Annotated in this window: 57 protein-coding genes (2 of these 57 cut by a window edge); 18 read left to right on the forward strand and 39 right to left on the reverse strand. The window is 76.6% G+C overall.

The features are described from left to right. The 7 genes from BM165_RS15770 to BM165_RS15800 form a co-directional block, all read right to left on the reverse strand. Positions 1-1,932 carry the 5' portion of an ATP-dependent helicase gene (locus tag BM165_RS15770; protein ID WP_208976758.1) on the reverse strand. 1,257 nt of this gene lie to the left of the window's left edge, so the window shows 1,932 of its 3,189 coding nt (coding positions 1-1,932); the start codon lies at positions 1,930-1,932; its stop codon lies off the left edge, out of view. Between the two features lie 94 nt (positions 1,933-2,026). After that, positions 2,027-2,554: a dihydrofolate reductase family protein gene (locus BM165_RS15775; RefSeq protein WP_075014484.1), complete on the reverse strand. Its 528-nt coding sequence runs from the start codon at positions 2,552-2,554 to the stop codon at positions 2,027-2,029. A gap of 19 nt (positions 2,555-2,573) precedes the next feature. Beyond that, on the reverse strand, positions 2,574-2,870 hold the full coding sequence (locus BM165_RS15780; protein ID WP_075014485.1) for an MGMT family protein: 297 nt from the start codon (positions 2,868-2,870) through the stop codon (positions 2,574-2,576). 4 nt (positions 2,871-2,874) lie between these two features. Then, on the reverse strand, positions 2,875-3,465 hold the full coding sequence (locus BM165_RS15785) for a TIGR03086 family metal-binding protein (protein ID WP_075014486.1): 591 nt from the start codon (positions 3,463-3,465) through the stop codon (positions 2,875-2,877). 130 nt (positions 3,466-3,595) lie between these two features. After that, the gene (moeZ, locus tag BM165_RS15790; RefSeq protein WP_075014487.1) at positions 3,596-4,756 is read right to left on the reverse strand and encodes an adenylyltransferase/sulfurtransferase MoeZ; all 1,161 of its coding nucleotides are present in this window, start codon (positions 4,754-4,756) and stop codon (positions 3,596-3,598) included. Between the two features lie 207 nt (positions 4,757-4,963). Continuing rightward, a complete protein-coding gene (locus BM165_RS26105) occupies positions 4,964-5,983 on the reverse strand; it encodes a DUF3152 domain-containing protein (RefSeq protein ID WP_280140718.1) in 1,020 nt (339 codons plus the stop codon). A 43-nt stretch (positions 5,984-6,026) separates the two neighbouring features. Then, the gene (locus BM165_RS15800) at positions 6,027-7,169 is read right to left on the reverse strand and encodes an alpha/beta fold hydrolase (protein WP_280140719.1); all 1,143 of its coding nucleotides are present in this window, start codon (positions 7,167-7,169) and stop codon (positions 6,027-6,029) included. Positions 7,170-7,237: 68 nt separating this feature from the next. Between BM165_RS15800 and BM165_RS15805 the strand changes: the two genes are divergently transcribed. Together BM165_RS15805 and BM165_RS15810 are read left to right on the forward strand one after the other, a co-directional pair. Next, entirely contained in the window at positions 7,238-7,879 is a 642-nt protein-coding gene (locus BM165_RS15805) for a TetR/AcrR family transcriptional regulator (protein ID WP_075014488.1), read from the forward strand. A gap of 159 nt (positions 7,880-8,038) precedes the next feature. After that, a complete protein-coding gene (locus BM165_RS15810) occupies positions 8,039-8,278 on the forward strand; it encodes a DUF3107 domain-containing protein (protein WP_075014489.1) in 240 nt (79 codons plus the stop codon). Positions 8,279-8,332: 54 nt separating this feature from the next. Here the strand turns inward: BM165_RS15810 and BM165_RS15815 are convergent, their stop codons facing one another. Then, entirely contained in the window at positions 8,333-8,983 is a 651-nt protein-coding gene (locus BM165_RS15815; RefSeq protein WP_075014490.1) for a ferritin-like fold-containing protein, read from the reverse strand. A 534-nt stretch (positions 8,984-9,517) separates the two neighbouring features. On the opposite strand from BM165_RS15815, the gene BM165_RS15820 reads away from it, so the two are divergent. Genes BM165_RS15820 through BM165_RS15835 form a run of 4 tightly spaced genes read left to right on the forward strand, consistent with a single transcriptional unit; the run spans position 9,518 to position 14,157 of the window. Beyond that, a complete protein-coding gene (locus tag BM165_RS15820; RefSeq protein WP_244274270.1) occupies positions 9,518-11,164 on the forward strand; it encodes a DEAD/DEAH box helicase in 1,647 nt (548 codons plus the stop codon). 15 nt (positions 11,165-11,179) lie between these two features. Next, a complete protein-coding gene (locus BM165_RS15825) occupies positions 11,180-12,346 on the forward strand; it encodes an outer membrane protein assembly factor BamB family protein (protein WP_075014492.1) in 1,167 nt (388 codons plus the stop codon). Between the two features lie 39 nt (positions 12,347-12,385). Continuing rightward, positions 12,386-13,291, forward strand: coding sequence for an alpha/beta fold hydrolase (locus tag BM165_RS15830; RefSeq protein ID WP_083427401.1), 906 nt, complete (start codon positions 12,386-12,388; stop codon positions 13,289-13,291). Next, complete coding sequence (locus BM165_RS15835) at positions 13,288-14,157, forward strand: oxygenase MpaB family protein (protein ID WP_075014493.1); 870 nt, start codon at positions 13,288-13,290, stop codon at positions 14,155-14,157. Before BM165_RS15830 ends, BM165_RS15835 begins: the two co-directional genes overlap by 4 nt. On the opposite strand, the gene BM165_RS15840 is transcribed toward BM165_RS15835, so the two are convergent. The 5 genes from BM165_RS15840 to BM165_RS15855 all read right to left on the reverse strand — a co-directional run bounded on the left by BM165_RS15840 (position 14,154) and on the right by BM165_RS15855 (position 17,636). Next, the gene (locus BM165_RS15840; protein ID WP_244274262.1) at positions 14,154-15,023 is read right to left on the reverse strand and encodes a RecB family exonuclease; all 870 of its coding nucleotides are present in this window, start codon (positions 15,021-15,023) and stop codon (positions 14,154-14,156) included. The two genes, BM165_RS15835 and BM165_RS15840, sit on opposite strands and share 4 nt — an antisense overlap. 29 nt (positions 15,024-15,052) lie before the next feature. After that, a complete protein-coding gene (locus tag BM165_RS15845; RefSeq protein ID WP_075014494.1) occupies positions 15,053-15,910 on the reverse strand; it encodes a PHP domain-containing protein in 858 nt (285 codons plus the stop codon). 167 nt (positions 15,911-16,077) lie between these two features. Continuing rightward, complete coding sequence (locus BM165_RS15850) at positions 16,078-16,716, reverse strand: PH domain-containing protein (RefSeq protein ID WP_075014495.1); 639 nt, start codon at positions 16,714-16,716, stop codon at positions 16,078-16,080. Positions 16,717-16,722: 6 nt separating this feature from the next. Continuing rightward, positions 16,723-16,881: a hypothetical protein gene (locus tag BM165_RS24835; RefSeq protein ID WP_177225212.1), complete on the reverse strand. Its 159-nt coding sequence runs from the start codon at positions 16,879-16,881 to the stop codon at positions 16,723-16,725. Between the two features lie 131 nt (positions 16,882-17,012). Then, on the reverse strand, positions 17,013-17,636 hold the full coding sequence (locus BM165_RS15855) for a DUF6758 family protein (RefSeq protein WP_075014496.1): 624 nt from the start codon (positions 17,634-17,636) through the stop codon (positions 17,013-17,015). A gap of 79 nt (positions 17,637-17,715) precedes the next feature. Here BM165_RS15855 and BM165_RS15860 point away from each other — a divergent pair, with 79 nt between their 5' ends. Then, the gene (locus tag BM165_RS15860) at positions 17,716-18,156 is read left to right on the forward strand and encodes an NUDIX hydrolase (RefSeq protein WP_075014497.1); all 441 of its coding nucleotides are present in this window, start codon (positions 17,716-17,718) and stop codon (positions 18,154-18,156) included. A 25-nt stretch (positions 18,157-18,181) separates the two neighbouring features. Here the strand turns inward: BM165_RS15860 and BM165_RS15865 are convergent, their stop codons facing one another. Continuing rightward, positions 18,182-18,691 (reverse strand): MaoC family dehydratase, encoded by a 510-nt coding sequence (locus tag BM165_RS15865; protein ID WP_075014498.1) that lies wholly within the window; start codon positions 18,689-18,691, stop codon positions 18,182-18,184. A 140-nt stretch (positions 18,692-18,831) separates the two neighbouring features. Between BM165_RS15865 and BM165_RS15870 the strand changes: the two genes are divergently transcribed. Both BM165_RS15870 and BM165_RS15875 read left to right on the forward strand, forming a co-directional pair. Further along, complete coding sequence (locus BM165_RS15870) at positions 18,832-19,320, forward strand: hypothetical protein (protein WP_075014499.1); 489 nt, start codon at positions 18,832-18,834, stop codon at positions 19,318-19,320. Continuing rightward, positions 19,317-20,243: an MFS transporter permease gene (locus BM165_RS15875; protein ID WP_244274263.1), complete on the forward strand. Its 927-nt coding sequence runs from the start codon at positions 19,317-19,319 to the stop codon at positions 20,241-20,243. The genes BM165_RS15870 and BM165_RS15875 overlap by 4 nt, the downstream gene beginning before the upstream one ends. A gap of 5 nt (positions 20,244-20,248) precedes the next feature. On the opposite strand, the gene BM165_RS15880 is transcribed toward BM165_RS15875, so the two are convergent. Continuing rightward, positions 20,249-20,542, reverse strand: coding sequence for a WXG100 family type VII secretion target (locus BM165_RS15880; protein WP_075014500.1), 294 nt, complete (start codon positions 20,540-20,542; stop codon positions 20,249-20,251). 158 nt (positions 20,543-20,700) lie between these two features. Here BM165_RS15880 and BM165_RS15885 point away from each other — a divergent pair, with 158 nt between their 5' ends. Continuing rightward, a complete protein-coding gene (locus tag BM165_RS15885; RefSeq protein WP_075014501.1) occupies positions 20,701-24,861 on the forward strand; it encodes an FtsK/SpoIIIE domain-containing protein in 4,161 nt (1,386 codons plus the stop codon). 8 nt (positions 24,862-24,869) lie between these two features. Here the strand turns inward: BM165_RS15885 and BM165_RS15890 are convergent, their stop codons facing one another. From BM165_RS15890 to BM165_RS15905, 4 genes are all read right to left on the reverse strand, one after another. Beyond that, the gene (locus BM165_RS15890) at positions 24,870-25,382 is read right to left on the reverse strand and encodes a DUF6912 family protein (protein ID WP_075014502.1); all 513 of its coding nucleotides are present in this window, start codon (positions 25,380-25,382) and stop codon (positions 24,870-24,872) included. A gap of 69 nt (positions 25,383-25,451) precedes the next feature. Continuing rightward, complete coding sequence (locus tag BM165_RS15895; protein ID WP_075014503.1) at positions 25,452-26,834, reverse strand: WS/DGAT/MGAT family O-acyltransferase; 1,383 nt, start codon at positions 26,832-26,834, stop codon at positions 25,452-25,454. Positions 26,835-26,953: 119 nt separating this feature from the next. Next, positions 26,954-28,249, reverse strand: a complete 1,296-nt coding sequence (locus BM165_RS15900) for a CpaE/TadZ family protein (RefSeq protein WP_075014579.1) — start codon at positions 28,247-28,249, stop codon at positions 26,954-26,956. Further along, positions 28,249-29,202, reverse strand: a complete 954-nt coding sequence (locus BM165_RS15905) for an SAF domain-containing protein (protein ID WP_083427402.1) — start codon at positions 29,200-29,202, stop codon at positions 28,249-28,251. Before BM165_RS15905 ends, BM165_RS15900 begins: the two co-directional genes overlap by 1 nt. A gap of 210 nt (positions 29,203-29,412) precedes the next feature. Between BM165_RS15905 and BM165_RS25740 the strand changes: the two genes are divergently transcribed. Continuing rightward, positions 29,413-29,730: a helix-turn-helix domain-containing protein gene (locus BM165_RS25740; protein ID WP_244274264.1), complete on the forward strand. Its 318-nt coding sequence runs from the start codon at positions 29,413-29,415 to the stop codon at positions 29,728-29,730. A 2-nt stretch (positions 29,731-29,732) separates the two neighbouring features. Here BM165_RS25740 and BM165_RS15915 read toward each other — a convergent pair whose 3' ends face one another. After that, entirely contained in the window at positions 29,733-30,302 is a 570-nt protein-coding gene (locus BM165_RS15915; RefSeq protein WP_075014504.1) for a hypothetical protein, read from the reverse strand. An 84-nt stretch (positions 30,303-30,386) separates the two neighbouring features. Here BM165_RS15915 and BM165_RS15920 point away from each other — a divergent pair, with 84 nt between their 5' ends. Both BM165_RS15920 and BM165_RS15925 read left to right on the forward strand, forming a co-directional pair. Then, a complete protein-coding gene (locus tag BM165_RS15920; protein ID WP_075014505.1) occupies positions 30,387-31,079 on the forward strand; it encodes a LysM peptidoglycan-binding domain-containing protein in 693 nt (230 codons plus the stop codon). A gap of 69 nt (positions 31,080-31,148) precedes the next feature. Beyond that, on the forward strand, positions 31,149-31,691 hold the full coding sequence (locus tag BM165_RS15925; protein ID WP_075014506.1) for an Rv3235 family protein: 543 nt from the start codon (positions 31,149-31,151) through the stop codon (positions 31,689-31,691). Between the two features lie 57 nt (positions 31,692-31,748). Here the strand turns inward: BM165_RS15925 and BM165_RS15930 are convergent, their stop codons facing one another. From BM165_RS15930 to BM165_RS15940, 3 genes are all read right to left on the reverse strand, one after another. After that, positions 31,749-32,327, reverse strand: coding sequence for a hypothetical protein (locus BM165_RS15930; protein ID WP_075014507.1), 579 nt, complete (start codon positions 32,325-32,327; stop codon positions 31,749-31,751). 186 nt (positions 32,328-32,513) lie between these two features. Next, entirely contained in the window at positions 32,514-35,597 is a 3,084-nt protein-coding gene (secA, locus tag BM165_RS15935; protein WP_075014508.1) for a preprotein translocase subunit SecA, read from the reverse strand. A gap of 60 nt (positions 35,598-35,657) precedes the next feature. After that, positions 35,658-36,359 (reverse strand): SDR family NAD(P)-dependent oxidoreductase, encoded by a 702-nt coding sequence (locus BM165_RS15940; RefSeq protein WP_075014509.1) that lies wholly within the window; start codon positions 36,357-36,359, stop codon positions 35,658-35,660. Between the two features lie 42 nt (positions 36,360-36,401). Between BM165_RS15940 and BM165_RS15945 the strand changes: the two genes are divergently transcribed. Next, positions 36,402-36,794 (forward strand): pyridoxamine 5'-phosphate oxidase family protein, encoded by a 393-nt coding sequence (locus BM165_RS15945; protein ID WP_075014510.1) that lies wholly within the window; start codon positions 36,402-36,404, stop codon positions 36,792-36,794. Between the two features lie 10 nt (positions 36,795-36,804). Beyond that, positions 36,805-37,356 carry a GNAT family N-acetyltransferase gene (locus BM165_RS15950; RefSeq protein WP_075014511.1) on the forward strand — a complete coding sequence of 184 codons (552 nt, stop codon included), beginning with the start codon at positions 36,805-36,807 and terminating at the stop codon, positions 37,354-37,356. A gap of 53 nt (positions 37,357-37,409) precedes the next feature. On the opposite strand, the gene hpf is transcribed toward BM165_RS15950, so the two are convergent. The 13 genes from hpf to BM165_RS16015 form a co-directional block, all read right to left on the reverse strand. Then, a complete protein-coding gene (hpf, locus tag BM165_RS15955; protein WP_075014512.1) occupies positions 37,410-38,099 on the reverse strand; it encodes a ribosome hibernation-promoting factor, HPF/YfiA family in 690 nt (229 codons plus the stop codon). A 95-nt stretch (positions 38,100-38,194) separates the two neighbouring features. Further along, positions 38,195-38,923: a ComF family protein gene (locus BM165_RS15960; protein WP_075014513.1), complete on the reverse strand. Its 729-nt coding sequence runs from the start codon at positions 38,921-38,923 to the stop codon at positions 38,195-38,197. Between the two features lie 74 nt (positions 38,924-38,997). Then, entirely contained in the window at positions 38,998-40,713 is a 1,716-nt protein-coding gene (locus tag BM165_RS15965) for an LpqB family beta-propeller domain-containing protein (RefSeq protein ID WP_075014514.1), read from the reverse strand. Further along, a complete protein-coding gene (gene mtrB / locus BM165_RS15970; RefSeq protein WP_083427403.1) occupies positions 40,710-42,407 on the reverse strand; it encodes an MtrAB system histidine kinase MtrB in 1,698 nt (565 codons plus the stop codon). Before mtrB ends, BM165_RS15965 begins: the two co-directional genes overlap by 4 nt. 37 nt (positions 42,408-42,444) lie before the next feature. Continuing rightward, positions 42,445-43,155: an MtrAB system response regulator MtrA gene (mtrA, locus tag BM165_RS15975; RefSeq protein WP_075014515.1), complete on the reverse strand. Its 711-nt coding sequence runs from the start codon at positions 43,153-43,155 to the stop codon at positions 42,445-42,447. 242 nt (positions 43,156-43,397) lie between these two features. After that, a complete protein-coding gene (gene ahcY, locus BM165_RS15980) occupies positions 43,398-44,897 on the reverse strand; it encodes an adenosylhomocysteinase (RefSeq protein ID WP_075014516.1) in 1,500 nt (499 codons plus the stop codon). Between the two features lie 122 nt (positions 44,898-45,019). Continuing rightward, positions 45,020-45,865 (reverse strand): HNH endonuclease family protein, encoded by an 846-nt coding sequence (locus BM165_RS15985; RefSeq protein ID WP_075014517.1) that lies wholly within the window; start codon positions 45,863-45,865, stop codon positions 45,020-45,022. Between the two features lie 109 nt (positions 45,866-45,974). Continuing rightward, positions 45,975-47,150 (reverse strand): mannose-6-phosphate isomerase, class I, encoded by a 1,176-nt coding sequence (gene manA / locus BM165_RS15990; protein WP_075014518.1) that lies wholly within the window; start codon positions 47,148-47,150, stop codon positions 45,975-45,977. A gap of 88 nt (positions 47,151-47,238) precedes the next feature. Then, positions 47,239-48,195, reverse strand: a complete 957-nt coding sequence (locus BM165_RS15995; RefSeq protein ID WP_075014519.1) for a DUF808 domain-containing protein — start codon at positions 48,193-48,195, stop codon at positions 47,239-47,241. Positions 48,196-48,324: 129 nt separating this feature from the next. Beyond that, complete coding sequence (locus BM165_RS16000; RefSeq protein ID WP_075014520.1) at positions 48,325-49,467, reverse strand: SIS domain-containing protein; 1,143 nt, start codon at positions 49,465-49,467, stop codon at positions 48,325-48,327. Further along, complete coding sequence (locus BM165_RS16005) at positions 49,464-49,679, reverse strand: Trm112 family protein (protein ID WP_075014521.1); 216 nt, start codon at positions 49,677-49,679, stop codon at positions 49,464-49,466. The genes BM165_RS16000 and BM165_RS16005 overlap by 4 nt, the downstream gene beginning before the upstream one ends. Beyond that, positions 49,676-51,037 (reverse strand): phosphomannomutase/phosphoglucomutase, encoded by a 1,362-nt coding sequence (locus tag BM165_RS16010; RefSeq protein ID WP_075014522.1) that lies wholly within the window; start codon positions 51,035-51,037, stop codon positions 49,676-49,678. The genes BM165_RS16005 and BM165_RS16010 overlap by 4 nt, the downstream gene beginning before the upstream one ends. A gap of 135 nt (positions 51,038-51,172) precedes the next feature. Beyond that, positions 51,173-51,523 (reverse strand): DUF3499 domain-containing protein, encoded by a 351-nt coding sequence (locus BM165_RS16015; RefSeq protein WP_075014523.1) that lies wholly within the window; start codon positions 51,521-51,523, stop codon positions 51,173-51,175. Positions 51,524-51,765: 242 nt separating this feature from the next. Here BM165_RS16015 and BM165_RS16020 point away from each other — a divergent pair, with 242 nt between their 5' ends. Further along, entirely contained in the window at positions 51,766-52,245 is a 480-nt protein-coding gene (locus BM165_RS16020; protein ID WP_075014581.1) for a metallopeptidase family protein, read from the forward strand. Positions 52,246-52,344: 99 nt separating this feature from the next. On the opposite strand, the gene BM165_RS16025 is transcribed toward BM165_RS16020, so the two are convergent. Then, positions 52,345-53,244 carry a hypothetical protein gene (locus tag BM165_RS16025; RefSeq protein ID WP_143108186.1) on the reverse strand — a complete coding sequence of 300 codons (900 nt, stop codon included), beginning with the start codon at positions 53,242-53,244 and terminating at the stop codon, positions 52,345-52,347. Positions 53,245-53,317: 73 nt separating this feature from the next. Here BM165_RS16025 and BM165_RS16030 point away from each other — a divergent pair, with 73 nt between their 5' ends. After that, positions 53,318-54,337: a hypothetical protein gene (locus tag BM165_RS16030; protein WP_075014525.1), complete on the forward strand. Its 1,020-nt coding sequence runs from the start codon at positions 53,318-53,320 to the stop codon at positions 54,335-54,337. Here the strand turns inward: BM165_RS16030 and BM165_RS16035 are convergent. Next, the gene (locus BM165_RS16035; RefSeq protein ID WP_177225213.1) at positions 54,312-55,193 is read right to left on the reverse strand and encodes a hypothetical protein; all 882 of its coding nucleotides are present in this window, start codon (positions 55,191-55,193) and stop codon (positions 54,312-54,314) included. The genes BM165_RS16030 and BM165_RS16035 overlap by 26 nt on opposite strands. A gap of 141 nt (positions 55,194-55,334) precedes the next feature. Beyond that, a complete protein-coding gene (locus BM165_RS16040) occupies positions 55,335-55,586 on the reverse strand; it encodes a WhiB family transcriptional regulator (RefSeq protein WP_177225219.1) in 252 nt (83 codons plus the stop codon). Positions 55,587-55,909: 323 nt separating this feature from the next. Between BM165_RS16040 and cofD the strand changes: the two genes are divergently transcribed. Continuing rightward, positions 55,910-56,845: the 5' portion of a 2-phospho-L-lactate transferase gene (cofD, locus tag BM165_RS16045; protein ID WP_075014528.1), read on the forward strand. It continues 27 nt past the right edge of the window; only the first 936 of its 963 coding nucleotides appear in the window; it begins with the start codon at positions 55,910-55,912; the stop codon falls past the right edge of the window.

Consider the following 56,845-nt stretch of genomic DNA (forward strand, 5'->3'; position numbering starts at 1 on the left):
CCACTCCAGGCCCTTGGACGCGTGCGCGGTGAGCAGCCGCACGGCGTCGGCGGCCGACTCCCGGCCCGCGCCGGCCAGCCCGGGCAGCTCCTGGGCCGACAGGTGCTCGACGAACGCCCCGACGGTGGCCGAGGGCAGCCGGTCGACGAAGCCCGCCGCGGCGTCGAACAGCGCCACGACGGCGTCGAGGTCGCGGTCGGCGACCGCCCCGGCCGACCCGCCGGCGGCGCTGGCCCGCGCCCACCGGCCGGCCAGGCCGCTGCGCTGCCACATCGCCCACAGCACGTCCTCGGCCGAGCCGTCGCGGGCCAGCGCCACGCGACCGACGGCCAGCACCCCGGCGACCTTCCGCGCGGCGCGGGAGACGGGCTCGGGCAGCTCCTCCAGCAGCGCCTGGTCGGCGAGCGCGCTGGCCAGCGGCGCGCCCTGCTCGTCGGCGTCGACCCCGCGCTGCGCCTGCGCGATCCGCACCGCGCGGCGCAGCCGGCGCAGGTCCAGCACGGTGGCCCCGCCCAGCGGGGAGGCCAGCAGCGCCTCGGCGCCGGGCTCGTCGAGGGCCAGCGTGCCCGGCTCGGCGTCGCGCCGCGGCAGCAGCGCGGTGAGCGCGGCCAGCAGCGGGGCGACGGCGGGCTGCGCGGCCAGCGGCAGGTCGTCGCTGCCCACCTCGACCGGGACGCCGGCGGAGGTCAGCGCCCGCCGCAGCGGCCCGATGGCCAGGGTGGTGCGCACCACCACGGCCATCTCCGACCACGGGACGCCGTCGACGAGGTGCGCCCGGCGCAGGGTGTCGGCGACGTAGGCGGCCTCGACGGCGGCCGAGCCGAAGACGTGCACCTCGGCCGCGCCCTCGTCGGTGCCCGCGGCGGCGGCCAGCCGCCGGTGCTCCCACGGGCCGGGCAGCGCCTCGGCGACCCGGCGGCTCACCGCCAGCAGCGCCGGGCCGGAGCGACGGGACACGCCCAGCGACAGCCGGGGCGCGGGCCGGCCGGTGACCGTGCGGAAGACCTGCGGGAAGTCGACGATGCCGCGGGGCTCGGCGCCGCGGAAGGCGTAGATCGCCTGGTCGGGGTCACCGACGACGACGAGGTCGCCCCCGCCGCCGGCGAGCAGGTGCAGCAGCTCGACCTGGGCGGGGTCGGTGTCCTGGTACTCGTCGACGAACAGCCACCGGGCCCGCTCGCGCTCGGCGCGCAGCAGCGCCGGGTCGTCCTCGAGCTCGGCGATCGCGGCGCGCACCAGCTCGGCGGGGTCGTAGCCCGACGCGTCACCGCCGCCGGCGGTGGAGAACGCGGTGACCGCCTCGTACTGCTCCTGGAAGGCCGCCGCGTGCAGCCACGCCTCGTTGCCGGTCTCGCGGGCCCAGTCGGCCAGCAGGTCGGGGCCGACCCCGCGCTCGGTGCTCCGCAGCAGCAGCTCGCGCAGCTCGCCGCGGAAGCCCGCCGTGGACAGCGCCGGCAGCAGCGACGCCGGCCAGCGCACCGCGCCCTCCCCCGCCAGGTCGCCGCGCAGCAGCTCGGCGACGACGGCGTCCTGCTCGGCGGCGGTGAGCAGCCGGGGCGGCGCCTCCCCGCGCAGCAGCGCCGCGCGCCGGAGCACCCCGTAGGCGTAGGAGTGGAAGGTGCGGGCCAGCGGCTCGCGGATGGTGCGGGCGACCCGCGCGGTGACGCGGTCGCGCAGCTCCGCGGCGGCCCGCCGGCTGAAGGTCAGGACGAGGATCTGCTCGGGGTCGACGCCGCGGTCGATCCGCGCGGCGACCGCCTCGACGATCGTCGTCGTCTTGCCGGTGCCGGGGCCGGCGAGGACCAGCAGCGGGCCGCCCGGGTGGTCGACGACGGCCTGCTGCGTGGGGTCCAGCCGCGGCGGCCGCACCGGTGCCGCCGCCGGTTGCACGAGCCGGTAGACCGGCGCTTCCTCGTCCCCCCACACCACCACCCCTCGATGACACCACGGGTGTCCGACACCACCGCGGAGGCGCTGGTCACCGAGCCCGGCGAGGACGCCGGTGCGGCCCCACCGGAGCGCGGGATCAGTACCTGACCCGGTACCAGTGCGCGGTCTCCCCGGGGACCCGGTCGAGCAGCACCTGGGTCCCGCCGGGGTGGGAGAACACCCGGACGCCGTCGCCGAGGAGGACCGGCGCGGTGAAAAGCAGCACCTCGTCGAGCAGTCGTTCCGCGATCAGCTGCCGGGCGACGTCGGCGCCGAGCGCGTTGACGTACCCGTCCCCGGCGGCCTCGCGCGCGAGGTCGACGGCGCGGTGCAGGTCGTCGACGAAGGTGACGCCCCCGGGCGCCTCGGCGGCCGGCCGGTGGGTGAGGACGACGACCGGCCCGGACCACTGACCGCCGAAGGCACCCTCCTGCTCGGTGCCGCGGTTGGGGTCGTCGCCGCCGAAGGTCCGGGCGCCGACGAGCAGGGCGGTCGTGCGCGCCATCAGCCGGTCGGCCGTCGGGTCCTCGTCCCCGAGGTGCGGCGTCAGCCAGGACATGTCCCCGCCTGGGCCGGCGATGAAGCCGTCCAGCGACGCGGTCGCGGAGTAGATCAGCGTGGCCACGGGGTCCTCCTCGTCGGGTTCAGGGCCAGGCGACGACGGCGAGGTCGACCCGCCCGCCGCGGACCGGGACGCCCTCGGTCGCCAGCAGGCCGAGCTGCTCGACGCGGACCGGCTCGGCGCACGTGCCGTCGGCGCGGACCACCCGGTACCACGGCACCGCCGCCCCGCCGGCCGACAGCGCGCGGGCCACCCGCCGCGGGCCGATGCCCACGAGCCGGCCGATCGCGCCGTAGGTGCTCACCCGGCCCGGCGGGATGCGCTCGACGACGTCGAACACCGCCTCGTCGACGTCTCCGGGGTCGGGAGGGCCGGCCACGGGCTCACCCGCGGCGGCCGAACTGCGCCAGCAGCCGAACCTGCGGCGGCGCGTCCGCCGGGACGTCGAGCGGCGGGTCGAACAGGCCGGGGACCCCGCCGGCCGGGAGGCGGGCGGCCATCCCCTCGGCCGCGCGCACCAGCGCCGGGTCGAGGTCCTCGTCCCCTCCGGTGGCGCGGGCGAGGTCCCACGAGTGCACGGTGAGGTCGGCGGTCAGCTCCTCGACGTAGCGCCACGTCGGCGTCGGGCCTCGGGAGAGCTGCACCGTGCCCGCGGCCAGGTCGGCGGCGGCGACGGCGGCCAGCGCCTCGTCGGCCACGGCCTCCCACGCGGTCAGCGGGTCGGGGGCGAGCAGCGGCTCGGTCCCGGCGGGGACGCGGGCGGCCACGTCGTCGTACGGCTCGCCGGCCAGCAGCGCCGGGACCCAGTGCGCCTCGCCGACGAGGTGGGCGACGAGGTCGGCGACGGTCCAGCCGGGCAGCGCCTCGAGGTCCCACTGGCCGGGCTCGACGGCGTCGACCCGGTCGGTGAAGGCGGCCTGGGCGCGCTGGAACAGCTCCAGCAGCTCGGTCGGGGAGGCAGTCGGATCGGCCACCCGCTCAGTCAACACGGACGCCGAGGGCCCGGCACCCGTAGCGGGTGCCGGGCCCTGGCGACGTGCTGCAACGGGCCCCTCGCAGGGCCCGCCGCGAGCGTGCGAGCGGTGGGGGCGAGGGGGTCCTTCCTCAGTACGTGGGGAGCGTCTTGTCGATGCGCGTGGCCCAGGCCGTCACGCCGCCCTGGACGTGGACGGCGTCGGAGAAGCCGGCGTTCTTGACCGCGGCGAGCACCTCGGCGGAGCGGACGCCGGTCTTGCAGTGCAGCACGATCGGCCGGTCCTGGGGCAGCTGCGACAGCGCCCGGCCGGACAGGATCTCGTCCTTCGGCAGGAGCTTCGCGCCGGGGATGGACACGATCTCGTACTCGTTGGGCTCCCGGACGTCGATGAGCTCGAAGTCCTTGCCGGCGTCCAGCATGTCCTTGAGCTCGTCGACGGTGATCGTCGAGCCGGCCGCGGCGGCCTGCGCCTCGTCGGAGACGACGCCGCAGAACGCCTCGTAGTCGATGAGCCCGGTGATCGGCTCGGCCTCGGGGTCCTTGCGCACCTTGATCGTGCGGAAGGTCATCTCCAGGGCGTCGTAGACCATGAGCCGGCCCAGCAGCGTCTCGCCGATGCCGGTGATGAGCTTGACCGCCTCCGTCGCCTGGATCGCGCCGATGGTCGCGCACAGCACGCCGAGCACGCCGCCCTCGGCGCAGGAGGGCACCATCCCGGGCGGCGGGGGCACCGGGTAGAGGTCGCGGTAGTTGGGGCCGTGCTCGGCCCAGAAGACCGACACCTGGCCGTCGAAGCGGTAGATCGAGCCCCACACGTAGGGCTTGCCGAGCAGCACGCACGCGTCGTTGACGAGGTAGCGCGTGGCGAAGTTGTCGGTGCCGTCGACGATCAGGTCGTACTGCTCGAAGATCCCCATGACGTTGTCGCTGTCCAGGCGCGTCTCGTGCAGCCGGACGTCGACGTACGGGTTGATCTCCCTGATCGAGTCCCGCGCGCTCTCGGCCTTGGACCGGCCGACGTCGGACTGCCCGTGGATGATCTGCCGCTGCAGGTTCGACTCGTCGACGGTGTCGAACTCGACGATGCCGATCGTGCCCACCCCGGCCGCGGCCAGGTACATGAGCACGGGTGAGCCGAGGCCACCGGCGCCGACGGCGAGCACCCTGGCGTTCTTCAGCCGCTTCTGCCCGTCCATCCCGACGTCGGGGATGATCAGGTGGCGGCTGTACCGGCGCACCTCGTCGATCGACAGGTCGGCGGCGGGCTCGACCAGGGGTGGCAGGGACACGCTCGCTCCTCACGTTCACGGACTCCGGCCGGGCCGGTGCTGGTGCGGGTAACAGCCTCCCAGGCGGCCGTGTTCCCGCCGGACCCGCCCGGTCGGCGTCCTCCCGCACAGCAGCGCGTCCTCCCGCACCCCAGCGCGTCCTCCCGCACCCCAGACCGTGAGGGAGGACGCCCGACGATCAGGTCGCCTGATCCCAGCGTCGGGGGCTCAGGGGAAGGGCCAGGCGTTCTTCTGGCAGCCGTCGAGGCCCAGCGTCTGCTGCTGCATCACCGGGGCGAGCTGCCCCGCTCCGGGGCAGGGCCGGTGGCCGTTGCCCAGCGCGTGGCCGACCTCGTGGTTGACGACGTACTGGCGGTAGGTGGCGACGTCGCCCTGGTAGTCGGGGACGGCGGTCTCCCAGCGGGCCAGGTTGATGACGGCGCGCTCGCCGTAGCGGCAGGACGTGTAGCCCCCGGTGCCCACGCCCGGGCAGTAGCGCTCCATGCTGCCGGGGCTGACCAGGCTGACCCGGAACTCGTAGGAGCCGGGCGCGGTCGCGTCCACGCGCTGGAAGGACATCGCCCCGCCGTTGCCCCAGGAGCGGGCGTCGCCGAGGGTCGCCTCGACCGCGGCCGCGAACGACGCGCCGTCGACCCCGATGCCGTCCTCGACCTCGACGACGAACCGCTGCAGCGGCCCCGAGCCGTAGACGGCGGAGGTGCCGGGGACGACGGTCACGCTGCCCGCGCCCTGCTCGACGTAGGTGCCCGCGGCCGGGGCGGTCGGGAGCCCGGTGGGGTTGGCGTCGCCCTCGGCCGGCGCGGTGCCCCCCTCGAGCGCGGCCGTCGGGGTCGCCGTCGCGGCGGGGGACGTCGTGGCGGCCGCGGAGGTGGCGGCCGGGGCGCCGTCGGTGGCCGGGCCGGGGGGCGTCGCGCCCCCGGAGCCGACGACGTCGACCAGTGTGAGGACGGTGACCACGGTCAGCACCGGGATGGCGTAGGCCCGCCAGCCGTGGCGGGCGACGAAGCGGCGCAGCCGGCCGGGCCGGCGTCCCGGACCGGACGGGGACGCACCCGCCGGGCCGTGCGGCGCAGGCGCCGCGGGCGGGCGGGCCCCGCGCGGACGGGCCGCGGGCTCACCGGACGACGGCCGGCGGCCCGGCGGGGGCACCGGTGGTCGCGCGCGCAGCGGCTGGGGACCGGACCGGGGCGGGGAGCCGGGGTGCCGGCCGGGTGGCACACCTGCCACGGTGCCGCCTCCTCGCCGGTCGCCTGCTTCCGGGGTCAGGTTCTCACGGCACCGGGGCGTCGGGCACCGTGCGGCTGAGGGCGCGCCGGGGCCGCGGCCGGCCGGCGCGCGCGGGCACGGCCCCGACCTGCACGGTTCCGTCCTGCCCCGTCCCGTCCTGCCCCGCGGTGTCCTCCAGCAGGCCGAGCACCGCCCGCGCCGTCTCCTCGGGCGCCTCCAGCATCGCCACGTGCCCGACCGTCTCCAGGACCAGCAGGCGCGCGTCCGGCACGGCGGCGGCCAGCCGGGGCGCGAGCCGCGGGTCGACGAGCCGGTCGCGGTCGCCCCACACCACGAGGGTCGGCATCGGCAGCGACCGGGCCATCCGCCAGGCGTTGGCCCGGCCGACCCGCAGGTAGGAGGTGATCAGGCCGCGCATGCTGCGCGTGAGCGAGCGGGAGGCCCACGCCTGCGACGTCCGCTCACGGGCCTCCTCGACCGCGGCCTCGAGGCGCTCGCGCGGCACCCGCGCGGGCTCGCCGAAGCACATGGCGAGCATGCCGCGCACCGACTGCTCCGGCGTCACGCCGGCCAGCCGCCGCTCGGCCAGCGACGGCACGCCGGGGAGCAGGAGCAGCAGCAGCGCCCGGCTGAACGCCGCGGGCACCCGGTAGACCGGCATGGCCGGCGAGACGAGCGTCAGCGTGGCGACCAGGTCCGGCCGCCGGGCCGCGACGACCAGGCTCACCAGACCGCCGAGGCTGTTGCCGAGCAGGTGGACCGGCCGGCCGGCGGCCTCCCCGGGCTGCGCGACGACGTGCTCGAGGACGTCGACGACGGCCCGCACGTGGCCGCGCACGGAGTAGCCGCCCGACGGCGGCTGCGACCGGCCGAAGCCGGGGAGGTCGAGCGCCCACCCCTCGCACCGCACCGCCAGCAGCCCGGCCAGGTCGGTCCAGTTGGTCGAGGCGCCGCCCAGCCCGTGGACGTAGAGGGCCCGCTCGCGCGGCGCGTCCGCCGGCCCGGTGAAGGGCGTGGTCCGCACGAACACCGTGCCGCCGGTGACGGGGACGTCCCCACCGGGCCAGGACGGCGGCGGGATGGCCGGCACGGTGAGGTCGGCCGTCGACGGGCGGGCGGTGGACGACGGCGCCACGGCCGGGGGTGCGGGGGTCCGGCGGGTGCGCGCTCGCGAGGCCTCGGGCACCCGGCGACGGTATGCCAGGCGGCGGGAGCGCGTGCGGCGGGTGACCCGCCGGTAACATCCCCCGCGCCATGCAGCCCTCCCGCCCGGTCCCCGTCCGCCGCACGTCACGACTGCCGCGGGGGGCGCGCCGTCTGCAGCTGCTGCAGGCCGCCCAGGAGGTGTTCGTCGCGCACGGCTTCCACGCCGCCGCGATGGACGACATCGCCGACCGCGCCGGCGTCAGCAAGCCCGTGCTCTACCAGCACTTCCCCGGCAAGCGGGAGCTCTACCTGGCGCTGCTCGAGCAGCAGGTCACCGAGCTCACCGACCGGGTCCGCGAGGCGATGTCGGGCACCGAGGACAACCGGCAGCGCGTGCACGGCGCCGTCGGCGCCTACTTCGAGTTCGTCGACGCCGAGGGCGGGGCGTTCCGCCTGGTCTTCGAGTCCGACCTGCGCAACGACGACGACGTCCGGGCGCTGGTCGACCGCGGCAACCGGGCGTGCGTGGAGGCGATCGCCGAGGTGATCGCCGGCGACACCGGCAGTCCGCCGCAGCAGGCGCACCTGCTCGCCTCCGGGCTGACCGGCCTGGCCGAGACCAGCGCCCGCTGGTGGCTGGCGCAGAAGGGCACCGTGTCCCGCGACGAGGCCGTGTCGCTCATGTCGGCCCTCGCCTGGCGGGGGATCTCCCGCTTCCCGCGCGTCGACGGCGACCCGGCCGCCGGCTGAGGGAGGACCCCGTACCCCCCACCACCCGCAGGCTCGCGGCGTGCCCCTGCACGGGGGCCGTTCCCGCTGTTCGCTGAGGGCACAGACGCGCGCCGGGGCCCCGGACCCCGCGCTGGACTAGCGTGGTCCGCAGCCGTGCAACACGAGGAGGCATCCCGAGTGGAAGTCAAGATCGGTGTCCAGCACTCCCCCCGGGAGCTGGTCGTCGACAGCCCGCAGAGCCCTGAAGAGATCGCCACCGCCGTGGCCTCGGCCATGTCCGGGGGCACGAAGGACGGGCTGCTGACCCTGGAGGACGAGCGGGGCCGCCGCGTCCTCGTCCCGGTCGACCGGATCGCCTACGTCGAGATCGCCCAGGCCGACCAGCGCCGGGTCGGTTTCGTCGCCGGCGGCGCCTGAAGCCAGCACGCACGGGGGGCGTCGCCGCATCCGCGGGGGCGCCCCTCCGGCGTCTCAGGGCTTGAGTCCCAGGGCCCGCATCCGCTCGGTGTGCGCGGTGGTGATCCGCTCGACCAGCCGGGCGATGCCGGTGAGGTCGCCGGTCCCCTCCATGATCAGCTGCGCCAGGCCGTCCCGCTCGGCGATGACGGCCTGCGACTGGGAGATCGCCTCCCCCACCAGCCGCCGCCCCCACAGGGCCAGCCGGCCGGCGAGCGCGCGTTGGGAGGCGATCGCGGTGCGCACCTCGCGGACGGCGAAGTCGGCGTGCCCGGTGTCGGCGAGGACCTCGAGGATGAGCGAGCGGTCGGGCTCGGGCAGGAAGCCGGCGATCTCGCGGTAGAAGTCGGCCGCCAGCCCGTCCCCGACGTAGGCCTTGACCAGGCCCTCCAGCCACGTGCGCGGCCGGGTGCCCTCGTGGAAGCCGTCGAGGGCCCGCACGAACGGGGCCATCGCCGCGGCGGGGTCGGCGCCGAGCTCGCGCAACCGCCCCGCGAGCCGGTCGTGGTGGGCCATCTCCGCGGCCGCCATCCGGGCCAGCGCGGCGCGCCCGCCGAGCGTGGGCGCCATGCGGGCGTCCTCCGCGAGCCGGTCGAACGCCGTCAGCTCGGCGTAGGCCAGGACGCCGAGCAGGTCGACGACGGGACGGCTGTCGACCGCGGGCACGGGCACCTCCGGGCGGGTTCGGGAGCCGGCCGGACGGCCGGCGCTGCCGGCCGTGCGACCCGTCGCGGGGCCGGGCGGGCTGCGGGTTCCCCCGCGCGGCGACAGAGGCTAACCGCTACCCGCGCTATCATGGGAACAGGTGGGCCGCCAGGTCCGCTGGTACCTGTGCGCTGACGAACGCTCGCAGACGCCCCGAGGAGCCCCCAGCCGGGCACACCGGGCCGTCGCCCGGGGACAGAGCGAGCTCCGGTCCGCTGGCCGCGTCGGCGCTGGAACACATCCCGCGACACCCGACCGCGGAGCGCCCGGACGACGTCGTCGCCCGCCGGCCGCTCCCCCAGCCGACCAGAGGCGAGAGCACTGACCTCCAGCGAGAACACCACCCCCACGACCCCCGACATCGACCACGCCGAGACCGGCGCACCGGCTCCCGAGCAGGTCGAGCAGACCGTCGAGGCCCTCGGCGGCGCCCCCGTCGAGGAGACCGCGCCGCTGTTCAGCGACTTCGACGTCCACCCCGACGTCGTCGCGGCGCTGGCCGACGCCGGCATCACCCGCACCTTCGCCATCCAGGAGCTCACCCTGCCCCTGGCGCTGGCCGGCAACGACCTCATCGGCCAGGCGCGCACCGGCACCGGCAAGACCCTCGGCTTCGGCGTCCCGCTGCTGCAGCGCGTCGTCCCCGCCGCCGAGGGGGGCGACGGCGTCCCGCAGGCGCTGGTCGTCGTCCCCACCCGTGAGCTGTGCGTGCAGGTCGCCCGCGACCTCGGCACCGCCGGCGCGAAGCGTGGCATCCGCGTGCAGGCCATCTACGGCGGCCGCGCGTTCGAGCCGCAGGTCTCGGCGCTGCAGGCCGGCGTCGAGGTCGTCGTCGGCACCCCCGGCCGGCTGCTCGACCTCGCGCAGCAGGGCCACCTGGTGCTGGGCAAGGTCCGCGTCCTCGTCCTCGACGAGGCCGACGAGATGCTCGACCTGGGCTTCCTCCCCGACATCGAGCGGATCCTCGCAATGGTCCCGGAGAAGCGGCAGACGATGCTGTTCTCCGCCACGATGCCCGGCCCGATCGTCACGCTGTCGCGGTCGTTCATGACCCAGCCCACGCACATCCGGGCGCACGGCAACGACGAGGGCTCGACCGTCCCGGAGACCACCCAGTTCGTCTACCGAGCGCACAACCTCGACAAGCCCGAGCTGCTCTCGCGCGTGCTGCAGGCCCGCGGCCGCGGCCTGGCGATGGTGTTCTGCCGCACCAAGCGCACCGCGCAGAAGGTCGCCGACGAGCTGGTCGACCGCGGATTCGCCGCGGCCGCCGTGCACGGTGACCTCGGCCAGGGCGCCCGCGAGCAGGCGCTGCGCGCGTTCCGCAGCGGCAAGGTCGACGTCCTGGTCGCCACCGACGTCGCCGCGCGCGGCATCGACGTCACCGGCGTGAGCCACGTCGTGAACTACCAGTGCCCCGAGGACGAGAAGACCTACGTGCACCGGATCGGCCGCACCGGCCGCGCCGGCCGCGAGGGCGTCGCCGTCACCCTCGTCGACTGGGACGACATCCCCCGCTGGCAGCTGATCAACAAGGCGCTGGACCTGCCGTTCGCCGAGCTGCCGGAGACCTACTCCACCTCGCCGTGGGTCTACACCGACCTCGACGTCCCCGAGGGCGCCAAGGGCCGGCTGCCCCGCGCGCAGCGCACCCGTGAGGGCCTCGACGCCGAGGTGCTCGAGGACCTCGGCGAGACCGGCAAACGGACCAAGGGCGCCGGCCGCAGCCCCGCGCGGGACTCCGGCCCCGTGCGGGACTCCGGCCCCGCGCGGGACTCCGGGCCGGGTCGGGACTCCGGGCCGGGTCGGGACTCCGGTCCCGCCCGGGACTCCGGCCCGGGTCGCGACGGCACCCGCGAGGACGGCGACCGCCCGGCTCGCTCCCGCTCGCGCCGCCGCACCCGCGCGGGGGGCGACGGGTCGCCGGCCGACGGCGCTCCCGCCGACGTGACCACCGACTCCGGCCCCGCAGGCGACGGATCGGCCGCCGACGCGCCCGGCGGTGAGGGCACCCCCCGCCGCCGTCGCCGTCGCCGCGGTGGCGCCCGCCGGGGCTCCGGCCACACCGCGGAGGGCTCCGGCAGCGACGCGGACCCCGGCGACCGCTCCGGCGACGGCGGCGACTCCGAGTCCGCCGCGTAACGCGGGCGTCCGCCTGTGGGGCTGCGCCCTCCGCCGCTGCGGGTCTGGGTGTGGACGGCGGCCACGCTCGCGCTGGCACTGGTCGCCGTCCTGCTCTACCGCGGGTCCAGCGTCGCGGCCACCGACAGCACGACCGCACCGGCCCCGGCGGTGCCCGGCGACGGGCCCGCCGCGGAGCTGGTGCGCGCGTGGTCGCTCCCGGCTCCGGCCGGCCTGCCCCGGCGGGTCGTCGAGGAGGGCCGCGTCGTCGTCCCCGGCGAGCGCGGCCTCACCGCCACCGACGCGCTCACCGGTGAGGAGGCCTGGCACTACCGGCGGGCCGACGCCCGGCTGTGCGGCCTCACCGCCGTCGACGGGCTGGTCGTCGCGGTCTTCCGCACCGACGACCGCTGCGACGAGGCCCTGGCCCTCGACGCGGCCACCGGCGTGCGGCAGTGGACGCGCAACCTGAGCCTGCGCGGCGACGCCACGATCGCCGGCACCGCGCAGGTCGTGCTGGCGAGCAGCCCGACCGGGGTCGTGGTCATCGACCCGGTCGGTGACAACGTCCGCTGGCGGACGTCGGCGGACGAGGGCTGCACGTTCACCGCCACCGACGTCGGCAGCGCCGGCGTGGCCGTGCTGCAGCGCTGCGCGGAGCCGTCGGTGCTGCAGCTGCGCCTGTTCGACCCGTTCTCCGGCCAGCAGCGGTGGAGCCGCGACGTCGCCGTGCCCGAGGGGACGACGGCGCGGCTGGTCGGCGTCGACCGGCTCGTGGGCGTCGTCGTCGGGGACACGCTGCTGCTGCACCGTCCCGACGACGGCACCCCGGTGCAGCAGCTCCCGCTACCGCCGGCCGACGGCGACCCCGCCACGGAGCCGCTGCTGCAGACCGGCGCCGGCGACCTCGCGCTGGTGTGGGCCCGGGGCACGCTGTGGGCGCTGGAGCAGGGAACCGGTACGCCGCGGTGGCAGCTGCCCGCCCGGGGCCTGCCCGCGGGCGGGGAGACCGGCGGGACCGAGCCCGACACGGCCGCCCTGTGGGTCCCCGAGGCCGACGGCTTCGTGCTGCGCGACCGTGTCACCGGGGCCGAGACCGGCCGGGCCGCGGTCGACGGCGGCCTGGAACCGGGCGGGCGGACCTCCGTCGTCGGGCCGGTGCTGGTCTACCGCCTGCCCGACCGGGTGCTCGGCCACGCCTGAGCGCGGCGCGCTCGCCCCGGGCGGGGTTCACTGGGGACCATGGTCCTGCCCGGGAACCCGGAGACGCCCTCCGCCACCCTCGCCGTCCCGTCCGACGACCTCCGGCAACTGGCCGACCACGACGCCACACCGCGCGTCCTCCCGGGCCGGGCGGGCCAGCTGGCCGCCCTCGACACCGGCGGCGACGGCCCCCGGGGCACGGTCCTGCTGGTCGCGGGGTTCACCGGCAGCAAGGAGGACTTCGCGCCCCTGCTCGCGCCGCTGGCCGGCTCCGGCTACCGGGTCGTGGCGATCGACCAGCGCGGGCAGTACGAGTCGCCCGGTCCCGACGACCCGGCCGCCTACACCGTTCCCGAGCTCGCGGCCGACCTCGTCGCCGTCGCCCACCTGCTGCGCGAGGAGACCGGCACCCCGCACCTGGTCGGCCACAGCTTCGGCGGGCTCGTCGGCCGGGCCGCCGTCCTCGCCGACCCGGCCGCCTTCCGCTCGCTGACGCTGCTGGGCTCGGGCCCGGCCCGGCTCACCGGTCCTCGGGTGGCGCTGCTGGAGCACCTGGGCCCCCTGCTGGACTCCGGGGGCGTCCCGCTGGTGCAGGAGACGCTGGAGCAGCTGGCCATGACCGACGAGCGCGCCCAGGCCGTCCCCGAGCCGACCCGGGCCTTCTACGCCCACCGCTTCCTCGGCAACACCGCCGCCGGCCTGCGCGGCATGGCCGACGCGATGACCACCGAGCCCGACCGCGTCGCCGAGCTCGCCGCCACCGGGGTGCCGGTGCTGGTCGCCCACGGTGAGCACGACGACGCGTGGACGCCGGCCGTGCAGGCCGAGATGGCGCAGCGGCTGGGTGCCCGCCACGAGGTCATCCCGCACGCCGTCCACTCCCCCGCCGTGGAGAACCCACCGCAGACGCTGCGGGTGCTCGAGTCCTTCTGGACGTCGCTGTGACCGGCATCCGGCCCTCGGCCCGCGACTGGACGCCGGAGGAGGACCGGCTCGGCTTCTTCGGGCCCGGCAGCGTCACCTGGAAGGTGCACGCCGACCCCGTCTACAGCGTCGGCGGGCTGCGCGCACTGCTGCTGCAGGCCCTGCACCCGGTCGCGATGGACGGCGTCGCCCGCAACTCGGTGTTCCGCGAGTCGCCGTGGCAGCGGCTCACCCGCACCGCCGAGTACGTGGACACGCTGACCTTCGGCACGCGCCGGGAGGCGGTGCGCGCGGTCCGGCGGGTGCGCGGCCTGCACCGGCGGCTCGGCGGCACCGAGGAGACCACCGGGCGCAGCTACCGCGTCGACGACCCCGACCTGCTGCTGTGGGTGCACAACTGCGAGGTCGACTCACTGCTCGACGTCGCCCGCCGCGCCGGCGTGGTCACCCCCGCCGAGGCCGACCGCTACGTCGCCGAGCAGGTGACCGCCGCCGGGCTCATCGGCATCGACCCCGACGACGTGCCGGCCTCCGTCGCGGAGCTGGGGGCCTACTTCGAGCGGCTCCGGCCCGAGCTGACGCTCACCCCCGCCGGCCGCGACGCATGGCGCTTCGTCGTCGTCCCACCGATGCCGCGCTGGGTGCAGCTGCTGACGCCGGCGCGCCCGGCGTGGGGGTCACTTGCCTCGCTGGCGGTGGCGACGCTGCCGCCGTGGGCGCGCCGGCTGGCCTCATTGCCCGGGCTGTCGGTCACCGACGCCGCGGCGACGGCGGCGCTGCGGGCGTTCCGCACCGGGCTGCTGGCGGTGCCGGAGCGGGCGCGGCGCTCGCCGATCGTGCGCGCCGGGTTCGACCGCACCGCCGCCGACACCGCGCTGGGCGCCTAGCGACCGGCCGCGTCGTCGTCGGCGTCGTCGTCGGCGGGCAGGAAGCTCCAGGTCTCCCGTGCCGGGGTGGCGGCCTGCCCGGCCGGGCAGCTGGGCCGGAAGTCGCACCAGCCGCACTGCCGGCCGGTGACGGTCGGGAACGCCTCGTCGGGGTGCACGCCGTCCTCGACCCGCTGCGTGGCGGTGGCGATGTCGGCGGCGACGTCCTCGGCCCGCCGGACGTGGTTGGCCAGCGAGCGCTCGGTGTGCTCGAACGCCGCGACCGTGCCCGACGGCAGGTGGTGCAGCTCCACCCGGCGGCAGGGCCGGCGCAGCGTGCGCTGCACGCCGAGGACGTAGAACGCCAGCGCCGGTGACCCGCGCGCCTCGTCCTCGGTGCTGGGCACCCGCCCGGTCTTGTAGTCGACGACGACGAGCTCGTCGCCGCGCTGGTCGATGCGGTCGACCCGGCCCGACAGCGCCAGCACCGGTGTGGTGGCCGCGACCTGGCGCTCGAGGCCGACCGGCTCGTCGTCGGGGTCGACCGTGGCCAGGTAGTCGGTGAGCCACCCCGCGGCGCGGGCCCGCCAGCGCGCGGACTGCCCCGCGTCGCGGAAGCCGGTGTCGGACCACACCCCGTACAGCAACTGGCGCGCGGCCGCGGCGGTGCGGCGGTCGCGCGGTGCGTCCCACCACGAGCGCAGCGCCGCGTGCACCGCGGACCCGACGGTGTTGTGCGCCCACGGCGGGCCCTTGGGTGGCGTCGGCCGGTCGACGTAGGCGTAACGGTAGCGGCGCGGGCAGTCGGCGAAGGTGGCCAGCTTGCTCGGCGTGGCCGGGAACAGCCGCCGCGGCATCCCCGGCATCTCCAGTTGCTCGCCTCCCACGCCGGCCACGCTAACCGCCGGCACCGACGTCAGTCGGTGAACGGCACGCTGCCGGTGCCCGCGGCCAGCAGGGCCTCGTACTGCCCCGGGTCGGTGGTGCATGCGCCGAGCGGCGTCGTCTTGTTGGTGCCGTGGTGGTCGCTCGACCCCGTGACCAGCAGGCCGAGCTCACCGGCCAGGCCGCGTAGGTGGTCCCGCTCGGCCGGGCTGTGGTCGGGGTGGTCGACCTCAAGGCCGACCAGCCCGGCACCGGCCATGGCGGCGATGGCCGTGTCGTCGACGACCCGGCCGCGCCGGGAGGCCAGGCCGTGCGCGAACACCGGCACCCCGCCGGCGGCCCGGACGAGCGCGATGCCCTCCAGGACGTCGGTGTCGGCCTTGGGGACGTGGTGCGGGCCGCGCTGGTGCAGCAGGGTGGCGAAGGCCTCCTCCACCGACCCGACGACGCCGGCCTCGACCAGCGCCCGCGCCACGTGCGGCCGGCCGACCACGCCGCCGCCCGAGGCCTCGACGATCCGCTCCCACGCGACTGGATACCCGGCGGCGGCCAGCGTGGTGACGATCCGCTCCCCGCGGCTGAGCCGCTCGGCGCGCAGCCGCGTCAGCTCCGCGTCCAGGGCGGGGTGGTCGGGGTCGACGAGGTAGGCGAGCAGGTGGACGGCGATCGGCGGCCGGCCGGCGGGGAACCACCGGCAGGACAGCTCCAGGCCCGGGACGACGGTCAGCCCGCGCGGGCGGGCCGCGGCGGCGGCCGCCCAGCCCGCGGTCGTGTCGTGGTCGGTGAGCGCGACGACGTCGAGGCCGGCGGCGCGGGCGGCACCGACCAGGACGGCGGGGCTGTCGGTACCGTCGGAGACCGACGAGTGGGTGTGCAGGTCGATCAGCATCGGCGCCCAGCCTCCCCCAGCCGGCGCCGCGGCGCGTCAGCGCGGGGGTGGCGGCGCGTCAGCGCGGGGGTGGCGGCGCGTCAGCGCGGGGGTGGCGGCGCGTCAGCGCGGGGGTGGCGGCGCGTCAGCGCGGGGGTGGCGGCGCGTCAGCGCGGGGTGGCTGCGCGTCAGCGCGGGGGTGCCGGTGGCTCCTGGCGGGCGCCGGGGATCGGCTGGGTGTCGTGCTCCGGGCGCTCGCGGGCGGGCGGTGGCTCGGGGTTGCCCTCGTCGTCGCCGCCGGAGCTGCTGCCCCAGTCGCTGCCGAACAGCAGCCCGCTGACCTCGTGGTACAGCAGGTCCGCCCGCGGCAGGAAGGTGATCTGCGACAGCGCCTGCTGCTGGCCGGCGGACTCGAAGCGGAAGGTGCCGTAGCCGAGCACCTGGCCCAGCAGGGTCTCCTTCCACGTCAGGTCGGTGATCCGGCGCAGCGGCAGCAGGGTGACGGTGCGGGCGACGATCCCCGAGGTCAGCAGCACGCGGCGGCGGGTGACGATGAAGTGGCGCATCCACCACTCCCCGGCCCGCAGGCCGAACCAGCCGAGCGCGCCGAGGGCGACGAGCAGGCCGACGGTGGCGGTAAACCGGTTGCGGGGGTCGAGGGTGAGCACCCAGACGCCGAGCACCAGGACCGGCAGGGACCGGGCGGCCGGCTCCAGCAGCACCGCCCAGTGGCGGCGGGTGGCGACGACGGCCTGCTCACCGGGGAGCAGGTACTTGGCGGCGTCCTTGGCCCACCGCGGCGGGTGGCCGTCGGCCCGGCCGGTCACGGCCGCCTAGGCGAGGGAGCTGACGAAGGCGGCGATGGAGGAGGCGGCGTCCCCGAGCGCCTGCCCGGCGTTCTTCACCATCTCCGCCGAGGACTCCGGCTGCTGGATGACGTAGAAGACGACGAAGGCGATGGCCAGCCAGACGAGGACCTTCTTCAGGCTCACCGCCACCTCCGCAGGTTCGGCTCGGACCGGCGGGCGCGGTGCCCGTGCGGTTCGGCCCGGAGGCCGGTGGTCCCATGGGTAACACAGGCCCCACGCGGACCGGTCCGGACACGCCGGACGTGTCCGACCGTTCACTCCCCCGGCAGCAGGTGCTCGTTCGGCGGGCCCAGCGGCAGGTCGGGGTAGAGACGCTCGCGCAGGTCCAGCAGCTCCAGCGGCTCGGCGAGCAGCCAGCCGGCCGACATCGGCCAGAGGACCAGCCACAGCCACACGCCGTAGGCCTCGCCGACGAAGGCGGCCCGGTCGTCGGAGGTGGGCACCGCCCACAGCGGGGCGCGCTGACCGGCGGCCTCGACCGACGCCGAGGACGGCCCGGTGATGACGTCGCCGGGGTCGAGGCCGGGCAGGCCGGCGTAGCCGCAGCCGACACCCATGCCCGGCTCCTCGGCGACGAGGACCATCTCGGCCGACCCGCCCAGCGGCGCCGGGCCCGCACAGCCGACGACGATCGCCCGCGCGCCGGGCTCCCCGCCCCACGCCAGCCCGGTGACCGACCAGCCGGCGGGCACCGGGTCGGGCACCCAGGCCGGGACCCGGGCGTCGGCGGTGACCGCGGCGATGGCGTCGTGGGCGATCAGCGCGGTGTGGTGCAGCGGGGTGACCGCGCCGTGCAGGTGGCACCAGGCGACGGCGGAGTCCCCGGGGCGCACCACGAGCGGCTCACCGCAGCGGGGGCAGACGGGCGAGGCGCTCATCGGATGACACCGTCCTGTCACGCGGGGTCCACGTCAAGCGCAGAGCGGTGCCCCGGCCCTGTCGCCGTACCCTGCCCGGGTGCCGTCCGCCCCGCCACCCCCGGCGCCGGACGGCCCGCTGGCGGTGCAGCCCTGCGTGGGCGCGGTGGTGCTCGACGACGCCGGGCGACTGCTGCTGGTCCGGCGGCGCAACGCCCCCGGCCGCGGGCTGTGGTCGGTGCCGGGCGGCCGGGTGGAGCCGGGTGAGTCGCTGCCCGCCGCGGTGGCGCGGGAGGTCCGCGAGGAGACCGGCCTGACCGTCCGCGTCGGCGAGGAGGTGGGGCGGCTGACCATCCCCGGCGACGGCGTCGTCTACGACGTCGCGGACTTCGCGTGCACGCTCGTCGACCCGGGGGCGCGGCCGGTCCCCGGGGACGACGCCGACGCGGTGGTGTTCGCCGACGCCGCCGCCCTCCAGCGGCTGGACTGCACGCCGCGGCTGCTGGAGACGCTGCGCGGGTGGGGCGCGCTGCCCGGCTGACCGGCCGGGCAACGCGGCTCGCTGGTCAGGGGCGCGGGCCGGGCTCGGGACGGCCGGGCTGCTCGCCGCCGCGCGCCTCGCCGTAGGAGCGCGTGGGCACCATGACCTTGCGTCGGAAGACGCACACGACGGTGCCGTCCTGCTTGTAGCCGATGGTCTCGACGTACACGACACCGCGGTCGTCCTTCGACCTCGACGGCGTCTTGTCCAGCACGGTCGTCTCGCCGTAGATCGTGTCGCCGTGGAAGGTCGGCGCCACGTGCCGCAGCGACTCGACCTCGAGGTTGGCGATCGCCTTGCCCGAGACGTCCGGGACGCTCATGCCGAGCAGCAGCGAGTAGACGTAGTTGCCGACGACGACGTTCTTGCCGAAGTCGGTGGTCTCCGCCGCGTAGTGGCTGTCCAGGTGCAGCGGGTGGTGGTTCATCGTGAGGAGGCAGAACAGGTGGTCGTCGTACTCGGTGACGGTCTTGCCGGGCCAGTGCTTGTAGACCGCGCCGACCTCGAACTCCTCGTAGTACCGACCGAACTGCACGGATGCTCTCCCGACGTCGTCGTGCGGAGGACGGGCCCCGCTGCGCACGCGACGGGGCCTCCCCGGTCGCGGTGAGGCCAGTTGCCCACCACGCGGCGTCGGTGACCCATCTGGACGGCCGCCGATCCTACGATGCCCCGGTGGTCCACCCGCTCCGCACCGGCGACTCCGCGGAGCCCGACGTCGTCGTGCTGTCCCCCGCCGGGCGCCGTTCCCGCCTCGCCGCCTCGCTGGTGGTCCTGGCCCTGTTCCTGGCCGGCACCCTGTGGGGCACCGACGCCCACTTCCCGTTCGGCCCGTTCAAGATGTACTCGACGCGCGCGGACAACGACGCCCCGGTGGTCTCCACCCGGGTGGTCGGCCTGACCGGCGACGGCCGCGAGGTGCGCCTGTCCGGCGGCGAGGTCGGCCTGCGCCGGGCCGAGTTCGAGGGACAGCTTCCCCGCCTGGTCGACGACCCCTCCCTTCTGGTGCTGCTGGCCGACACCTACGCCGAGCACCACCCCGGCGGCCCGGAGCTGGTCGAGGTGCAGGTCGTGCAGCGCCGTTTCGAGCTCGTCGACGGCGAGGCCACCGGCGCGTGGAGCGACCGGGTCCTCGTCGAGCAGGAGCTGGAGGTCGGCCCGTGAGCGCCACCCTGCCGCCCCCCGCGGCCACGGAGCCGGCCCGCCGCGGCGCGCTCGCGGGCCTGCGCGGGTTCTGGACCCGCCCGGTGCCGCTGGCCCGGATCGCGGTGTTCCGCACCATCGCCTACCTGTTCGTGCCGGTCGACGTCTTCCTCACCACCGCCTGGGTGAGCGCGCACGCCGACGTCCCGACCGCCTACTACCAGCCCCTCGTCATCGGGCAGCTGCTGCCGCTGCCGGTGCCGACCTCGACCGTCGTGCACGTCGTCCAGTGGGCGCTGGTGGCCACCGCGCTGGCCGCCGCCACCGGACGCGCTCCCCGCCTGCTCGGCTCCGCGGTGTTCCTCCTCTACCTCGAGTGGATGGTCATCGCGATGAGCTACGGCAAGGTCGACCACGACCGCATCGCCTACCTCGTCGCGCTCGCCGTCCTGCCCACCATCGGGGTGGCGCGCTGGCGGGACCGCCGCTCCTCGGAGGCCGCCGGGTGGGCGATGGCCGCCGTGTTCGTGACCGTGATGCTCACCTACTTCCTGGCCGCCTGGGCGAAGATGCGCTTCGGCGGCTGGGACTGGGCGACCGGCTCGACGATCACGCGGGCGGTGATCCGCCGGGGCACGGCGCTGTCGGAGTGGACCCTCGACGTACCCGGCCTGCTCACCGCCTCGCAGTGGGCGATGCTCGTGCTCGAGTTCGCCGCGCCGCTGATGCTGCTCGTGCGGTCGGACCGCGCACGGGTGGCGCTGGTGGTCTTCCTGCTCGGCTTCCACCTCATGGTCTTCGGCGGGCTGCGGATTATCTTCCTGCCGCACTGCGTCGCGATCCTGTCGATCGTGCCGTGGGAGCGGTTCCCCGAGGCGGTCGCGCAGGTGCGCCGGCGGGTGCGGCGGCAGCCGGTCACGCCCACCGCCGCTCCGCCGGGCTGAGGCCCTCACACGAGGGCACCGATCCGCGCGGCGACGTCGGCCTCGTGCTGCTGGTAGGACGCGGCGACCGCCGTGAGCAGGCCGCCCATGCCGGTGAGCGCGTCGCTGACCGCCTGTGCGGAGGTGCGCCACTGCTCGTAGAGAGCGCTGAACTGCACGGCCGCCTGGCTGTCGGTCCACCCGTCGAGCACCGAGGCGGTGACGCTGCTCGACAGGGTCGCCTGCCGGGCCGCCGTGTCGGCCGCCTCGGCCTGGCACTGCCCGGCCATCGACTGCAGCGTGGCGATGTCGACCTTCATGGGGATCCTCCCGTCCGGCCCGGGCACCTCCCGGGATCCGGCGGCCGACGCTAGGGCCGGTCCGCCCCGCGGCTCCCCGGCCGTCCACAGGCGGCAGATCCCTCCACAGCACCCCGCCGCCGTCTCGCCGGGCCCGGCACGGGCGGCACGGTCGGCGCGTGCCCGCTCCCCTGCCCGCCGACGTCCCGCCGCGCTGCTGGACCGTGGTCGGTCCCGGGGGCGCGGTGGACGTCGAGGTCCGCGCCGCCGACGACGATCCCCTGCGGTCCGTGCTGCCCGTCCTCACCGACGCCCTCGGCGTCCCCCCGGCGCCGCTGTGGTCGGGCTCCACCCGGCTGTCGGAGGACCTGCCGCTCACCTCACCGCTGCTGGCACACGGCGCCGTCCTGGGCCTCGGCCGCCCCGCACCGCGCGGCGGCCGGCCGGCGTCCAGCCCGCTGGAGCTGCACGTCGTCGGCGGCCCGGCGGCCGGCACCACGGTCGGCCTGGCCAGCGGGCGGCACGTGATCGGCCGCGGTGGGGACGCCACGCTCCACCTCCCCGACCCGGGCGTCTCCCGCCGGCACGTGCGGCTCGACGTGGGCGCCGGGGGGACGACGGTCGCCGACCTCGGCTCCACCAACGGCACCCGGCTCGACGACGCCGACGTGACCGCGGACGCGGTGCCCTGGCCGCCGGGCGCGGTGCTCCGGCTCGGCGCGAGCTCGCTCGCGGTCGCCGGCCCGCGCGACCTCCCGGTCCCGCTGCGCCCCGGGCCGGGCGGGCGCTGGCTGGTGCGCCCGGGCACCGCGACGCCGGGTGGGCGTCCCGAGGTCGAGGTCCTGCTGCCCGACCTCCCGGCCGAGTCCCCACGGCGGCGGCTGGCGTGGATCGCGGTGCTCCTGCCCGCGGTCGCCGGCGCCTCCCTGGCGTGGCTGCTCGCCACGCCGACGTTCCTCTTCTTCGCCCTGCTCTCCCCGCTGGTCGCGGTCGGGACCTGGGCGTCGGACCGGTGGGCCGGCCGCCGCTCGGGGCGTCGCGCCGCGGCCGTCCACGCCGAGGAGCTGCTGGCCGCCCGGTCCTGGTTGCGGGAGGCCGTGCGGGCCGACGTCCGGGCGGCGTCGCGCGCCTCCCCCGACCTCGCCGCGCTGGCGACCGCGGCCAGACGGCGCACCACCCTGCTGTGGTCCCGCGACGCGGACCATCCCGATGCGCTGGCCGTGCGGCTGGGCACTGGGTCCGGTCCGACACGGGTCACCCGGGTGGAGGGCGGCCGCCGGCACGCGGAGACGGCCGCGGACCTGCCGGTCGTCGTCGACCTGCGGCGCGCCGGGGGCCTGGGCGTGACGGGGCCGCGGTCCCCGGCGCTGGGCGTCGTCGCCGGTCTCCTCGCCCAGGTGGCCGTGCTGCTCCCGCCCGGGGACGTCGACGTCGCTGTCCTCACCACCGCCGAGCGGGCTCCCGACTGGGCCTGGGCGCGGTGGCTCCCCCACCTGCGGGACGACGCGGTCCACGTGCGCGCTGCCGGGGACGACGGTGCGCTGTCGGCCTGGCTGGCGGAGGTGGCGGCCCGGGAGGGGACGGTTCCCGCCGGCACGGGCCCCGCGCGCGGACTGGTGCTCGTGGTCGACCGGCCGACCGGTCCCGACCTGCGGGAGAGCCTGCGACGCTGCCGCGACGCCGGGGCCGTCCTGCTCACCCTCGGCGGGCGCGTCGACGAGCTCCCCGTCCCCGGCGGTGCCGTGCTGCAGGTCGGCGGGGAGACCGGGGACACCGGCCTGCTCGACCGCGGCGACGGGACGCCGCGGGCCGAGGTCGTCGTCGACCGGCTCCCCCGGCCGGTGGCCGCCGCGCTGGCACGCGACCTCGCCGCGCTGAGCCCGGGACGTTCGGCGACGGCGCCGGCCCGGACGGCGCGACTGCTCGACCTGCCCCCGCACGACGCGGCCGGGGGCTCCGACGACGTCCCGGTGGCCTGGTCCCGCTCCCGGACGTCGCTCACCGCCACCCTCGGCCTGGGCGCCGACGACGTCGTCACCGTCGACCTCTGCCGCGACGGCCCGCACGCACTGGTCGCCGGCACCACCGGCTCGGGGAAGTCCGAGCTGCTGCAGACGCTCGTCGCCGGGCTGGCGCTGGCCCACCCGCCCGACCGCTGCTCGTTCCTGCTCGTCGACTACAAGGGCGGCGCCGCCTTCGCCGAGGCGGTGGGACTGCCGCACACCGTCGGCCTGGTGACCGACCTGGACGCCGCGGCCACCGGGCGGGCCCTGCGCTCGCTGACCGCCGAGCTGACGCGGCGGGAGGCCCTGCTGGCCCGCGCCGGCGTCGCCGACGTCGGTGCGCTGCCCGACGACGTCGACCTGGCACGCCTGGTCATCGTCGTCGACGAGTTCGCGGGGCTGGCCGAGGACCTGCCCGAGTTCGTCAGCGGGCTGGTCGGCATCGCGCAGCGCGGGCGGTCGCTCGGCGTGCACCTCGTGCTGGCGACCCAGCGTCCCGGTGGGGTCGTCTCCCCGGAGATCCGCGCCAACTGCTCCCTGCGCCTGTGCCTGCGCACCACCGACGAGGCCGACTCGCGCGACGTCCTCGGCGGGCCGGAGGCCGCCCGCATCCCGGCCGACCGGCCCGGCGGCGGCCTGCTGCGCGTGGGATCCGCCCGCCCCGTGCCCTTCCGGACCGCACGGGTCACCCTCGGACCGCCGGCCCGGCCGGCCGGACCCACCGCCCGTCGCCGCACCTGGCCGCCGTCGGCGGCTCCCGCCGTGGACGCCGCTCCCCCCGGTGGCCGGTCGGACCTCGCCCGCATCACCGAGGCGACCGCCCAGGTCGCCGCGGACACGGGGACCCGCCGGCCGCACCGCCCCTGGCACCCCGCGCTGCCCGACCGCGTCGCCGCGGCCGACCTGCCCGCGCCCGTCGACGGCAGCGCCGGGACGCGGCTGGCGCTCGGCCTCGTCGACCGGCCCGACCGGCAGGCGCAGGAGCCGCTCGTGCTCGACCTGGCCCGCGGCGGGGGCTGGCTGGCCGTCGGCGGTCCCGGCAGCGGCCGGACGACGCTGCTGCGGACGGTGCTGGCCGAGGCGGTCCCCCGGCTGCCCCCGGACCGGTTGCACGTGCACGTCCTCGACCACGCCGGAGGTGCGCTCGCGGCCGCGGCCGCGGGGCTGCCGCACACCGGCACCGTCGTCGACGGGACCGACGCCCTGCGCACCGTCCGGCTGGTGACCCGGCTGGCCGAGCAGGTCGCCACCCGCCGGGCCGGGTCCGCCGCCGGGCCGGCCGTCCTGCTGCTGGTCGACGGCGTCGAGTCGCTCGTCACCCAGCTCGACGAGGCCGTCCCGGGCCAGGGCTCCGCGGACCTCCTCCGGCTGGTGCGCGACGGCGGGGCGGCCGGTCTGACCTGCGTCATGACCGCCGACCGCGCCGTCCCCGGTGGCCGGCTCGCCGCGGTGGCCGGGACCCGCCTGGTCCTCCCGCTGCCCGACCGCGCCGACTACGCGGTGGCCGGGGTGCCGGTGCGGTCGGTGCCCGGCCGGCGGCCACCCGGGCGAGCGCTGCTGGGCGAGGACGCCGTCGAATGCCAGGTCGCGCTCCCGCGGCCGCTGCCGGTCGATCCTCTCCGGGCCCCGATGAGGTCGGGTGCGCTGCGGATCCCGGAGCTCCCGGCCGACCCCCGGCTCCCCGCCGGGCCGGCACCCGGCGCGGGATCCGGGGATGCCCTCGCGGCGGTGCCGCTGGGACCCGGCGGGGACGACGGCGGCCTGCTGCACGTCGACCTGCGCCGCGGCGGAGGCCTGCTTGTCGCGGGCCCGCCGCGCAGCGGCCGCACGGCCACGCTCCACGCGCTGGCCGCGACGCTCTCCCGCGCCGGGGTCCGGGTCGCGACGCCGGCGCGGAGCCGCCGCGCGGCCGGGCCGGGGCTGCCCGGTGCCACCCCACTGTCCGCTGACGACGTCGCCGCCTGGCGCGCCTGGCTCGCCGGCCCCGACGGGGGCCCGGGTGCCCTGGTCCTCGACGACGCCGGGACGCTCGCCGACTCGGCGGTCCTGGCCGCCCTGACGGCTGCCGACCTGGCCGAGCACGACGTCGTGGTCCTCGCGGCCGGCACCGCCGGGGAGCTCTCGGGGGCGTTCCGAGGCCCGGTCGCCGACCTCCGCCGCAGCCGCGGCGGCCTGCTGCTCTGCCCGGGGCCGGGGGACGCCGACCTGCTCGGCATCCGGCTGCCCCGCACACCGGTGCCGGTTCGTCCCGGCTCCGGCTGGCTGGTCACGGCCGGCACGGTCCAGCGCGTGCAGGTCGCCCGGCACGGCGCCGACCGGGACACGGCCCGGCCGTGACGGGAGGCTCAGAGCAGCTCGAGCGCCGAGCCGATCTCCTGCGTGGCGTACCAGGCCAGCTCGTGGCCCTCGGCCTGGTCGACGACGAACTGCGCCTCGTCGCTGCCGAGGTCGGCCTCCAGGACGACGGCGACGGCCGCGCGCACGTCGTCCTCGGCCTCGGCGCCGTCGATGTGGGCGCTCGCCACGTCCGCGAGCGCGACGTCGGCGGTCACGCGGACCGCGCCGGCGTCGGTGTCGGCGTCGTCGACCGGTTCGACACCGGAGTCGGCGACGTCCGCGGCGAGGACCACGCGGCGGCGCGCGGCCGTGGGGTCGACGTCGACCAGTCGCAGGCTGGCCCGGGCGGCGGTCAGCAGTGCGGCGTACTCAAGCTCCTCAAGGTCGGCCGCCGCGTCGCTGAGGGCGTAGAACTCCCGCAACCGGGGGGTCACCGCGAAGGCCGTGTGGGGTCCGCTGAGCCGGCCCTCGTCGACCAGTCGCCGCAGGACGCCGGTCGTCGCCGGCAGGTAGATCCGCACCCGGCCGCTCCTCTCCTGTCGGGAGAGGCGACCGTATCCCGCGCCGGTCGCCGGACTCCGCGCAGCAGGTCAGCGCACGGACTCGGTGAGCGCCGCGACCTCCTGCTCGATCAGGTCGGCCAGGACGTCGACGTCGCCGACGCCGTCGCGGTCGGCGTTGAGGCCGATGTAGACCCGGCCGTCGTAGCTGGTCATGCCCACCGACAGCGCCTGCCCGGCGACGAGCGGCACCACCGGGAAGACCTCGAGCATCCGGCTGCCCGCGGCGTACAGCGGCACCTGCGGCCCCGGGACGTTGGTCACGACCAGGTTGGACATGCGCCGGGAGAGCCCCCGCGCCGCGCGGGCACCGAGCGCGTGCAGCGTGGGCGGGGCGAAACCGGTGAGCGCGATGAGGGTCTCGGCCCCGACCGTCCTGCCGGAGTCGGTGACGTTCCGCATGGCGTAGCTCAGCCGGGCCAGGCGCACCCAGGGGTTGGGCTCCCCGACGGGCAGGTCGACGAGGTGGGCCGCCACCGTGCCGCCCGGGTCGTCCTGCCCCTCACCCTGCACCGAGACGGGTACCAGCGCCCGCACGACGGTCGACCCGAGCACCGGCTCCCCCCGCGACAGCAGCCAGTCGCGCAGCGCGCCGGTGAGGACGCCGAGCAGGACGTCATTGACGGTCCCGCCGCGCTGCTTGCGGATCACCCGGAGGTCCTCGAGGTCGGCGCGCGCCACGGCGACGCGGCGCTCCGTGCCCGCCGTCCGGCTCAGCGGCGCGTGCGGCGCCGGGACGACGGCCGAGCCGGCCGCCCGGGCCAGCCCCTCGGCGACCCCGCGGACGCGGGCCGCGGTCGCCCGGAGGTCACCGACCGCCGACCGGGCGGCGTCGACGACCGCGGCGGGGCGCTGGACGTACTCCTCGAGAGCGTCCCGGACCAGGTCGACGGGACCCGGCACCCGGCCGGGCATCCAGCCGTCGACCGGGGGCAGGTGGGCGTCCGGGGTGGTGTCCAGCAGCACCTGGGCGATGTCGACGGCACCGAGCCCGTCGACGAGCGCGGGATGGGTCTTGGTCACCACGGCGACGCGGCCCTCGGCCAGCCCCTCGACGAGGTAGACCTCCCACAGCGGGCGGCGGCGGTCCAGCGGGCGCGAGGTCACCCGCGAGACCAGGTCCAGCAGCTGGGCCTGCGTCCCCGGCCGCGGCACCGCCGACTGCCGCACGTGGTAGGCGACGTCGAAGTCCGGGTCGTCGGCCCACACCGGGTTGGCCAGGCGCCCGGGCACCGGCACGACCCGCTGCCGGTAGCGCGGGACCAGGGGCAACCGCGCCTCGACCAGATCGGCGAGGGCGTCGAGCCCGCCCTCGACCGGCTCGAGCACGAGCACGCCGGAGACGTGCATCGGGGCGCCGGCGTCCTCGAGGTAGAGGTACGACGCGTCCAGGGTGGTCAGCCGCTCGGCCATCGTCCTCCTCCGGCTCGTGGGTGCACGCTACGGCGGCGGGGCGTCCGGCCCCAGCCGGGCCGTCCCGGCCGGCCGGGACGGTGCCCCACCCGGCGGGCCGCCGGGTCAGGAGAGGTCGCTCAGCCGGCGCGGCGGCGGCGCAGACCCCGGCGCCCGGGTGCCGGCTCGGGCACCTGGGCGAGCGCGGCGGCCAGCGTGCGCAGGCCGGCCCGCAGCGGTGACCCGGGCGCCACCTCGGCCAGGGTGCGACCGGAGGCCAGCGCGGCATCGGTGGCGGCGCGGTCGGCGGGCAGGAAGCTGAGCACGCTCCGGCCGGCGAAGCGCTCGATCGCCTCGCCGATCTCGCGGCGGGCGTCGCCGGGCACCGGACCGGGCCGCACCTGGTTGACCACCACGGCCGGCTCGACGTCCGGGAGCAGGTCGCGCAGCTGGCCCAGCGCCCGGATGGTGCGCTGGAGTCCGACCGGGTCGGCCCCGGTCACGCACAGCACGTCGTCGGCCGACTCGAGGACGGTCACGGTGGCGCCGTTGCGGCGGGGAGCCGCGGTGTCGAAGGACAGCTCCTCGTCCTCCTCGACGTTGAACGCGCAGTCGACGACCACCAGGTCGGCCGACCGGCGCGCCTCCTCGAGCACCGCCGCCACCGCCGGGGGCCGCAGCTCGGGCCAGCGGTCGGCGCGGGCCAGCCCGGTGAGCACCGACAGCTGCGGGCGGACCGACCAGGCCAGCCGCTTCAGGGCGGCCTCGTCGAGCGCCCCGGCGGCCGCCTGCCGGGCCGCACCGGCCAGCCCCGGCGACTCGTCCAGGAGCCCGAGCACCTGCGCCACGACCCCGCCGTAGACGTCGGCGTCGACCAGGAGCGTCGGCACACCGAGCCGGGCCGCCTCGTCGGCGATCCCGACCGCGACCGTGGTCCGGCCCGGGGCGCCGGTCGGCCCCCACACCGCCACGACGCGGCCCCGGGGCGGGCGCCGCTCGGTGGCCTGCGGGTGCGGGCCGCCGGCTGCCGGCAGCGCGGCCCGCGGGTCGGCGACGCCGTGCCCGGCGACCACTGGACCGGCCACGGCCCGGCGCAGGGCCTCGGCCACCTCGGTCGGTGTGGCGTCGGCGGGCAGCACCGTGGCCACCCCGAGCGCGTGCAGCCGCTCGGTCGCCCGCGCATCGGCGGGGTCGGCGAGCCCGACGACGGCGACCCCGGCCGCGGCGAGACGGGTGACGGTGTCGACGTCGAGCCGGTGCAGGTCGGCCGACAGCAGTGCGGCGTGGGCGGTGCCGGTGGCGGCGGTGGCGAGCAGGTCCGAGGCGTCGACGCACCTCCGGACGACGGTCACGCCGTGGTCGGCCCGGTCGAGCGCCCCGACGAGGGCGGCCTCCCAGGCGGCGCCGGTGACCGCGGTGACGACCTGGAGCGCCATCACCGCGGGGCCTCGGCCGAGGCGTCGGCGGACGAGGCGTCGGCGGACGGGGCGTCGGCGGACGGGGCCGAGGACGACCGGGACGGGTCGACCGGAGACGAGGACCGGGTCGGCGCCGACGACGAGGACCGGGCCGGCGCCGACGACGAACGCGCGGGAGACGACGAGGCGGTCGAGGAGGCGGTCGGTGAGGCGGGCGCGGACGACCGGGACGGGGCCGACGACGACCGCGCCGGGGTCGACGGGTCGGCCGACCCACCGCCCACGGACGCCGCACCGCCGGCCGACTCGACCGAGCCGTGCACGACGACCACCAGCGGCCGGCCGCCGATCGCGGCGAGCACGTCGGGCGCCTCGTCACCGGGAACGGCGACGACCACCTGCACGGTCGTCGTCGCCGTCGACAGCACGCCCTCGGTCCGGCCGCTCACGGCGAGCACCGGCGCCGCCCCGACCACGAGGGTCACGCCCTCACCGGTCGCCGTGCCGGCCGGGTCGGTGACGCCGTAGACGTCGACGACCTGGCCGCGCGCGAGCCCGGGAGGCGCGTACCCGGCCTGCACCGGCAGGGCCACCTGCACGAGGTCCTCGGGCTCCTCCAGCGCGGTGCGGGGCAGCAGCTCCCCCGTCCGGACGGCGCGGGCGAGCGTGCGACCGGCGGGGTCGGTGCCCGTGGACAGGTAGGCACCCGCGGCGTCCCCCAGCCGCACCTCCACCGCCACGAGGTCGGCGGCGGCCAGCTCCGTACCCGCGGCGAGGTCGCCCGCCACGGACCAGACCGGCACGGTCGCGTCGGCGGCGGTCACCACGCGGGCACCGACGAGCACCGAGCCGAGGACCAGCAGCACCCCGAGCACCAGCCGCAGGTCCAGCCAGCGCGGAGGGCGCACCCGCCGCGGCACCGGCCCGGTCGCCGTCTCCCCCGCCGGCACCGTGCGCGTGGCAGCACCCACCGGGCGTTCCCCCTTCCGTCCCCGGGTCCGTCCCGGTCGCCCACCGGACCGGCGGGCGTGCACCACGACCGGCATCCCCGCGCGGTCGGACGCCGATGATGCGATACGGATGCGGAAGCGTGCACCAGCTGTCCACACGTTCGGGTGTGGACGAGATGCGCGCGGGTGAGTGCGTTGCTGACAGACTGGGCGCCGACCGGACGGAGAGCCATGCCCACACCGCGCTTCCTGACCCTCGACGACGTCGCCGAGATCCTCAACGTCTCGTGGTCGCAGGCCTACGCGCTCGTGCGACGACGCGAGCTGATCGCCATCCAGATCGGTGGCCGCGGCCAGTGGCGGGTGGAGACCGACGAGCTCGAGCGGTTCATCCAGCAGAAGTACGCCGAGGCGCGCGCCGGCACCGTCCCGGCCGCCGCGGAACTCGCCGCCGACCCAGCCGGGCCGGAGGCCACCCCCGCCCCGGAGCCCGGGCAGCCGCTCGAGGCGGCCGCCGGCCCCGCCCGCGGACGCCGCTCCCGCGGCTGAGCTCAGGCGGCGCCCGGGCTGAGCGTCCGCACCACCGCGACCGCCGCCAGGGCCACCGCCCGCACCGACCGCACCGCGCCCGGACGACGGAACTCGTCGGGAGCGTGCTCGGCGAGCTCCACGAAGTCCGCCCCCACCCGGTCGACCGTCCCGGTCAGCAGCGCGCCGTCGTCGAGGACGACGGCCACCGCGCTGCGGTCGCGCGCCAGCCCGCGCAGCGCCCACCGCAGGTCCAGTGCCGCGCGCACCCGGGTCGACGGCCCGGTCACCGCCGTCGACCGCACCAGCCCGGAGGCCACGACGACGGCCGGCAGGGCCACCAGCACCTCCCGGCCGGCGTCGTCGGCCAGCAGCGCCCAGTCCGTGCCCGCCTCCTCCAGCCGGCCGGCGATCTCGCCCGCCCCCCGGCACCGCAGGGACACCCGCCCGCCCACCGCACCGCCGAGCCGCTCGGCGAGCCGGACCGCGGACGTCTCCGCGCGCGAGCGTGACGGCAGCTCGGCGCGTTCCTCGCGTGCCGCCACCTCGTCGAACTCGGCCTGCAGGTCGGCGAACAGCTGCTGCCAGCGCATGACGGAGAGCCTAGATCCACATCATCGTTTGCGTTTGCTTGCATTTGTCTGCTTTGGTGCAATGACAAGCTCAGAGGAGGACACATGTCGCGGAGTCGGCTCGCCGTCACGTCGGCGGTCATGGCCGCGGTCGCCGTCGGGTTGCGGGAGGTGACGCCCGACCTGACGGCCCTGACCGACGGCGGCCTCGACCTGCAGCGCCTCGTCGACACGGCGGGCGCCGAGGACCTGCTGCTCACCGGGGTCGCCGCCGGGGCCTGGCTGGCCTGGGCCTGGGGTGCCCTCGGGCTGGTCCTCACCGCGCTGTCGGCCCTGCCCGGACTGGCCGGCACCACCGCGCGCGTCCTGCTGGGCGGGGTCCTGCCCGCCTCGGCCCGGCGTGCGGCCGCGCTCGCCCTCGGCGTCGGTCTGGTCACCGCGCCGGCCCTCACCGGCTGCACCGCACCTCCCCCGGGTCCGGCCGTCGTCCTGGCGGCCGACGCGCGGACGACGTCGGTGCCCGACTGGCCGGCACCGCCGGAGCCGGCGTCGGGGGCCCCCGCACCCGGAGCGACCGTCCCCGACTGGCCCGCCCCGGCGCCCGGCGACCACGTCGTCCTGCGCGGTGAGTGCCTGTGGTCCATCGCGGAGGCCGACCTGCGGGCGCGCACCGGCCTGGATCCCGGCCCGGCGGACGTCGCCGCGGCGGTCCAGCGCTGGTGGACGACGAACGCCGACGTCATCGGGGACGACCCCGACCTTCTGCTGCCCGGTCAGGTCCTGCGCCCGCCGGCCTGACCCCTGCCGCACCTCCGGCCGCTCCCCCGGCCCGCGCCGACCGCCACCGACCCGACCCCGGGAGCTCCCGTGACCGCGCCTCCGCAGACCACCGCACCCGTCCCCGCCCGCCCGCTGCGCCTGACCCTCGTCCCCGCGCTGCACCCGCCGCTGACCGGGCCCGCCGTGGCGCTCGTCGACCCGACCACCCCGCCGCCCCGACCGGCGTACCGGCCCGGCCCGCGCCCGGCACCGGAGGGCCTCCGCAGCCGGCAGCCGGACCTCTTCGGTCCCGCGTGGTCGGTCCGCGCCGACCTGCCCGACCCGCGCGCCGCCGGGCGGCTGCTGTTCACGACGGTGCTCGAGGCCCTGGCCGGCCGGCGACCGCTCAGCCAGGTGCAGCGGCTCACCGCCCCCGGTGTGCACGCCGCCCTCGGCGCGGGACGCCGGCCGGCCTGGTGCAGCGGCGGCACGGCGCCGGTGCTGCTGGGCCCGGTGCACGTCTGCGAGCCGGTCGACGGCGTCGCGGAGGTCAGCGCGGTGGCGCGGCGGGCGGGACGGGCCCACGCGGTCGCCGCCCGGCTCGAGGGCGTGGACGGCCGCTGGCGCTGCACCGCCCTGTCCATCGGGTGAGGACGCGCAACGGCGCCACCCGGGGACGGGACGGCGCCGCTGCGCGACCGGTGCAGGTCAGTCGTCGGCGGGCTGCTCCGGCACCCCGCCGGCGGCACCCGGGCCGCCGCCGGGACCGCGACCCCCGGACTCGGCCTCGACGCGGTCGGTGATGCGCTGCTCGAGGTCGGTCAGCCGCTCGTCGGCCTGCTCCTCGGTGAGGCGCCCGTCGGCGACGGCCTCGGCGATCCGGTCCTCCTCCGCGGTCACCAGCGCCTGCACGAGGGTGTCGACGGCGGCCCCCTGGTCCTCGGCGACCTGCGCCAGCGTGGCGCCGTCGGCCTCGAGGGCCTCGCGGAGGTCCTCCTCGGTCATGCCGAGGGCCTCGGCGGCCGTCGCGAGGTCCGGGCCCCGACCGTGGTGCCCACCCCGGTCCCCCAGACCGGCCTCGCTCAGGGTGGCGGCCACCTCGTCGGCCTGCTCCTGGGTGATCGACCCGTCGTCGACCAGGCCCGACAGCGCGTCCGCGATGCGCTCCACGGCGGACGACGCGGTGCCCTCCGCGTCGCCCGGAGCGGCCAGCGCGGGCGCGGCCAGGCCCAGCGCGGAGAGGGTGAGGGCGCCGGTGGTGGCGGCGATGACGAGCTTCGTGCGCATGTGCACTCCTGGGTCCGGGTCGGTGTCTCCGACCGTCGGTCCCACCCTCGGAGGACACGCTGTCAGCGGACTGTGACCGTGGGGTGATGTCGCTGTGGATGCGACCCTCGGGCGGCCGGGGCCGACCGCCGACGACGGCGCCCCGCCGACCGCGGGGGTCGACGGGGCGCCGGGCGTGCGCGGGCCTCAGCGGCCGGCCGCTCCGTGGCAGGCCTTGTACTTCTTGCCCGAGCCGCAGGGGCAGGGTGCGTTGCGGGCCGGCTCCTTCGTCCCGGTGACGGTGGCCGTCTTGGCCGCCTTCGCCGGGCCGCTCTCCTTGGCCGAGGGGTCGAGCGTCGGCGCGGAGTAGCTCAGGTTCTCCTGCCGGCGCGGCTCGTCGAGGCCCTTGACCGCCAGCTGCGGGCCGGTGCCCGACGGCGACGGCGCCTCGTCGGCCGGGGCCGGAGGAGCCGCGTGCCGGGGAGCGGTGCGCGTGACCGGACGGCCCGCCGGGGCGCCCGTGGAGCGCCGGGCGGCGGGCTTGGCCGCCGGCTTGGACACCGACACCGGCGCGGCAGCGGGTGCAGGTGCAGGTGCAGGTGCGGGTGCACCCCCGTCACCGTCGACCGGCGCCGCAGCCGGAGCCGGAGCAGCGGCCGCCGCGGCCTCGCGGGCCGCCGCCTCCTGCGCCGCCCGCTGGCGGGCGAGCACGCGGGCGGTGCCCTCCTGCGCGGCGGCCAGCGCCTTGGCCTCGGCCTCGGCCTGCTGGGCCTGGGCCTCGGCCTCCTGCTGCTCCTTGGTCTTGACCTCGAGGTTGAACAGGAAGCCGACCGACTCCTCCTTGATGCCGTCGAGCATCGCGGTGAACATGTCGTAGCCCTCGCGCTGGTACTCCACGACCGGGTCGCGGTTGGCCATCGCGCGCAGGTGGATGCCGGCCCGCAGGTAGTCCATCTCGTAGAGGTGCTCGCGCCACTTGCGGTCGAGCACGCTGAGCAGCACCCGCCGCTCGAGCTCGCGCATGACCTCCGAGCCCAGCGCGGTCTCCCGCTCCTCGTAGGCGCGGTGGGCGTCGTCGAGCAGTTCCTGCTTGAGCACGTCGGCGGTGAGCACGGCCTGCTCGCCGTCGGCGACGCGGTCGAGCAGCTCCTGGCGGTCCAGGCCCACCGGGTAGAGCGACCCGAGGCCGGTCCACAGCTGCTCGAGGTCCCAGTCCTCGGCGTAGCCGGTCTCGGTGGCGCCGTCGACGTAGGCGCCGACGACGTCGTCGAGCATGTGCTGGACCTGCTCGTGCAGGTCCTCGCCGTCGAGGACCTTGCGGCGCTCGTCGTAGATGACGGTGCGCTGGCGGTTGAGGACCTCGTCGTACTTGAGGACGTCCTTGCGGACCTCGAAGTTCTGCTGCTCGACCTGCGTCTGCGCCGAGCGGATCGCCCGGGTGACCATCTTCGACTCGATCGGCTGGTCGTCGGGGACGCGCAGCGTGGTCATCATCGACTCGAGCATCGGGCCGTTGAAGCGGCGCATGAGGTCGTCGCCGAGGGAGAGGTAGAAGCGCGACTCCCCCGGGTCGCCCTGCCGGCCCGACCGGCCGCGGAGCTGGTTGTCGATGCGGCGGCTCTCGTGCCGCTCGGTGCCCAGCACGTAGAGTCCGCCGGCCTCGGTGACCTGCTCGTGCTCGGCCGCGACCTGGTCCTTGGCCGTCTGCAGCGCCTCGTCCCAGGCGGCCTCGTACTCGTCGGGGGTCTCTGACGGCGACAGGCCGCGGGCCCGCAGCGCCTCGTCGGCGATGAAGTCGGGGTTGCCGCCGAGCTGGATGTCGGTGCCGCGGCCGGCCATGTTAGTGGCCACGGTGACCGCGCCGAGCCGGCCGGCCTGCGCGACGATGTGCGCCTCGCGCGCGTGGTTCTTCGCGTTGAGGACCTCGTGCGGGATGCCCTGGCGCAGCAGCATCTTCGAGAGCAGCTCGGACTTCTCGACGCTGGCGGTGCCCACGAGCACCGGCTGGCCGGCCTCGTGCCGCTCGGCGATGTCGTCGATGACCGAGTCGAACTTCGCCTTCTCCGTCTTGTAGATGACGTCGGAGCGGTCCTCGCGGACCATCGGCCGGTTCGTCGGGATCGGGACGACGCCGAGCTTGTAGGTCTGGGAGAGCTCGGCCGCCTCGGTCTGGGCGGTACCGGTCATCCCGGAGAGCTTCTCGTAGAGCCGGAAGTAGTTCTGCAGGGTGATCGTGGCGAGCGTCTGGTTCTCGTCCTTGATCTGCACCTTCTCCTTGGCCTCGATGGCCTGGTGCATGCCCTCGTTGTAGCGGCGCCCGGCCAGCACGCGACCGGTGAACTCGTCGACGATGAGCACCTCGCCGTTGCTGACGATGTACTGCTGGTCGCGGTGGAAGAGCTCCTTGGCCTTCAGCGCGTTGTTGAGGTAGCCGATCAGCGGGGTGTTGACCGCCTCGTAGAGGTTGTCGATGCCGATCTGGTCCTCGACGAACTCCACGCCCTCCTCGGTGACGGCGACCGTGCGCTTGGCCTCCTCCACCTCGTAGTGCACGTCGCGCTTCATCAGCGGCACGATCCGGGCGAACTCCTGGTACCACTTGCCGGCCGACTCGGCCGGGCCGCTGATGATCAGCGGCGTGCGAGCCTCGTCGATGAGGATCGAGTCGACCTCGTCGACGATCGCGTAGTGGTGGCCGCGCTGCACCAGGTCGGCCTTGGACCAGGCCATGTTGTCGCGCAGGTAGTCGAAGCCGAACTCGTTGTTCGTGCCGTAGGTGATGTCGCAGGCGTACTGCTCGCGGCGGTGCGCCGGCTTCTCGCCGGAGAGGATCGTGCCCACGCTCAGGCCGAGGAAGCGGTGCACGCGGCCCATCCACTCGGCGTCGCGCCGGGCCAGGTAGTCGTTGACCGTGACCACGTGCACGCCCTGCCCCGTGAGGGCGTTGAGGTAGGCCGGCAGCACGCCGGTCAGCGTCTTGCCCTCACCGGTGCGCATCTCGGCGATGTTGCCCAGGTGCAGCGCCGCCCCGCCCATGAGCTGCACGCGGAAGTGCCGCTGGCCCAGCGTCCGGCTGGCAGCCTCCCGGACGACGGCGAAGGCCTCCGGGAGCAGCTGGTCGAGGGTCTCGCCGTCCTCCAGACGCTCCCTGAACTCGTCGGTCTTGGCGCGCAGTTCCGCGTCGGTCAGGTCGGCGACGTCGTCGGACAGCAGCTCGATCGCGTCGGCGATCCGCTCCAGTCGACGGACGAGCTTTCCCTCACCGGCACGGAGGATCCTCGAGAACACCACGACACCAGCGTAGGCGGCCTCCCCCGTCGGTCGGGGAGGCCGCACGCACACCGCGACGGTTCAGCGCCGGACCAGGCGCTTCTCCCGCGGGTCGAGCACGACCTCCCTGGCCCCCTCGCGCATCCCGTCGAGCACCGCGCCGACCACCTCGTCCCGGTCGTGCCCGGCGGGCAGCCTCGGCGGCGTCCCGGCCAGCGCGCGGTCGACCAGGCCGGTGTCGACGTGCGGCGGCCGGACGTCGAGCACCCCGATCGACCGGCTGCGCAGCTCGCGCCGCAGCACCGAGGCCCACGCCGACAGCGCCGCCTTGCTCGCCGAGTACTCGGCCATGTTGAGCGTGGGCGCGTCGGCCACGATCGCCGACAGCAGCACCACCGCCCCGCCGTCGGCCAGGCGCGGCAGCGCGGCGCGCACCAGGCTCATCGGCCCGAGGGTGTTGACCGCGAAGAGCTCCTCGGTGACGGCGTCGTCGGCGTCGGCCGCCGGGCCGAAGGCCACCACGCCCCAGGCGACGACGACGGCGTCCAGCCCGCCCAGCGCGTCCGCGGCACCGTCGACGACGCCCCGGACGGCGTCGACGTCGACCGCGTCCGCGGCGAACGACGGGGCGCCGCCGAGCTCGCCGGCCAGCTGCTGCAGCCGTGCGTCGTCGCGACCGACGAGTGCCACCCGGGCGCCGGCTCCGGACAGGGCCCGCGCCAGGTCGCCGCCGAGCGCCCCCGTCGCGCCCGCGACCAGCACCCTCGCCCCTGACAGCTCCACCGGCGGCACCTGCCCGCCGCGGGCGGCACCTAACCTCTCCCCGTGGCCCACGACCCGCACGATCTCGCGCCGGAACTGCTCGTCTTCCTGACCGAGCGCCACCTGGCCACGCTGACGACGCTGCGCGCCGACGGCAGCCCGCACGTCGTCCCGGTCGGCGTCACCTTCGACCCCGCCACCGCCACCGCACGGGTGATCACCTCGGGCGGGTCGGCCAAGGCCCGGCACGTCCGGGCCGGACGGGCGCGGGTCGCCGTCTGCCAGGTCGAGGGCCGCCGCTGGCTGACCCTGGAGGGGACGGCGGTGGTGCGCGACGACGCCGCCTCGGTCGCCGACGCCGAGGCCCGCTACGCGCAGCGGTACCGGCAGCCGCGCGAGAACCCTGCGCGGGTGGTCATCGAGATCTCGGTCGACCGGGTGCTGGGCAACGCCTGACGATCGTCCGATGGAGCTCGACGGCACCGACCTGACCACCGAGGTCATCCGCACCGCCCGCCTGCTGCTGCGCCCGCCCACGCTCGACGACGTCGACGCGGTGCACCGCGCGATGCAGGACCCGGAGACGCAGCGCTGGATCACCGCGGCCCCGGTGCCCTACACCCCCGCGGACGCCTCCGCGTGGCTGACGTCGACCGCACGGCAGCGCGCCGAGGGCACCGGCCTGCCCGTCGTGGCCGAGGCCGGCGGCGCGTTCGTGGGCACCGCGGGACTGGTGCTGCCCGGCGTGCGGCACCTCGGTCCCGAGATCGGCTACTCCGTCGCGCCGTGGGCCCGCGGCCACCGGTACGCCGCCGAGATGGCCGACGGGCTGGCCCGGTGGGCGTTCGCGCACGGCGCGCCGCGGGTGCACCTCGTCGTCGACGTCGGCAACCCGGTCTCGCAGGCGGTGGCGGTGCGGGCGGGGTTCACCCGGGAGGGCGTGGTCCGGGGCTGCCTGCCCCTGCGGGACGGCGGCCGCGCCGACGCGGTGCTGTTCGGCCGGCTGGCCGGCGACTAGGACGCAGCAGGGGCCCGGCCTGGTGGCCGGGCCCCTGCCGTGCGACCGGTGGGTCAGTGCGGGACGGCGGCCGGCTCGGTGTGGTCGGCGGTGGTGGTCGCCGCCTCGCCGAGCGGCTGGTCGACCAGGCGGATGAGGCCGTAGTCGAAGGCGTGCCGCCGGTAGACGACCGTCGGCCGCCCGGTGTCCGCGCAGTGGAACAGGTAGAAGTCGTGCCCCACGAGCTCCATCTCGAGCAGGGCCTGGTCCACGGTCATCGGGACGGCGGGGTGGTGCTTCTCCCGGACGATCTGTCCCGGCAGGTGCTCGTCGAGGTCGGTGACCAGCGGGGCGCCGTCGGCGGGCAGGTCGACGGCGTCGACGTCGGCGACCGGTGTCTCCAGCGGGCCGGTGTCGGGGGCGCCCGGGACGCGTACGCTGGCCGGGGTGCGCCGGCCGTGGTGGACGCGGCGGCGGTCGTTGGCGCGGCGCAGCCGGTTGTCGAGCTTGCCGGCGCTCAGGTCGAGCGCGGCGTAGAAGTCCGGCGCGCAGGCCTCGGCGCGGACCACGGGCCCCTTGCCGCGCAGCGTGATCTCCACACGCTGGCAGTTCGCGGACTGGCGCGGGTTCTTCTCGTGGAACAACTCCACGTCGATGCGGGACAGCTTGCCGTCGAACCGCTCGAGCTGGCCGACCTTGTCCTCGACGCGCTGGCGGAAGTGCTCGGGGACCTCGACGTTACGGCCACGGACCACGATCTCCATCAGACCTCCCGGTCGTCGGGTGTGACCAATCGCACGCTAGTCGCCTGCCCGGGGGCCGGACAGTCGATCGAGACGGCCGCCCGCGGGCCCCGGCGTCATCGGCCGGGCGGCACCGCCGGCGACACGGCGGCGACGTCCCGGGGAACGGGACGGGGCGTCGCGGCGACCACCGCGGCGAGGACCGGCCCGTCGCCGGCGGCCCCCGTCGCGGCCAGCGCGGCGGCCGCCTGGGTGAGCGTGGCGCCGCTGGTCACGACGTCGTCGACGACCACGAGCACGGCTCCCGGGGGCAGCGGTGCGGCCCGGGCGGTGACCGTCCCGGCCAGGTTGGCCCGCCGCTGGGCGACCGTCAGCCCGGCCGAGTCGCGGACCCGGCCGGTGCGCGCGAGCAGCCGCGCCTCCGCCGCGTCGACGCCGGCCGCCCGCAGCTCGGCGACGGCGGCGACGGCGAGCTCGCGCACGTGGTCGCGGCCGCGCTCCCGCAGCGCCGCGCGGGTGGGCGGCAGCGGGACCAGCAGCACCGGCCGGCCGGGCAGCAGGGCGGCGTGCACGGCGACGGCCAGCGCGAGGGCGGCGCCGAGCGGCCCGGCGAGCTCCGACCGCCCGCGCTCCTTGAAGGCGACGACCGCCGGGCGCACCGGCCCGGCGTAGGCGCCGGCGGCCACCGTCGGGGGCATGCCCCACGGCACCCGGCGCGGGGTGGCCTCCCGCGGCCGGGTCAGCAGCCGGGCGCAGCGCCGGCACAGCACCGGCCCGGGCACCCCGCACCCGGCGCACGTGCGGGGCAGGACGAGGTCGGTGAGCGCCGCGCCGAGTCCTCCCACCGCCCCAGCCTGCGGCCGGTCGGCCCGCTCCCCGGGACCGCGGCCGGATCTGTGGACAGCGGCCCGGGCGGTCGTCAGACGGGGTAGAACGGCTCCGTCCCCGGCACCGGCTGCTGCCCGCGGATGAGGGTCACCCAGGTGCCGCCGGACAGCTCCCACACCGAGCCGCCGGCGCTGACCAGGGGCTGCTGACCGGGTGCGGCGGCCAGCGCCGTGGGCTGGCTGGGCAGGCCGGAGGTCGGCATCTCGGCCAGGCCCCACCCGTCGACCCCGACGACGTAGGGCACCACGCCGTCCTCCCTGCCGTCCGCGGCGAGCACCATCAGGCTGCCCGCGGTCCGCCACGCGACGTCGAGCACCCCGTTGAGCGCCGGTGCGACCTCGCGCAGGTCGCGCAGCGCGACCGAGCCGTCGTCGGTGCGCACGACCGTGCCGACCAGCAGCGCCGAGCCGTTGCTGCCGTTGACGACGACGGCGGCCCGCACCCCGTCCGGTGAGAGCTGCAGCGCCGTCGCCCGGCCCTGCCCGGGCAGGGTGGGCGCGTTCACCGGCTGCAGGGAGCCCCCCGCGGGCACCCGGACCACGGCGGTCTCGTCGCGGACGACCCAGAACTCCGGGCGGGTGGCGGCGACGGTCGGGGCGGAGTAGCGGCTCGCGGTGCCCTGCGCCACGAGGTCCTGCCCGTACTTGCCGGCCAGCAGCGTCGCGGTCGGCCCGCTGACCGAGACGCCGACCATGTCGGTCAGCGCGCTGGTCCGCGGGTCGGCCCACACCGCGGCCGACGACAGGCCGTAGGCGCCCGTCCCGGCCGGACCGGGGGCGGGCTGGCCGTCGACGGTCATCAGCCGGCCGGCGTCGAGGTGGTGGCCGTCGGCGTCGGCGGGAACGGACTCGGGACTGAAGGCGGCCCAGTCGTCGGTGCGCTGCACGATCGGCACGCCCGGGAGGGTGAGCGGGTCGCCGTCGACGGTGACGCGGACGGAGCTGATGCCGTCGAGCTGGTCGAGGGTCCACACCAGCTGGGCGCACAGCTGCGACAGCTGCACCGGCGACGCGTCCCCGAGGCCGTCGAGGTCGACGGTCACGGTGGAGCCGTCGACGGTGGCCGCCCGGGCGAGCGTGACCCCGGCGAGGGCGTTGCCGACCCCGGCGGCCAGGGCCGGCGACGGCCCGTCGAGCAGCCGCTGCACCAGCGTCGTCGGCTGGGCCTCCCCGCCGAGGACGTACCGCGGGTCGGGCACCACCCGCTGCTCGGTGGGGTCGACGAAGTAGGCGGAGAGGTCGTCGTAGAGCCGCTCGAAGTCGGGCACCAGCATGACCAGCCCGTCGGGCGGGTTGGCGATGCGCCGCTCTCCCCCGACCTCGGCCAGGGTGAACTCGTGGGTGAACGGCTCGCCCGACGCGGCGGTGAACACGCCGCGGGGGTCGACGGAGCCGACCAGGTCGCCGGTCATGCGGACGGTGCCGGCGTCGGTGGCGACGGCGGCGTAGTCGGCGGCGACCAGGGTGATGCCGGCCTCGTCGGACCAGGTGGCCGCGGCGTCGGGGGTCAGGTGGTCGCGGGCGACCGGGTGTCGCTGGACGGCGCTGGCCGCGGCGTCGACGAAGCCACGGACGATCTCCTCCGGGGACGCGCCGGCCGCCGGCCCCATCGGCTCGATACCCACCTCGGCCGCCGGCCGGGCCGGGCCCTCGGTGATCTGCATCGGCGCCGAGCCGGTGGGCACCGTCGAGCAGGCGGTCAGGAGCCCCAGGAGGAGCGCGGCCAGGGCGGCCCGGCGCCGGTTCACCGCCGCACCGCCGGCCGGCGCACGATCGTCGGGCGCAGCGGCAGCGGGGAGCTGGTCAGGTCCGACCCCGCGGCCAGCGGGACGGTGAGCCGGAACTGCGCGCCGACCCCCGGCTGGCCCCACACCTGCAGCCACCCGCCGTGCAGCCGGGCGTCCTCGAGGCTGATCGACAGGCCCAGGCCGCTGCCGCCGACGGTGCGCACCCGCGAGGGGTCGGCCCGCCAGAAGCGGTCGAAGACGTGCTGCGCCTCCGCCGAGGACAGCCCGACGCCGTGGTCGCGGACGGTGACCGCGCCCGCCGTCCGGTTGGCCGCGAGCGTCACCTCGACCGGCTTGGCGGTGCCGTGCTCGATGGCGTTGCCGACGAGGTTGCGCAGGATGCGCTCGACCCGCCGCGCATCGACCTCGGCGATCACCGGGTCCCGCGGGCAGGTGACCTGCAGCTCGCAGCCGTGCCGGGCGGCCAGGGCCGACATGCCGTCCGTCACCCGCGCGACGAGCACGCCGAGGTCGGTGGGCGCCCAGTCCAGGACGGCGGCACCGGCGTCGTAGCGGCTGATCTCCAGCAGGTCCGACAGCAGCCGCTCGAAGCGGTCGAGCTCCTCGTGCAGCAGCTCGGCCGAGCGCGCCACGTGCGGCGGGAAGTCCCCGCGGGACTCGTGGAGGACGTCGGCGGCCATCTGCACCGTCGTCAGCGGGGTGCGCAGCTCGTGGCTGACGTCGGAGGTGAACCGCTGCTGCAGCTGCGAGAGGCCCTCGAGCTGGGTGATCTGGCGCTGCAGGCTGTCGGCCATGGCGTTGAAGCTGGTCGCCAGCCGCGCCAGGTCGTCCTCGCCGCGGACGGTCATCCGCTCCTCGAGCTGACCCTCGGCCAGCCGCTGCGCGGTGCCGGCCGCTCGCCGGACGGGGTCGACCACCAGCCGGGTCACCAGCACCCCGATGCCGGCCACGAAGAGGGTGAGCGCGATGCCGCTGATCGCCACGGTGCTGCGGATCAGTGACAGTGTCTCCTCCTCCTGGTCGAGGGGGAAGGCGTAGTAGAGCTCGATCTGGCCGGCCGACGACGCCCCGCCGGGGACCGGCGCCCCGACCAGCAGTGTCGGCCGCGGCTCCTCGGCGGCGTTGGGCACCATGGCGTACTGGGCGTACTGGCCGCCGCCGGCGACACCGGCGCGCAGCCCGTCGGGCAGCGCCGGGTAGATCCCGGACCGGCTGAAGGCCGGCGGCCGCTCGGTGTCGCCGGTGCGGTAGACGGCGACGACGGCGAAGTCGCCGGCCGACCCGCCACGGCTGAGCAGGCCGTCGACGGTGCGCTGCAGCGCGGTGCGCACGCTGGCCGCGTCGCCGGCGGCGATGCCGACGACCTCGGACTGGGCGTAGAAGACGCCCGCCTGCACCTGGTCGACGGCGGCCTGCTCCTTGACGGCGAGCAGCTGCGTGCGGATCTGGCTGAACAGCACGAGGCTGACGATGACGACGACCGTGCCGGCCACGACCATGGTGATGGCGCCGATGCGCACGTGCAGGGAGGACCGCCACGCCGACACCGCGCCGGCCGTCAGCGACCGCGTGAGGCGGCGGGCGCGACCGGCCCGGCGGCGCACGCCGCGCCGCAGCGTGGGCAGGTCCCGCGGCAGCCGGCGGCGGACCGCCTCGGCGGGGCCGGCCAGGACCGCCCGGTCGCCGGTGCTCACGGGTGCCGTCCCGGGCCGGACGGTCCGGCGCGGCCGGTCACGGTGGGCCCGCCTTGTAGCCGACCCCGCGGACGGTCAGCACGATCTCGGGCTTCTCGGGGTCGCGCTCGATCTTGGCGCGCAGCCGCTGCACGTGGACGTTGACCAGCCGGGTGTCGGCGGCGTGCCGGTAGCCCCAGACCTGCTCGAGCAGCAGCTCGCGGGTGAACACCTGCCGCGGCTTGCGGGCCAGCGCCACGAGCAGGTCGAACTCCAGGGGGGTGAGCGGGATCGGCTGCCCGTCGCGCGTCACCTGGTGGGCGGGGACGTCGATCTGCACGTCGCCGATGGCCAGCGACTCCGCCTGCCCGGTCTCGCCGCGGCGCAGCTGGGCACGAACGCGGGCGACGAGCTCCACCGGCTTGAACGGCTTGGTCACGTAGTCGTCGGCGCCGGCCTCGAGGCCCTGGACGACGTCGATGGTGTCGCCCTTGGCGGTGAGCATGACGATCGGGACGGTGGACTGGGCGCGGATGTCCTGGGCGATCTGCAGGCCGTTGCGGCCGGGCAGCATCAGGTCGAGCAGGACGATGTCGGGGCGGGTCTGTTGGAAGACCGAGAGCGCGCGGTTGCCGTCGGAGACGAAGGCGGGGTCGTAGCCCTCCCGTCGCAGCACGATGCCGAGCATCTCGGCGAGGGCGGCGTCGTCGTCGACGACCAGGACGCGGCCGCGGCTGGGCCCGTTGTTCGCTGCTGCGCTCGGAGACACGTGACCATTCTGCGACGTCACGAGACAGTAACGGGGCTGCTGGGCCCGGCGAGCCGGACCCAGCAGCCCCATCACCCCCCTGCGGGTGACGTCACGGCCCTGGTGAGGGGACGGAACGGCCTGGTGACGTGCTGGAACGGCCCCCTCGCAGGGGCTCGCCGCGAGCGTGGTGACGTGCTGGAACGGCCCCGCTGCAGGGCCCCACCCTGAGCCTGCGAAGGGTGGGGGGCAGCGGGGTCCTCCTAGTAGCGGTAGTGCTCGCTCTTGTACGGGCCCTCGACCGGCACGCCGATGTAGTCGGCCTGCGTCTTCGACAGCTCGGTCAGCTTGACGCCGAGCGCGTCGAGGTGCAGCCGCGCGACGTGCTCGTCCAGCTTCTTCGGCAGCACGGTGACCGTGGGCTCCTTGCCCTCGTAGGCCGCACGGTTGCCCCACAGCTCGATCTGGGCGAGCACCTGGTTGGAGAACGAGGCGCTCATGACGAAGCTGGGGTGACCGGTGGCGTTGCCGAGGTTCAGCAGGCGGCCCTCGGAGAGCAGGATGATCGTGTGGCCGTCGGCGAACCGCCACTCGTCGACCTGCGGCTTGATCGTCGTCCGCGTGATGCCGGGGGTGCGCGCCAGGCCGGCCACGTCGATCTCGTTGTCGAAGTGCCCGATGTTGCCGATGATCGCCTGGTGCTTGGTCTGACCGAGCTGCTCGGCGGTGATGATGTCGCGGTTGCCGGTCGCGGTGATGATGATGTCGGCCTTGCCGATGACCTCCTCGAGGGTGGTCACCTCGTAGCCGTGCATCGCCGCCTGCAGGGCGTTGATGGGGTCGATCTCGGTGACGATCACCCGGGCGCCCTGGCCGCGCAGCGACTCCGCGCACCCCTTGCCGACGTCGCCGTAGCCGCAGACGACGGCGACCTTGCCGCCGATCATCACGTCGGTGGCGCGGTTGATGCCGTCGATGAGCGAGTGGCGGCAGCCGTAGAGGTTGTCGAACTTGCTCTTGGTCACCGAGTCGTTGACGTTGATCGCCGGGAACAGCAGCCGGCCGTCGCGGGCCAGCTCGTAGAGGCGCATGACGCCGGTGGTGGTCTCCTCGGTGACGCCCTTGATGCCCTGGCCGATGCGGGTCCAGTAGCCGGCGTCGGCGGCCAGCGTGCCGCGCAGCACGTCGAGGATGACGCCGTACTCCTCGGAGTCGGCCTCGGTGGTGTCCGGGACGGCGCCGTCGGCCTCGAAGCGGGTGCCGAGGTGGACCAGCAGGGTGGCGTCGCCGCCGTCGTCGAGCAGCATGTTCGGGCCGACGACGTCACCGGCCTCGTCGCGGAACTCGAACAGCCGCTGGGTGCACCACCAGTACTCCTCCAGCGTCTCGCCCTTCCAGGCGAACACCGGGACGCCGGCGGGCTCCTCAGCAGTGCCCTCGGGGCCGACGACGATCGCCGCGGCGGCGTGGTCCTGGGTGGAGAAGATGTTGCAGGAGACCCAGCGGACGTCGGCGCCGAGCGCGACGAGGGTCTCGATGAGGACGGCGGTCTGCACGGTCATGTGCAGCGAGCCCGCGATGCGGGCGCCGGCCAGCGGCTGCTCGTCGCCGTACTCGGCGCGCAGCGCCATGAGGCCGGGCATCTCGTGCTCGGCGAGCTGGATCTCCTTGCGGCCGAACGGGGCCAGGGAGAGGTCGGCGACCTTGAAGTCGGCCGCGCCGTTCGGGGTGGACAGCGTGCGGGTGCCGGTAGAGGCGGTCATGTCGCTCCAGGGTCGACGTCCCCGCGGGAGCGGGGACTCGGGGTCGCTGAGATGAGCGAGCATGCCGAGGCTTCGGCGGGGCTCGTGCCGTCGTCGAGCATACCGCCGGCCCGGCGGGCGGGTCAGGACTCGCAGCCCACGCCGTCGCCGTCGCCGTCGAGGTCGGGGTTCCACCCGGGGTCGGCCTCGCGGAGCGGGGTGGCGTCGTCGGCGCGGGCCGCCGCGCAGTCGGGATAGGGCCCGGTGACCTCGGCGGGCGGGGTCTCCTGGGCCGGCAGCGGCACGCTGCCCGGCAGCGGCTCGTCCGGGCAGCCGCGCAGGACGCCGGCGACGGCGTCGCGCTCGGCGGCGGTCATCCACAGCCCGTACTCGACCTTGACCGCGACCTGGCGGGCCACGTACGCGCAGCGGTAGGAGCGCTGCGGCGGCAGCCAGGTGGCGGCGTCGGAGTCGCCCTTGGCCTGGTTCAGCGGGCCGTCGACGGCGAGCAGGTTGAGCGGGTCGTTGGCGAACTCGACGCGGCGGGCGTCGTCCCACCGCTGGGCGCCCTTCTGCCAGGCGTCGGACAGGGCGACGACGTGGTCGATCTGCACCGCCTCGCTGGTCCCCTCGCCGCGGCGGAACGCGATGGTGGCGCCGGAGTAGGGGTCGGCCAGGGTGCCGGAGACGACGATGCACCCGCGGGTGCCCGGCTCGAACACCTCACCGGTGAGGTCGCGGGCGAGGACGTCGTTGCGGGTGTCGCAGCCGTTGCGGTCGGTGTCGACCCAGCCGGAGCCGAACTCGTCCCGGTCGTAGCCGGTGCGGGGCGCCCGGCCGCGGACGTCGACGGCGTCGAGGGCCTCGAGCGCGCTCCCGGCGGGCGTCGGCGGGGCCTCGTCGGTGAGGACCTGGCAGCCGGACGCGAGGACGCCGGCGACGGCGGCCGCCAGCACCGGCAGCGCTCTGCGACGGGTCCGGGAGGGCACGGCCGACGCTACGTCCGCCGTGCGGGCGGGCCGGGTCGCGACACGCGGCGGGAGGACCCGGCCCGGCCGGCGCGGGTCCGTCGGCGCTCGTCCGCCGGCGCGGGTCCGTTCAGCGCAGGTTGGTGGTGGCGCGGTAGAGCACGGCCGGGCCGCGGGCGGTGACGGGGGCGGCGGCCGGGACGAAGGCCGACTGGCCGCGCTCGAGCACGATCTCGCCGTCGGTCCCGGCGAGGACCGCGCGACCCTCGGTGCACAGCAGCACCTGCGGGCCGCGGGTGGTCAGCGGGCCGGTCTGCTCGTCGAGCTGGGCGCGGGTGAGGTCGAAGTCCTCGACCGGCACCGGGTAGCGCAGCCCGCCGGGACCCAGGACCGGATGGAGGACCGGGATCTTGCCGTCGGAGAAGTCGAGGACCTCGATAAGCGCGGCGAGGTCGACGTGCTTGCTGGTCAGGCCGCCGCGCAGCACGTTGTCGGAGCTGGCCATCACCTCGACGCCGGCGCCGGAGAGGTAGGCGTGCAGGTTCCCGGCGGGCAGGAAGACCGCCTCACCGGGGGCGAGCTTGAGGTGGTTGCACATCAGTGAGATCACCACGCCGGGATCGCCCGGGTAGGTCTCGGCGAGCGTGGCGGCCCAGCGGTAGGTGTTGATGAACTCCGGGTCGTGCGCGGCGACGAACTCGGCGGCCCGGTGCGCGACCACCTCGACCAGGTGCGTGCGGCGCTTGCCCGACAGCCCCAGCAGCTGCGGGATCGCCGCCTGCAGGCCGCCACGGGCCAGCGCGGCGATCGTCGGCTTGAGCTCGGGGAGCTGCAGCTTGGCCAGGCAGTGCAGCGACTCCTCCACGGGCCGGAAGCCGCAGAGCGCCTCGAAGGTGGTCAGCGCCAGCATGAGCTCGGGCTTGTGCCAGGGGTCCTTGAAGGTCCGCGTCGGGTCGTTCCGCGGGATCTCGGCGGCCTCCTCGGCGGCGAAGCCGGCCTGCGCCTGCTCCATCGTCGGGTGCGCCTGCAGCGACAGCGGGGTGTCGGCGGCGAGCACCTTGAGCAGGAACGGCAGCCGGGGCCCGAACCGCTCGACGACGGAGGGACCCAGCAGCAGCTCGGGGTCGGCGGTGATCGCCGCGTCGAGCCGGCGGCCGTCGGCGAGCACGCTCGGCTGGTCCGGGTGGGCGCCCATCCACAGCTCGGCGTGCGGGCGGTCGGACGGCGTCGGCTCCCCGAGCAGCTCGGGGATGACGGTCCGGGAGCCCCAGGGGTAGTGCCGCACCGCGTTGGTCATCTGCCACATCGCCCAGGAGGCTACCGGCGGGACGGCCCCGTACCCGCCGGGCCGTCGCTCCTCCGGGGGAGGCCGCCGGCGGGTGCGGGCGGCGCGGTCAGTGCGAGGTGGTGCCGGTGGCGGCGGTGTCCTTGCGCCGGTGCAGCGTGAGGCTCAGGACGAGGACGACCAGCGCGCCGACGACGAGGCCGACCAGTGCGCTGGCGACGGTGTTGACCAGCCAGCCCACGACCCCGCCGAGCGCGCCGGTGGCGTCGTGCGCCAGCTCCTCCAGGTGGTGCACGAAGCCGTAGACCGCGTGCAGCCCGAGCTCGTCGCTGCCGATCAGCAGGATGTGGCCACCCACCCACAGCATCGCGGCGGTCCCGATCACCGTCAGGGCGCTGAGCAGCTTCGGCATGCCCTTGACCAGGCCGCGGCCGAACGCGGCGACGCCCTTCTTGCCGGTCTGGGACAGGCGCAGCCCGGCGTCGTCCATCTTCACGATCAGCCCGACGACGCCGTACACCAGGACGGTGATGGCCACGGCGACGACCGCGAGGATGATCGCCCGGGACCAGAACCCCTCGCTGGCCACCTCGTTGAGCGAGATGACCATGATCTCGGCCGACAGGATGAAGTCGGTGCGCACGGCCCCCGACACGATCGTCTTCTCGTCCGGCATCGCCTGCTCGGGCGAGGCGTGGTCGTCGTGGCCGCCCCGCAGCCGGTGCCAGATCTTCTCGGCGCCCTCGTAGCAGAGGTAGGCACCACCGACCATGAGGATCGGGGTGAGCGCCCAGGGCAGGAACTGGCTGAGCAGCAGGATCGCCGGGAGGATGATCAGCAGCTTGTTGCGCAGCGACCCCATCGCGATCTTGCGGATGATCGGGATCTCGCGGTCGGCGCTCAGGCCACGCACGTACTGCGGCGTGACGGCGGTGTCGTCGACGACGACGCCAGCGGCCTTCACCCCGGCCCGCCCCGCGGCCGCGCCGACGTCGTCGATCGAGGCGGCGGCGGCGCGCGCCAGCAGCGCCACGTCGTCGAACAGGGCCACGAGTCCACCGGCCACGGGAGGTCCTTCCAGTCGGTCAGCAGTCGTTGCGCTCGTCCGGTTCCGGCCGTGCGTCCCGTGCCCAGTACCCGGCGTCGGCGGGTCGGAACGCGCTCGTCCGCGGGGTGTCCTCCTCCGGCGGCCGGGTCAGCGGCGCAACGCCCGCTCCTGGTCGAGGGCCAGCGCCAGGTAGACGGCGCTGAAGTCGGCGACCGCCAGCTGCCGCGCGAGGCGGGGCAGCCGGCCGTGCCGCTCGGGGTCGCCGTGCTCCGCCAGGCCGCTGACGGGCACGTTCGAGGACGCCGCGGTGCGCAGGACCTCGTCCAGCGCCTCCCGGGCCGACCGCGGTTCCCGCTCCCCCGCGCCGTCGTGGTGGGCGGCGTCGGTGTCGCGGACGGTGAGCAGCCGCAGCCGGCGGCCGACGTCCTCGGAACGGTCGCGGAAGAAGTCGTCGGGGTCGCCGGCGGCCAGCGGGCCGCCGAGGACCGCGCAGGCGGCCACCCGCTGGTCGGGCAGGCGGAACCGGCTGGTGGGCAGCCCCGCGAGGGTGGCGAGCTGGTCGGCGAAGCGGTCGGCGACGGTCTCGGCGAGCGGCCCCTCGGCGGCGAGCACCGGGAAGGCGTCGAGCAGCTCGAGGGCGAGGGTCTTGGCCGGGTTGACGAAGGACTCCCGGGTCGGCCCGCACTCGACGGCGATCTCGTCGAGGGCGGTGGCGATCTCCTGCGGGTCGGCCACGTCCGGCCGCACCAGCTCGAGCTCGGTGGCCAGCCGCAGCAGCGGCGTCAGCAGCGACCACAGGGTGGTGTGCCGGACGCGCGAGCGCGGCAGCGGGACGTAGGGCATCCGCGCTGTGGAGCAGGCCGCCCGCAGCGGGGCGTCCTCGGCGCCGATGCCGAGCAGCGTCACGCCCCGGCGGGCCGCCTCGTAGGCCGGGGTCACCGCGTAGCGGCCGGAGCCGGTGCGGGTGGCCACGACGGCGATGTCGGTCGGCCCGGTCCACACCGGCAGGTCCGGCCCCGGGACGACGTCGACGGTGACCGGGCTCCCCGGGCCGAGCAGTGCGCGCAGCACCGCGGCGGCGACGGCCCCCTCACGGCGGGCGACGATCACCAGCCCCCGCGGGCGGCCACCGCCGGTGACCCGGTCAAGCCCGGCCTCGTCGAGCAGCCGCGAGGTCTCGCGCACCTGCGCGCCCGCGCCGGCGACGGCGGGCAGCAGGCCGCGGGGGTCGCGGGCGCGCAGCACGTCGAGGTCGTCGAGGACCTCCTCGGCCAGCTCGGGCGAGGTCACGGCGTGGCCGTCCCCGATCCGTCGGGGCGGCGCGCCTCGTCGAGCAGGAGCACCGGGATCCCGTCGCGCACGGGGAACGCGCGGTCGCAGGTCGTGCACAGCAGCTCGCTCGCCGCCTCGTCGACGGTCAGCGGGGTGTGGTGGGTGTCGGGGCAGGCGAGGATCTCCAGCAGGGCCGGGTCCAGGCCCAGCGGACCCTGGGCAGTCGTCACGCGCGCACCATCTCCAGCACTCGGTCCCTCAGCCGTTCCATCCTCGCGCGGTCGGGCGCCTCGACGTTGAGCCGCAGCAGCGGCTCGGTGTTGCTGGCCCGCAGGTTGAACCAGGAGCCGTCGGGGAGGTCGACGGTCAGCCCGTCGAGCTCGTCGACCGTCCCGCCCTCGGCCTCGAAGGCCTCGCGGACGGCGGCGGTGCGCGCGGCGGCGTCGTCGACGGTGGAGTTGACCTCGCCGGAGGCGGCGTAGCGGCTGTACCCGGCGGTGAGCTCCGACAGGGTGCGGCCCTGCTCGCCGAGGGCGGCCAGCACGTGCATCGCGGCGAGCATGCCGGTGTCGGCCCGCCAGAAGTCGCGGAAGTAGTAGTGCGCGGAGTGCTCGCCGCCGAAGACGGCGTCGGTGCGGGCCATCTCGGCCTTGATGAACGAGTGCCCGACGCGGGTGCGCACCGGCTGGCCGCCGTGCTCGCGCACGATCTCCGGCACCGCGCGCGAGGTGATCAGGTTGTGGATGACCGTCGTCCCCCGGCCCTTGGCCAGCTCCCGGACGGCGACCAGCGCGGTGACCGCCGAGGGGCTCACCGGCTCGCCGCGCTCGTCGACGACGAACACCCGGTCGGCGTCGCCGTCGAAGGCCAGGCCGATGTCGGCGCCCTCGCGGCGGACGGCCTCCTGCAGGTCGACGAGGTTGGCCGGGTCGAGGGGGTTGGCCTCGTGGTTGGGGAAGGTGCCGTCGAGCTCGAAGTACAGCGGGACGACGTCGAGCGGGAGCCCGTCGAGGACCACCGGCACGGTGTGCCCGCCCATGCCGTTGCCGGCGTCGACGACGACCCGCAGCCGGCGGATGGCCGAGAGGTCGACCAGGGAGCGCAGGTGGGCGGCGTACTCGGCGAGCAGGTCGCGCTGCGACACCCCGCCGGTGCGCTCCGGCGCCCGCTCGTAGCTGTCGCGTTCGGCCCACTCGCGGATGGTGACCAGCCCGGACTCCTGGCCCACTGGGGCGGCGCCGGCGCGGCAGAGCTTGATCCCGTTGTACTGCGCGGGGTTGTGGCTGGCGGTGAACATCGCGCCGGGCACGTCGAGCGACCCGGCGGCGAAGTACAGCAGGTCGGTGGAGCCGAGACCGGCCTCGACGACGTCGACGCCGCGGGAGAGCACCCCCTCGGCGAAGGCCCGCGACAGCGGCACCGACGAGGGGCGCATGTCGTGCGCGGTGACGACGGCGGTCGCGCCGGTCTCGCCCACCACGAACTCGGCGAAGGCGGCGCCGATGCGCCGCGCCACGTCCTCGTCCCACTGGTCGGGGACCACGCCCCGCACGTCGTAGGCCTTGATGATCGACGACAGATCCGCCACTGCCCACCCTCGCCCGGCCGGTGCCCGGGCGGTCCCCGGTGCCGGTCGACCTTAACGGCGGCAGCGGGACCCGGCCCCCGGTGGCCCCACCGCAGGGGTCCGACCCGGGCCCGCGAGGGCCGTGGGGTCCTCCGGCTAGTCGAGGTCGGGCAGGACCCGCAGGTGGCCGCGCCGGGTGCCGCGGCCGTCGTCGGCCGGGGCGCGCGGGGGCTCGGGGCGGGCGGCCTCGCGGACGGCGTCGGCCAGCGCGAGCAGGTCGTCCCCGGTCGGGCCGGAGTCCTCGAGGTCGATCTCGTGCCGGACGACCTCCCAGCCGCGCGGCACGGTCAGCCGCTCGGCGTGGAACTCGCAGAGGTCGTAGCTGTGCGGTTCCGAGAACGTGGCCAGCGGGCCGACGACGGCGGTCGACTCGGCGTAGACGTAGGTCAGGGTCGCCGCCGCTGGTTGCGCGCAGCCGCTGCGCGAGCAGCGACGGGACTGCCTCACCACCGGTTCCTCACGCGCAGCACAGTAGCCCCGCACACGGGCTCCGGCGAGCAGGCGCACCGGTTCCTCCACCCCTCCTCTCCCATCCAACCCGACGTCCCCGTGCGCCCCGGCACCGGGTCCGCGCAGGCGGGGGCCACGGTGTCCGGCCGAGGTGTCCGCCGGGGCGTCCGGCCGGGCCCGCCGGACACCCGCCGCGCGTGCTGCCCGCGCCCTCCGGCGCGCCGTACGCTCGCCCCGCCATGAGCCGACCCGCCTCCCGCCCCTCCTCGGGCCCCGCCCGCTCCCGTCGCGACCGGCACGGCCGGGGCCTGCGCGGACGCCTGGTGCCGGAGGAGGTGCCCCTGTCGCGCAGCCGCGCGGAGCAGTTCGACGACCTCGTGCTCGACGCGGTCGAGGACATCGAGCGCCGCTGGGAGCGGGAGCTGGCCGGCGTCGAGTTCGCCGTCGAGGACGTCCCCTGGGTCGACCACACCAGCCCCGACGAGGTGGTGCTCGACCCCGACGTGCTCGACGACGCGACGGTGCCGCTGGCCCGCGTGCTGCCCGCCCACCGGGAGGACGGCCGCGAGGTGCCGGCGCGGATCGTCGTCTACCGGCGGCCGCTGGAGATCCGGGCGCACGACCACGACGACCTCGCCGACCTCGTCCGCGACGTCGTCGTCGACCAGGTGGCGGTGCTGCTGGGCCGCGACCCGGAGGAGATCGACCCCACGGGCTAGCGGCGCGGCGCCCGAACACACGTTCGATCAGTGACGGTTCGCGCGGCGTGGGGTCACCTCCCCGGTTCGCGGGCGGACGTGGGCCTCCGGACCGGGCCGTCAGCCGCGGGGCGCGACCGGGCTGCCGAGCTCGTCGGCCATCGCGCGGGCCTCGTCGAGCCGAGCGCGGGCGAAGGCGGCGTCCAGCCCGTCGCCGCGGTCGGCGCGGGTGAGCCGGGCGACCAGCTGCTCCAGCGCGACGGCGTGCCAGAGCAGGCCGACGTCGGGCTCCTCCCAGCCGGCGGTGCGGGAGAGGACCACCTCGCCGACCTGTGCGCGGTCCTGCGGGTCGGGGGTGGTGGCCCAGAGCGTGAGCAGGTCGCGGTGCCGGGGCGCGGCACGCACCCCGGACCACTCCAGGACGACCAGCCGGTCCTCGCCGCCGGGCGCGTCGTCGTCGACGACGAGGTTGGCGGCGCGGTAGTCGCCGTGACCGACCTCCGACAGCGGCAGCTGCGCCGCGGCGGCGCGGACGGCCCGCAGCTCACCGAGCCGCAGCCCGCCGCGCAGCAGCCGGCCGGTCTCGCCGACCGTGGCCCGCACCCGGCGGACGGCGGGGCCGGCCGGCGGCGACCAGGGCTGCCCGGGCGGCACCGGCAGCGGTGCGATGCGGACCGCCGTCTCGACCGCCGCCGCCGTCCAGCGCGCCCCACCGGAGGGCCCCGGGTGGACGCGGCGCGACAGCAGCCACCGGCCGTCGTCGGCCGCCGCGAGCACCTCGGGGACGCCGACCTGCCGCTCCTCGGCCCAGCGCCGGCCGCGCAGCTCGGCCCGCAGCCGCCGCCGCCCGCTCTCGGTGACGGCGAGGTCGACCACCCGGTCGGCCAGCACGCCCTGCACGACCCCGAGCCGGGCGCTCAGGTCGGTCACCCCCAGGACGGGCGCGGTGACGCCGAGCTCGGTGAGCAGCGCGGTCACGCGGTCGCGGAGTCCGGACGAGGTCGTCTCGCTGCCTGCCACCCGGGGATCGTGACAGGACGCGCCACCCGCCGCACGCAGGTGGCCGCCCCGGTGCCCTGCGATGCTCTGGGGGATGGACTCCCCCGCGCCGGCCGCCGCCTGGGTGGTGCTCGCCGGAGCGCTGCTGGCGCTGGTCGCGGTGGGCGTGGCGCTGGCCCGCACGTGGCCGGGGCGCACCGGCGTCGCGCCCGAGGCCCCTCCCCCTGCCGCCGCGCCCCCGGTCGCCGGACCCGTGGCCCCCGCCGTCCGGCGCTGGGCGCAGGACGACCTCCCGGCGTTCCTCGAGGCGCCGCCGGGCACCCCGCGGCCGCCCGCTCCCGAGCGGGCGGAGCCCCCGGTCGCCGGTGGGGACCCGGATGACGGCCGCGCCGGGCACACGGTCGCCGCGCTCGCCGCGGCGGCCCTGGCGCTCGTCGCCGCCCTGGCCGTCCTCGCCCTGCTGCCCGGCCACGCCGAGACACCCACCGCGGCTCCTCCCCCGGCCGTCTCGACGGCCGCGCCGTCGACCACCCCGCCGGCGCCGAGGCCCCGCCCGCCCGACCTGCCGCCGGTCCCGGCCGACCCGCTGCCGGGCGAGCACGGCGCCGGGCTGCTGGCGGCCCGGTCGGTCCCCCTCGGCGACGACGGCGCGAGCGCCCGGCTCACCCTCGGCGGGCTGGTGCTCGAGCGGCGCGCGGTCGGCGTGACCGTCGCCTACCCGGCGGTGAGCGTCACGGTCGGCGAGGGCGGAGCGGCGCTGGCGCACGTGCGGCTGCCGGCCTGGAACTGCCTGGGCACCACCGCGCCCGAGGACCCCGTCGCGGCCGGTTGCCGGCCCGCCGGCACCGAGTACGCCGACCTGCCCACCCCGGCGCTGACGGTCACCCGCGACGGCGACGCGCTGCGGCTGGCCGGCCGGTTCCCCACCTACACCCGCCCCACGGGCACACCGCCGGCCTACACCGGGCGCGTGTACGACCTCAGCGTCGTCGCGGCCCCCGCCGGGCGGCTGCGCGACGGCGAGGCGCCCGCCGACGGGACGATGTTCCTCGGCACCGAGCGCGCGGCCGCCGTCGACGACCCGGTGCTCAACCGGATCCGCGTCGCGGGCTGACCGGCAGCAGCGCGGCCGCCCCGTCGAGCACCGCGCGCGCCACCCGCCCGCGGCCGCCCACCGAGACGCCGACGAGCGGGGCCCCGGGCTCCTCGCGCAGGCCGTCCCCCCACCCGTGCCAGGGCGACCGGTCCTCCCCGTCGACGAGCGTGAGCAGGCCCGCCCGCTCCCGCCCGCCGGCGGTCAGCACCGCCACCTCGACCCGGCCGGCCGCGGCGTGCAGCCGGGCCGCGGCGCGTACCAGGTCGCGGGCCCGGGCGTCGCGCACCCCGGCCAGCAGCGCCGGGAGCGCCGCGTCGACGGCCCCGGGGTCGCGGCTGCGGACGACCCGGCCGGGCCGGGTGCCGAGGTCGTCGACCAGGCGGTGGCTACGGCGGGAGGCCACCACCGCGTCGGGGCGCAGCCGGGCCAGCGCGCGAACCGTCGGGTCGCCCAGCGGCAGCCCCGCGAGCCGCAGCCGCCAGGGCCGGCGGCAGGAGGTCAGCAGGCCGAGCACGCCGGCGGCCAGGCGCGCGGCGGCGTCGTCGTCCCGGGCGGGCAGCCGGGCCGCGGGCCGGCCGCCGGGGACGGGCAGCCCGTCGCCGAGGAGGGTGGCGGTGACCACCGGGCCGGCGGTGGCCAGGGCGAGGAGGGCGATCGCGTCGGGCCGTCCCGGGCGGGCCTCGACCACGACCGCGGCGGGCAGCAGGCGCGGCCGGCGGTGGGCCGCCTGCACCGACAGCACGGCGGTCAGCCACGGCGCCGACGCGGTCAGCGGCGCCCGGACGTCACGGGCCAGACCTGCGGCCGCCCGGATCTCGCGCGCCACCGCGGCCCGGCCGCCGGCGACCCGGGTGTCCCGTCGCGGTCCGGTCATCCGGTCATCGGACCACACGGCCCCGGGGACGCCGCAGCCCCCGACGGCGGTGCCGTCGGGGGCTGCGGTGGTGGACGGGGGGTGTCGCACGGCGGTGTGTCGGACGGTCCCGCTCGGCCCCCGGCAGGGGGCTCTGCGCGGCTAGATGGCGCGGCGGCGCAGGCGGCGGCGCTCCCGCTCCGAGAGCCCGCCCCAGATGCCGAACCGCTCGTCGTTGGCGAGCGCGTACTCCAGGCACTCGGCCTTGACCTCGCAGCCGGTGCAGATCTTCTTCGCCTCGCGGGTCGAGCCGCCCTTCTCGGGGAAGAACGCCTCCGGGTCGGTCTCCGCGCACAGGGCGCGCTCCTGCCAGGACGCGACGTCGTCGGTCAGGCCCACGCCGAGCATCCCCATCAGCCCCTGGTCGGCCGGCCCGGCATCCCGGCCGGACCGCTCCGCTCCGCTGACGTAGTCGCTCAGCCACGAGACCTCTGCCATGACGATGCGTCCCCTCTCGCTGTCGTCCGGACGCGGGGCACCGGGTCTTCTCCCGGCGCTCACCCGCGCCTCACACCGCCGGAATTACACGCGTGTCGTTGCCCGAGCGTCAACTGCGCCCGGTGTAAGCGCTTGACCACAGGAGCCACACCCGTCACGCGGCGTTCGTCACATCTCGTGCACCCACCCGACACGCCCGTCGAACAGTGGACAAGTGCCCATGGGGCACGATGACTTTCGTGGAGATCGTCGTGCTCGCCGGGGGCGTCGGGGGCGCCCGGTTCCTCACCGGCCTGCGGGCCGTCACGCCGCCGTCGTCGGTCACGGCCGTGGTGAACACCGGCGACGACGTGACCCTGCACGGGCTGCGGATCTGCCCCGACCTCGACACCGTCGTCTACACCCTGAGCGGCGCCATCGACCCCGAGCGCGGCTGGGGCCGGGCCGGCGAGACCTGGACGGTCAAGGAGGAGCTGGCCGCCTACGGCGCCGAGCCCACCTGGTTCGGCCTGGGCGACCGCGACCTCGCCACCCACCTGGTCCGCACGCGGATGCTCGACGCCGGCTACCCGCTCTCCGACGTCACCGCCGCACTCGCCGACCGCTGGCAACCCGGTGTGACGGTGCTGCCGATGAGCGACCAGCGGGTGGAGACCCACGTCGTCGTCGACGACCCCGACGACGGCCGCCGCACCGCGATCCACTTCCAGGAGTGGTGGGTGCGCCACCGGGCCGCGCCCGAGCCGCACGCCTTCGTGCAGGTCGGCGCCGAGCAGGCCCGCCCGGCGCCCGGGGTGGCCGAGGCGCTGGCCCGCGCCGACGCCGTCGTCCTGGCGCCGTCGAACCCCGTCGTGTCGATCGGCACGATCCTCGGCGTGCCCGGGCTGCGCGACGCGCTGCGCGCCACGCCGGGCCGCGTCGTCGGTGTCTCCCCGGTCGTCGGCGGCGGCGTGGTCCGCGGCATGGCCGACCGCTGCCTGCCGGTGCTCGGGGTCGAGGTCAGCGCGGAGGGCGTCGGCCGGCACTACGGCGCGCGCTCCGACGGCGGCCTGCTCGACGCCTGGCTCGTGCACACCGGCGACCCCGCACAGGTGCCCGGCGTCGACGTGCGGGCGGTGCCGTTGCTGATGAGCTCGCCCGAGGCGACCGCCGCGATGGCCCGCGCCGCACTCGAC

Origin of the sequence: Geodermatophilus obscurus (genome assembly GCF_900115395.1) — a bacterium.
Taxonomy (GTDB): domain Bacteria; phylum Actinomycetota; class Actinomycetes; order Mycobacteriales; family Geodermatophilaceae; genus Geodermatophilus; species Geodermatophilus obscurus_B.

Bases quoted from the DNA above. Each gene is read 5' to 3' on its own strand.
- BM165_RS15805 (WP_075014488.1), top strand. From the start codon at position 7,238: ATGCAGCCCTCCCGCCCGGTCCCCGTCCGCCGCACGTCACGACTGCCG.
- BM165_RS15830 (WP_083427401.1), top strand. From the start codon at position 12,386: ATGGTCCTGCCCGGGAACCCGGAGACGCCCTCCGCCACCCTCGCCGTC.
- BM165_RS15845 (WP_075014494.1), bottom strand. From the start codon at position 15,910: ATGCTGATCGACCTGCACACCCACTCGTCGGTCTCCGACGGTACCGAC.
- BM165_RS15855 (WP_075014496.1), bottom strand. From the start codon at position 17,636: ATGAGCGCCTCGCCCGTCTGCCCCCGCTGCGGTGAGCCGCTCGTGGTG.
- BM165_RS15880 (WP_075014500.1), bottom strand. From the start codon at position 20,542: ATGAAGGTCGACATCGCCACGCTGCAGTCGATGGCCGGGCAGTGCCAG.
- BM165_RS15895 (WP_075014503.1), bottom strand. From the start codon at position 26,834: ATGGCCGAGCGGCTGACCACCCTGGACGCGTCGTACCTCTACCTCGAG.
- BM165_RS15900 (WP_075014579.1), bottom strand. From the start codon at position 28,249: ATGGCGCTCCAGGTCGTCACCGCGGTCACCGGCGCCGCCTGGGAGGCC.
- BM165_RS25740 (WP_244274264.1), top strand. From the start codon at position 29,413: ATGCCCACACCGCGCTTCCTGACCCTCGACGACGTCGCCGAGATCCTC.
- BM165_RS15915 (WP_075014504.1), bottom strand. From the start codon at position 30,302: ATGCGCTGGCAGCAGCTGTTCGCCGACCTGCAGGCCGAGTTCGACGAG.
- BM165_RS15920 (WP_075014505.1), top strand. From the start codon at position 30,387: ATGTCGCGGAGTCGGCTCGCCGTCACGTCGGCGGTCATGGCCGCGGTC.
- BM165_RS15930 (WP_075014507.1), bottom strand. From the start codon at position 32,327: ATGCGCACGAAGCTCGTCATCGCCGCCACCACCGGCGCCCTCACCCTC.
- BM165_RS15950 (WP_075014511.1), top strand. From the start codon at position 36,805: ATGGAGCTCGACGGCACCGACCTGACCACCGAGGTCATCCGCACCGCC.
- hpf (WP_075014512.1), bottom strand. From the start codon at position 38,099: ATGGAGATCGTGGTCCGTGGCCGTAACGTCGAGGTCCCCGAGCACTTC.
- ahcY (WP_075014516.1), bottom strand. From the start codon at position 44,897: ATGACCGCCTCTACCGGCACCCGCACGCTGTCCACCCCGAACGGCGCG.
- manA (WP_075014518.1), bottom strand. From the start codon at position 47,150: ATGTGGCAGATGACCAACGCGGTGCGGCACTACCCCTGGGGCTCCCGG.
- BM165_RS16020 (WP_075014581.1), top strand. From the start codon at position 51,766: ATGAGCCGACCCGCCTCCCGCCCCTCCTCGGGCCCCGCCCGCTCCCGT.
- BM165_RS16030 (WP_075014525.1), top strand. From the start codon at position 53,318: ATGGACTCCCCCGCGCCGGCCGCCGCCTGGGTGGTGCTCGCCGGAGCG.
- BM165_RS16035 (WP_177225213.1), bottom strand. From the start codon at position 55,193: ATGACCGGACCGCGACGGGACACCCGGGTCGCCGGCGGCCGGGCCGCG.
- BM165_RS16040 (WP_177225219.1), bottom strand. From the start codon at position 55,586: ATGGGGATGCTCGGCGTGGGCCTGACCGACGACGTCGCGTCCTGGCAG.